General features: G+C 71.1%; 39 protein-coding genes and 3 pseudogenes. 17 read left to right on the top strand and 25 right to left on the bottom strand.

All coding sequences use genetic code 11. From position 1 onward, the window contains the following. From ACFWPS_RS44180 to tkt, 8 genes and pseudogenes are all read right to left on the bottom strand, one after another. Positions 1-489 (bottom strand): annotated as a pseudogene (locus ACFWPS_RS44180) (transcriptional regulator); the annotation flags it as partial. 205 nt (positions 490-694) lie between these two features. Further along, positions 695-1,288 (bottom strand): histidine phosphatase family protein, encoded by a 594-nt coding sequence (locus ACFWPS_RS44175; protein ID WP_383717137.1) that lies wholly within the window; start codon positions 1,286-1,288, stop codon positions 695-697. Positions 1,289-1,295: 7 nt separating this feature from the next. After that, the gene (gnd, locus tag ACFWPS_RS44170; RefSeq protein ID WP_383717135.1) at positions 1,296-2,171 is read right to left on the bottom strand and encodes a phosphogluconate dehydrogenase (NAD(+)-dependent, decarboxylating); all 876 of its coding nucleotides are present in this window, start codon (positions 2,169-2,171) and stop codon (positions 1,296-1,298) included. A gap of 6 nt (positions 2,172-2,177) precedes the next feature. Continuing rightward, positions 2,178-3,818 carry a glucose-6-phosphate isomerase gene (gene pgi / locus ACFWPS_RS44165; RefSeq protein WP_383717133.1) on the bottom strand — a complete coding sequence of 547 codons (1,641 nt, stop codon included), beginning with the start codon at positions 3,816-3,818 and terminating at the stop codon, positions 2,178-2,180. After that, positions 3,811-4,746, bottom strand: a complete 936-nt coding sequence (opcA, locus tag ACFWPS_RS44160) for a glucose-6-phosphate dehydrogenase assembly protein OpcA (RefSeq protein ID WP_383717131.1) — start codon at positions 4,744-4,746, stop codon at positions 3,811-3,813. Before opcA ends, pgi begins: the two co-directional genes overlap by 8 nt. Further along, positions 4,743-6,311, bottom strand: a complete 1,569-nt coding sequence (zwf, locus tag ACFWPS_RS44155; RefSeq protein WP_383717129.1) for a glucose-6-phosphate dehydrogenase — start codon at positions 6,309-6,311, stop codon at positions 4,743-4,745. The genes opcA and zwf overlap by 4 nt, the downstream gene beginning before the upstream one ends. Continuing rightward, entirely contained in the window at positions 6,311-7,453 is a 1,143-nt protein-coding gene (gene tal / locus ACFWPS_RS44150; protein WP_383717127.1) for a transaldolase, read from the bottom strand. The genes zwf and tal overlap by 1 nt, the downstream gene beginning before the upstream one ends. Before the next feature lie 32 nt (positions 7,454-7,485). Beyond that, complete coding sequence (gene tkt / locus ACFWPS_RS44145) at positions 7,486-9,576, bottom strand: transketolase (RefSeq protein WP_383717125.1); 2,091 nt, start codon at positions 9,574-9,576, stop codon at positions 7,486-7,488. 157 nt (positions 9,577-9,733) lie between these two features. On the opposite strand from tkt, the gene ACFWPS_RS44140 reads away from it, so the two are divergent. Both ACFWPS_RS44140 and ACFWPS_RS44135 read left to right on the top strand, forming a co-directional pair. After that, complete coding sequence (locus ACFWPS_RS44140) at positions 9,734-10,630, top strand: helix-turn-helix domain-containing protein (RefSeq protein ID WP_383717123.1); 897 nt, start codon at positions 9,734-9,736, stop codon at positions 10,628-10,630. Positions 10,631-10,725: 95 nt separating this feature from the next. Next, on the top strand, positions 10,726-11,247 hold the full coding sequence (locus tag ACFWPS_RS44135; protein ID WP_383717121.1) for a hypothetical protein: 522 nt from the start codon (positions 10,726-10,728) through the stop codon (positions 11,245-11,247). A gap of 74 nt (positions 11,248-11,321) precedes the next feature. On the opposite strand, the gene ACFWPS_RS44130 is transcribed toward ACFWPS_RS44135, so the two are convergent. The 3 genes and pseudogenes from ACFWPS_RS44130 to ACFWPS_RS44120 form a co-directional block, all read right to left on the bottom strand. Further along, positions 11,322-12,731: a glycoside hydrolase family 16 protein gene (locus tag ACFWPS_RS44130; RefSeq protein WP_383717118.1), complete on the bottom strand. Its 1,410-nt coding sequence runs from the start codon at positions 12,729-12,731 to the stop codon at positions 11,322-11,324. A 235-nt stretch (positions 12,732-12,966) separates the two neighbouring features. Next, positions 12,967-13,218 (bottom strand): annotated as a pseudogene (locus ACFWPS_RS44125) (MarR family transcriptional regulator); the annotation flags it as partial. A gap of 20 nt (positions 13,219-13,238) precedes the next feature. Then, positions 13,239-14,486 carry an Ig-like domain-containing protein gene (locus ACFWPS_RS44120; RefSeq protein WP_383717116.1) on the bottom strand — a complete coding sequence of 416 codons (1,248 nt, stop codon included), beginning with the start codon at positions 14,484-14,486 and terminating at the stop codon, positions 13,239-13,241. Positions 14,487-14,804: 318 nt separating this feature from the next. Here ACFWPS_RS44120 and ACFWPS_RS44115 point away from each other — a divergent pair, with 318 nt between their 5' ends. Continuing rightward, positions 14,805-17,474, top strand: coding sequence for an FAD/NAD(P)-binding protein (locus tag ACFWPS_RS44115; RefSeq protein ID WP_383717114.1), 2,670 nt, complete (start codon positions 14,805-14,807; stop codon positions 17,472-17,474). A 170-nt stretch (positions 17,475-17,644) separates the two neighbouring features. On the opposite strand, the gene ACFWPS_RS44110 is transcribed toward ACFWPS_RS44115, so the two are convergent. The 4 genes from ACFWPS_RS44110 to ACFWPS_RS44095 form a co-directional block, all read right to left on the bottom strand. After that, positions 17,645-18,076, bottom strand: a complete 432-nt coding sequence (locus ACFWPS_RS44110; RefSeq protein ID WP_383717111.1) for a DMT family transporter — start codon at positions 18,074-18,076, stop codon at positions 17,645-17,647. 46 nt (positions 18,077-18,122) lie between these two features. Next, entirely contained in the window at positions 18,123-18,443 is a 321-nt protein-coding gene (locus tag ACFWPS_RS44105) for a DMT family transporter (RefSeq protein WP_383717108.1), read from the bottom strand. 164 nt (positions 18,444-18,607) lie between these two features. Beyond that, the gene (locus tag ACFWPS_RS44100) at positions 18,608-19,264 is read right to left on the bottom strand and encodes a DsbA family protein (RefSeq protein WP_383717106.1); all 657 of its coding nucleotides are present in this window, start codon (positions 19,262-19,264) and stop codon (positions 18,608-18,610) included. Further along, entirely contained in the window at positions 19,261-19,749 is a 489-nt protein-coding gene (locus ACFWPS_RS44095; RefSeq protein ID WP_383717103.1) for a nucleoside deaminase, read from the bottom strand. Before ACFWPS_RS44095 ends, ACFWPS_RS44100 begins: the two co-directional genes overlap by 4 nt. Before the next feature lie 228 nt (positions 19,750-19,977). Between ACFWPS_RS44095 and ACFWPS_RS44090 the strand changes: the two genes are divergently transcribed. The 9 genes from ACFWPS_RS44090 to ACFWPS_RS44050 all read left to right on the top strand — a co-directional run bounded on the left by ACFWPS_RS44090 (position 19,978) and on the right by ACFWPS_RS44050 (position 28,006). After that, positions 19,978-20,427, top strand: coding sequence for a MarR family winged helix-turn-helix transcriptional regulator (locus ACFWPS_RS44090; RefSeq protein ID WP_383717100.1), 450 nt, complete (start codon positions 19,978-19,980; stop codon positions 20,425-20,427). A 313-nt stretch (positions 20,428-20,740) separates the two neighbouring features. Then, positions 20,741-22,261: an AMP-binding protein gene (locus ACFWPS_RS44085; protein ID WP_383717097.1), complete on the top strand. Its 1,521-nt coding sequence runs from the start codon at positions 20,741-20,743 to the stop codon at positions 22,259-22,261. Then, positions 22,258-22,515 (top strand): acyl carrier protein, encoded by a 258-nt coding sequence (locus ACFWPS_RS44080; protein ID WP_383717094.1) that lies wholly within the window; start codon positions 22,258-22,260, stop codon positions 22,513-22,515. Before ACFWPS_RS44085 ends, ACFWPS_RS44080 begins: the two co-directional genes overlap by 4 nt. 111 nt (positions 22,516-22,626) lie before the next feature. Then, on the top strand, positions 22,627-23,001 hold the full coding sequence (locus tag ACFWPS_RS44075; RefSeq protein WP_351716749.1) for an ectoine synthase: 375 nt from the start codon (positions 22,627-22,629) through the stop codon (positions 22,999-23,001). Positions 23,002-23,084: 83 nt separating this feature from the next. Then, entirely contained in the window at positions 23,085-24,239 is a 1,155-nt protein-coding gene (locus ACFWPS_RS44070) for an acyl-CoA dehydrogenase family protein (RefSeq protein ID WP_383717091.1), read from the top strand. A 26-nt stretch (positions 24,240-24,265) separates the two neighbouring features. After that, positions 24,266-24,952, top strand: coding sequence for a transglutaminase family protein (locus ACFWPS_RS44065; protein ID WP_383717088.1), 687 nt, complete (start codon positions 24,266-24,268; stop codon positions 24,950-24,952). A 47-nt stretch (positions 24,953-24,999) separates the two neighbouring features. Next, positions 25,000-25,809, top strand: a complete 810-nt coding sequence (locus ACFWPS_RS44060) for a maleate cis-trans isomerase (protein WP_383717085.1) — start codon at positions 25,000-25,002, stop codon at positions 25,807-25,809. Beyond that, a complete protein-coding gene (locus ACFWPS_RS44055; RefSeq protein WP_383717082.1) occupies positions 25,806-26,042 on the top strand; it encodes a DUF6253 family protein in 237 nt (78 codons plus the stop codon). Before ACFWPS_RS44060 ends, ACFWPS_RS44055 begins: the two co-directional genes overlap by 4 nt. 176 nt (positions 26,043-26,218) lie before the next feature. Continuing rightward, positions 26,219-28,006, top strand: coding sequence for a sulfatase-like hydrolase/transferase (locus ACFWPS_RS44050; protein WP_383717080.1), 1,788 nt, complete (start codon positions 26,219-26,221; stop codon positions 28,004-28,006). Here ACFWPS_RS44050 and ACFWPS_RS44045 read toward each other — a convergent pair. The 3 genes from ACFWPS_RS44045 to ACFWPS_RS44035 are packed head-to-tail and all read right to left on the bottom strand — an operon-like array spanning position 27,999 to position 30,538. Further along, complete coding sequence (locus ACFWPS_RS44045; RefSeq protein WP_383717077.1) at positions 27,999-29,339, bottom strand: lanthionine synthetase LanC family protein; 1,341 nt, start codon at positions 29,337-29,339, stop codon at positions 27,999-28,001. The genes ACFWPS_RS44050 and ACFWPS_RS44045 overlap by 8 nt on opposite strands. Positions 29,340-29,348: 9 nt before the next feature. After that, the gene (locus tag ACFWPS_RS44040; protein ID WP_383717074.1) at positions 29,349-30,122 is read right to left on the bottom strand and encodes an IclR family transcriptional regulator; all 774 of its coding nucleotides are present in this window, start codon (positions 30,120-30,122) and stop codon (positions 29,349-29,351) included. Continuing rightward, a complete protein-coding gene (locus tag ACFWPS_RS44035; protein ID WP_383717144.1) occupies positions 30,119-30,538 on the bottom strand; it encodes a MarR family winged helix-turn-helix transcriptional regulator in 420 nt (139 codons plus the stop codon). Before ACFWPS_RS44035 ends, ACFWPS_RS44040 begins: the two co-directional genes overlap by 4 nt. A 230-nt stretch (positions 30,539-30,768) precedes the next feature. Here ACFWPS_RS44035 and ACFWPS_RS44030 point away from each other — a divergent pair, with 230 nt between their 5' ends. Genes ACFWPS_RS44030 through ACFWPS_RS44015 form a run of 4 tightly spaced genes read left to right on the top strand, consistent with a single transcriptional unit; the run spans position 30,769 to position 34,550 of the window. Further along, complete coding sequence (locus tag ACFWPS_RS44030; RefSeq protein WP_383717072.1) at positions 30,769-31,686, top strand: SDR family NAD(P)-dependent oxidoreductase; 918 nt, start codon at positions 30,769-30,771, stop codon at positions 31,684-31,686. Further along, a complete protein-coding gene (locus ACFWPS_RS44025) occupies positions 31,686-32,561 on the top strand; it encodes an amidohydrolase family protein (RefSeq protein ID WP_383717069.1) in 876 nt (291 codons plus the stop codon). The genes ACFWPS_RS44030 and ACFWPS_RS44025 overlap by 1 nt, the downstream gene beginning before the upstream one ends. 10 nt (positions 32,562-32,571) lie before the next feature. Further along, positions 32,572-34,080 carry a long-chain fatty acid--CoA ligase gene (locus ACFWPS_RS44020; RefSeq protein ID WP_383717067.1) on the top strand — a complete coding sequence of 503 codons (1,509 nt, stop codon included), beginning with the start codon at positions 32,572-32,574 and terminating at the stop codon, positions 34,078-34,080. Between the two features lie 14 nt (positions 34,081-34,094). Next, positions 34,095-34,550, top strand: a complete 456-nt coding sequence (locus ACFWPS_RS44015; RefSeq protein WP_383717066.1) for a MaoC family dehydratase — start codon at positions 34,095-34,097, stop codon at positions 34,548-34,550. Between the two features lie 83 nt (positions 34,551-34,633). Here ACFWPS_RS44015 and ACFWPS_RS44010 read toward each other — a convergent pair whose 3' ends face one another. Further along, positions 34,634-34,957, bottom strand: a complete 324-nt coding sequence (locus ACFWPS_RS44010) for a hypothetical protein (protein WP_383717147.1) — start codon at positions 34,955-34,957, stop codon at positions 34,634-34,636. Between ACFWPS_RS44010 and ACFWPS_RS44005 the strand changes: the two are divergent. Beyond that, positions 34,881-36,144, top strand: a pseudogene (locus tag ACFWPS_RS44005) (IS200/IS605 family accessory protein TnpB-related protein). The gene ACFWPS_RS44010 and the pseudogene ACFWPS_RS44005 sit on opposite strands and share 77 nt — an antisense overlap. A 339-nt stretch (positions 36,145-36,483) precedes the next feature. Here ACFWPS_RS44005 and ACFWPS_RS44000 read toward each other — a convergent pair. The 6 genes from ACFWPS_RS44000 to ACFWPS_RS43975 all read right to left on the bottom strand — a co-directional run bounded on the left by ACFWPS_RS44000 (position 36,484) and on the right by ACFWPS_RS43975 (position 45,783). Then, complete coding sequence (locus ACFWPS_RS44000) at positions 36,484-38,178, bottom strand: PHP domain-containing protein (RefSeq protein ID WP_383717063.1); 1,695 nt, start codon at positions 38,176-38,178, stop codon at positions 36,484-36,486. A 20-nt stretch (positions 38,179-38,198) separates the two neighbouring features. Beyond that, on the bottom strand, positions 38,199-40,031 hold the full coding sequence (locus ACFWPS_RS43995) for a LamG-like jellyroll fold domain-containing protein (protein WP_383717061.1): 1,833 nt from the start codon (positions 40,029-40,031) through the stop codon (positions 38,199-38,201). A 76-nt stretch (positions 40,032-40,107) separates the two neighbouring features. Next, on the bottom strand, positions 40,108-43,065 hold the full coding sequence (locus ACFWPS_RS43990) for a glycoside hydrolase family 2 TIM barrel-domain containing protein (RefSeq protein ID WP_383717058.1): 2,958 nt from the start codon (positions 43,063-43,065) through the stop codon (positions 40,108-40,110). Positions 43,066-43,097: 32 nt separating this feature from the next. After that, entirely contained in the window at positions 43,098-44,006 is a 909-nt protein-coding gene (locus ACFWPS_RS43985; RefSeq protein WP_383717056.1) for an alkaline phosphatase family protein, read from the bottom strand. 26 nt (positions 44,007-44,032) lie between these two features. Continuing rightward, the gene (locus ACFWPS_RS43980; protein ID WP_383717053.1) at positions 44,033-44,902 is read right to left on the bottom strand and encodes a carbohydrate ABC transporter permease; all 870 of its coding nucleotides are present in this window, start codon (positions 44,900-44,902) and stop codon (positions 44,033-44,035) included. Beyond that, complete coding sequence (locus tag ACFWPS_RS43975; RefSeq protein ID WP_383717140.1) at positions 44,899-45,783, bottom strand: carbohydrate ABC transporter permease; 885 nt, start codon at positions 45,781-45,783, stop codon at positions 44,899-44,901. Before ACFWPS_RS43975 ends, ACFWPS_RS43980 begins: the two co-directional genes overlap by 4 nt. Between the last annotated feature and the right edge of the window lie 172 nt (positions 45,784-45,955).

Raw genomic sequence — 45,955 nt, 5'->3', positions numbered from 1 at the left:
GGCGTACTCGGCGATGCCGGTGGCCCGGTCCACCTGCCCCGGCACGCTCACCCCGGCGCCCAGCACCCGCGCGCCCTCGACGCCGGCCTGGGCGACCACCGAGCCGACGGCGGTGGCCACATGGGCGACGGCCTGCTCGGGCCTGCTCTCCCCGGGGCGCATGTCCTCCACCGCACGGGCCAGCACGTTCAGCCCCAGGTCGAACAGCTCCACCCGGACGTAGGTCTCCGCCATGTCGACGCCGATCAGCGCGCCGCCCGCGGAGTTGACGGCGACGAGCCCCCGGGGGCGGCCGCCCGCCGAGTCCTCGAAGCCGACCTCCGTGATCATCCGGAGGTCCAGCAACTCGCCGACCAGAGTGGCGACCGTGGCGACGCTCAGACCGGTCGCGGCCGCCAGCGTCTGCCGTGAGGTGGGGGACTGGGCGATGATCTGGCGCAGCACCTCGTAGCGGTTCGCGGTGCGGATGTCACGCGATGTGCGCTTCACGCAGCTGCCCCTCCCGTCCCGTCACGGCCGTGCCGGGACGTACGACGGCACCGGCGCGGCGCAAGGCTATGGGCTTCGCGGAACTTTCGACAAGGGGTTAGGAAAGGGGCCGTAGAAACTTCTCCGGGAGTCGGGTGCGGGGTGTCGGGCGCCAACACGTCGAAACGGCCCGCCAGTTGTCACTGGCGGGCCGTCACGGTAGGTACTACGGCTGCTTGTTCCACTCGGTGATCACGGGCCACCCGTGCTCGGTGGACAACCGGCTGACGGTGCCGGTCGCCAGCTGGAACAACCGGCCCTCGGCGGGCGGCAGCCCCAGGCGGCGCGCCGTCAGCACGCGCAGGAAGTGGGCGTGGGCCACCAGGACCACGTCACCCGTGCCGCTGGTGAGTGCCGCCTCGACCTTCCTGAGCACCCGGTCGGCCCGCGCGCCGATCTGTTCCGGCGACTCACCGGGGTGGCCCTCCGGGCCCGGGGGCACGCCGTCGGTCCACAGGTACCAGTCGGGCCGGGAGCGGTGGATCTCCGCCGTGGTGATGCCCTCGTAGCCGCCGTAGTCCCATTCGTGCAGGTCGGGGTCTGGTACGACCCCGGTCAGACCGGCCAGCTCGGCCGTGCGTATCGCGCGGTCCAGCGGGCTGGACAGCACCAGTGCGTAGGTCCGGTCGGTGAGGAGCGGGGCGAGGGACTTGGCCTGTTCCTCGCCGTGCTGGGTGAGGGGCAGGTCGGTCCAGCTGGTGTGCTGTCCCGACACGCTCCACTCCGTCTCACCGTGGCGGACCAGGAGGAGGTCCCCCACGGCACACCTACTTCGACTCGACGGCGTGGCCGCCGAACTGGTTGCGCAGCGCCGCGATCATCTTCATCTGCGGGGAGTCGTCCTGGCGGGACGCGAACCGGGCGAAGAGGGAGGCCGTGATCGCCGGCAGCGGCACCGCGTTGTCGATGGCCGCCTCGACGGTCCAGCGGCCCTCGCCGGAGTCCTGCGCGAAGCCCTTCAGCTTGTCCAGGTGCTCGTCGTCGTCCAGCGCGTTGACCGCGAGGTCAAGCAGCCAGGAACGGATGACGGTGCCGTCCTGCCAGGAGCGGAAGACCTCGCGGACGTTGTCCACGGACTTGACCTTCTCAAGAAGCTCCCAGCCCTCGGCGTAGGCCTGCATCATGGCGTACTCGATGCCGTTGTGGACCATCTTGGAGAAGTGCCCGGCGCCGACCTTCCCGGCGTGGACATAGCCGTACGGGCCCTCCGGCTTGAGTGCCTCGAAGATCGGGTGCAGCCGCTCGACGTGCAGCTTGTCGCCGCCGACCATCAGGGCGTAGCCGTTCTGCAGGCCCCACACACCGCCGGAGACACCGGCGTCGACGAAACCGATCCCCTTGATACCGAGTTCGGCGGCGTGCTTCTCGTCGTCCGTCCAGCGGGAGTTGCCGCCGTCGACCACCGTGTCGCCCTCGGACAGCAGGTCCTTGAGCTCGTCGACGACGGACTGGGTGGCGTGTCCCGCCGGGACCATCACCCACACCACGCGCGGCGCGTCGAGCTTCTCGACCAGTTCTTCCAGGGACTTGACGTCGGAGACGTCGGGGTTGCGGTCGTATCCGATGACGGTGTGGCCCGCGCGGCGGATCCGCTCGCGCATGTTGCCGCCCATCTTGCCGAGACCGATCAGTCCGAGCTGCATGTCAGTTCACTTCCTAAGCGTGCGGTACGTCGAGACGAGGGCGGTGGTGGACGGGTCGAGGCCGGGGACGTCGGCGCCTTCGGTGAGGGCGGGCTCGATGCGCTTGGCGAGGACCTTGCCCAGCTCCACGCCCCACTGGTCGAAGGAGTCGATGTTCCAGATCGCGCCCTGCACGAAGACCTTGTGCTCGTAGAGGGCCACGAGCTGGCCGAGGACCGACGGGGTCAGCTCGCGGGCCAGGATCGTGGTGGTGGGGTGGTTGCCCCTGAAGGTGCGGTGCGCCACCTGCTCCTCGGCCACGCCCTCCGCACGGACCTCCGCCGCCGTCTTGCCGAAGGCCAGCGCCTGGGTCTGGGCGAAGAAGTTCGCCATCAGCAGGTCGTGCTGCGCCTTGAGTTCACCGCTCAGCTCGGCGACCGGTTCGGCGAAGCCGATGAAGTCCGCCGGGATCAGCTTGGTGCCCTGGTGGATCAACTGGTAGTACGCGTGCTGGCCGTTGGTGCCCGGCGTGCCCCACACCACGGGGCCGGTCTGCCACTGCACCGGACGGCCGTCCCGGTCCACCGACTTGCCGTTGGACTCCATGTCCAGCTGCTGGAGGTAGGCGGTGAACTTGGACAGGTAGTGCGAGTACGGCAGCACCGCGTGCGACTGGGCGTCGAAGAAGTTGCCGTACCAGACGCCCAGCAGGCCAAGGAGCAGAGGCGCGTTGGCCTCGGCGGGAGCCGTGCGGAAGTGCTCGTCGACCAGGTGGAAGCCGTCGAGCATCTCGCGGAACCGGTCCGGGCCGATGGCGATCATCAGCGAGAGGCCGATGGCCGAGTCGTAGGAGTAGCGGCCGCCGACCCAGTCCCAGAACTCGAACATGTTGTCCGGGTCGATGCCGAACTCCGTCACCTTGCCGGCGTTGGTCGAAAGGGCCACGAAGTGCTTCGCCACCGCCTTCTCGTCGCCACCCAGCCCGTCGAGGAGCCAGGTCCGCGCCGAGGTCGCGTTGGTGATCGTCTCGATCGTGGTGAACGTCTTCGACGCGACGATGAACAGCGTCTCCGCCGGGTCCAGGTCGCGGGTCGCCTCGTGCAGGTCGGCGCCGTCCACGTTGGACACGAAACGGAACGTCAAATCCCGTGCCGTGAAGGCGCGCAGCGCCTCGTAGGCCATCGCGGGGCCGAGGTCCGAGCCGCCGATGCCGATGTTGACCACGTTCCGGATGCGCTTGCCGGTGTGGCCGGTCCACTCGCCGGAGCGGACGCGCTCGGCGAAACCGCCCATCTTGTCGAGGACGGCGTGCACGGCCGGGACGACATCGACCCCGTCCACCTCGACCACCGCGTCGCGCGGGGCGCGCAAGGCGGTGTGCAGGACGGCCCGCCGCTCGGTGATGTTGATCTTCTCGCCGCGGAACATCGCGTCCCGCAACCCGAACACGTCGGTGGCGGTTGCCAGTTCCTGGAGCAGGGCGAGGGTCTCGTCCGTGATCAGGTGCTTGCTGTAGTCGATGTGCAGGTCGCCGACCCGTACGACATACCGCTCGGCGCGCGCCGGGTCGGCCGCGAACAGCTCACGCAGGACGGGCTGTCCTTCGGCCCGGTGGTCCTCCAGGGCGGCCCACTCGGGCCGCCGGGTGAGCTCGGGGGTGTCAGGCATGGGAGACGGTCTCCTTGGTGCCCTCGCCGCGCAGGGCGATGGCGTACATCTCGTCGGCGTCGAGGCGGCGCAGTTCCTCGGCGATGAGTTCGGAGGTGGGGCGGACCTTCAGGGCGAGGGTGCGCGGCGGCTGGCCCGGCAGGGTCAGGCTGGCCAGCGGGCCCTCGGGGCGGTCGATGACGATCTCGCCGGTGGCGGTGCCGAGCCGTACCTTCGTGACGACCGGGCCGGGGGAGACCACGCGGTCCACCTTGACCTTCAGCCGCGCCTCCAGCCAGCGGGCGAGGAGTTCGGCGCTGGGGTTGTCCGCCTCGGCCTCCACGGCCGCCGAGGTCACGTCGGCCCGGGCCTGGTCGAGGGCGGCGGCCAGCATGGACCGCCACAGGGTGAGCCGGGTCCAGGCGAGGTCGGTGTCACCGGGCGCGTAGTTGCGGGCGCGGGTCTCCAGCACCTGCATCGGCCGCTCGACCGCGTACAGGTCGGTGATCCGGCGCTGCGCGAGCGCGCCCAGCGGGTCCTTGGACGGGGTGTCCGGGGCCTCCACCGGCCACCACACGACCACCGGGGCGTCCGGCAGCAGCAGCGGCAGCACCACCGAGTCGGCGTGGTCGGAGACCTCGCCGTACGTCCGCAGCACGACCGTCTCGCCGGTGCCGGCCTCGGAGCCGACCCGGACCTCGGCGTCCAGCCGGGACGTGGTGCGGTCGCGCAGGGTGCGGGCGTGCCGCTTGATGACGACCAGGGTGCGCGAGGGGTGCTCGTGCGAGGCCTCCTCGGCCGCCTTGATCGAGTCGTAGGCGTTCTCCTCGTCCGTGACGATCACCATCGTCAGGACCATGCCCACGGCAGGGGTTCCGATGGCGCGGCGACCCTGCACCAGCGCCTTGTTGATCTTGCTTGCCGTGGTGTCGGTCAGGTCGATCTTCATGGCCTGCGCCAGCTCCGTCCGTCTCGTGCGAGCATCTCGTCGGCTTCCTGCGGTCCCCAGCTGCCCGACTCGTACTGTGCGGGCTTACCATGCTTTGCCCAGTACGTCTCGATCGGGTCGAGGATCTTCCAGGACTCTTCCACTTCCTGGTGACGAGGGAACAAATTGGCGTCGCCGAGCAGCACATCCAGGATGAGCCGCTCGTACGCCTCCGGGCTGGACTCCGTGAACGACTCGCCGTACGCGAAGTCCATCGTCACGTCCCGGATCTCCATCGACGTGCCCGGCACCTTGGAGCCGAACCGGACGGTCATGCCCTCGTCGGGCTGGACGCGGATGACGATCGCGTTGGCGCCGAGTTCCTCGGTGGCCGTGGAGTCGAAGGGGGAGTGCGGGGCCCGCTTGAAGACCACCGCGATCTCGGTGACCCGGCGGCCCAGCCGCTTGCCGGTGCGCAGGTAGAAGGGGACGCCCGCCCAGCGGCGGTTGTCGATGCCGAGCTTGACGGCCGCGTAGGTGTCGGTCTTCGACTTGGGATCGATGCCGTCCTCCTGGAGGTAGCCGATCACCTTCTCGCCGCCCTGCCAGCCCTCGGCGTACTGCCCGCGCACGGTGTGCCTGCCCAGGTCCTCCGGCAGCCGCACCGACTTCAGGACCTTCAGCTTCTCGGTGAGCAGCGCGTCCGCGTCGAACGCGATCGGCTCCTCCATCGCCGTCAGGGCCATCAGCTGCAGCAGGTGGTTCTGGATGACGTCACGGGCCGAGCCGATGCCGTCGTAGTACCCCGCCCGGCCGCCGATGCCGATGTCCTCGGCCATGGTGATCTGCACGTGGTCGACGTAGGAGCGGTTCCAGATCGGCTCGTACATCTGGTTGGCGAAGCGCAGCGCCAGGATGTTCTGGACGGTCTCCTTGCCCAGGTAGTGGTCGATGCGGAACACCTGGTCCGGATCGAACACGTCGTGCACGACCGCGTTCAGGTCCTGCGCGGAGGCCAGGTCGTGGCCGAACGGCTTCTCGATGACCGCCCGGCGCCAGGAGCCTTCCGGCGGGGTCGCCAGGCCGACCTTCTTCAGCTGCTGGACGACCTTCGGGAAGAACTTCGGCGGCACGGAGAGGTAGAACGCGAAGTTGCCGCCGGTGCCCCGGGAGGAGTCCAGCTCGTCCACGGCCGACTTGAGCTGCTTGAACGCCGTGTCGTCGTCGAAGTCGCCGGGGATGAACCGCATGCCCTCGGCGAGCTGCTGCCAGACCTCCTCCTGGAACGGGGTCCGGGCATGCTCGCGCACCGCGTCGTGGACGACCTGCGCGAAGTCCTGGTCCGCCCAGTCCCGGCGGGCGAAGCCGACGAGCGAGAAGCCCGGCGGCAGCAGCCCGCGGTTGGCCAGGTCGTAGATCGCCGGCATCAGCTTCTTGCGCGACAGGTCACCGGTCACCCCGAAGATGACCAGGCCCGACGGGCCGGCGACCCGCGGCAGCCGCCGGTCGCGCGCGTCCCGCAGCGGGTTGTCCCAGTCGGCGGCGGGCACCACCGGCACCCGCACCTCCTTGGCGGTCTCGCTCATCACACCTCAACTCCCTTGCTGTCCAGGGACTTCGTGACGGCGTCCAGCAGGTCCTGCCAGGCCGCCTCGAACTTGGCGACGCCCTCGTCCTCCAGCTTGCCCACGACCTCGTCGTAGGAGATGCCGAGGCGCTCCACCGCTTCCAGATCCGCGCGGGCCTGCGCGTAGCCGCCGGTCACCGTGTCGCCGTGGATGTCACCGTGGTCGGCGGTCGCGTTCAGCGTCGCCTCCGGCATGGTGTTGACGGTGCCCGGTGCGACCAGCTCGTCGACGTAGAGGGTGTCCTTGTACGCCGGGTCCTTCACGCCGGTGGAGGCCCACAGCGGGCGCTGCTTGTTGGCCTTCGCGCCGGCCAGCGCGGCCCAGCGGTCGCCGGCGAAGACCTGCTCGTACGCCTCGTAGGCCAGCCGCGCGTTCGCCAGCGCCGCCCTGCCCTTGAGCGCGAGCGCCTCGTCGGTGCCGATGACGGTCAGCCGCTTGTCGATCTCGCTGTCGACACGGGAGACGAAGAAGGAGGCCACGGAGTGGATCGTGGAGAGGTCCAGGCCCTTGGCGGCGGCCTGCTCCAGGCCGGCCAGGTAGGCGGCCATGACCTCGAGGTAGCGCTCCAGGGAGAAGATCAGCGTGACGTTGACGCTGATGCCCTCGGCGACGACCGCGGTGATCGCCGGGAGACCGGCCTTGGTCGCCGGGATCTTGATCATCACGTTGGGACGGTCGACCAGCCAGGCGAGCTGCCTGGCCTCGGCGACGGTGGCGGCGGTGTCGTGGGCGAGGCGGGGGTCGACCTCGATGGACACCCGGCCGTCCGTGCCATGTGACACATCGTATACAGAATGCAGAATATCGGCCGCGGCCCGCACATCCCGCGTGGTCATCATCCGCACGGCCTCGTCGACCGTGACACCCCGCACCGCCAGGTCGGCGAGCTGCTCCTCGTACCCCTCGCCGGAGCCGATGGCGGCCTGGAAGATCGAGGGGTTGGTGGTGACGCCGACGACGTTCCTGGTGGCGACCAGCTCGGCGAGGTTGCCGGTGCTGATCCGCTTGCGCGACAGGTCGTCCAGCCAGATCGAGACGCCCTCGTCGGAGAGGCGCTTGAGTGCTCCCGCGGTGGCGGTTGCTTCGGTCACAGTGATCATCTTCCTCTTCTGAACTGTTTCTGGCTGGTGGATCAGGCGGTACGGGCGGCGGCGAGGGACTCGTGGGCCCGCGCGGCCACGTTCTCGGGGGTGAAGCCGAACTCGGCGAACAGGGTCTTCGCGTCGGCGGAGGCACCGAAGTGCTCCAGGGAGACGATCCGTCCGGCGCCGCCGACGAAGCGGTACCAGGTCAGGCCGATCCCGGCCTCGACGGCGACCCGCGCCTTCACGGCCGGCGGCAGGACGCTCTCGCGGTACTCGCGGGGCTGCTCCTCGAACCACTCCACGGACGGCATCGACACCACCCGGGTGCCGATCCCCTCGGCCTCGAGAAGGTCGCGTGCCTCGACGGCGAGGTGCACCTCGGAACCGGTGGCGATCAGGACTACCTCCGGGGTCTCGGTCGACGACTCGCGCAGCACGTAGCCGCCCTTGGCCGCGTCCGGGTTCGGCGCGTACGTCGGCACGCCCTGGCGGGTCAGCGCGAGCCCGTGCGGGGCGGGGTGCGTGGCGTGCCTCTTCAGGATCTCGGCCCAGGCCGCCGCGGTCTCGTTGGCGTCGGCCGGGCGGACGACGTTCAGGCCCGGGATGGCGCGCAGCGCGGCCAGGTGCTCGACCGGCTGGTGGGTCGGGCCGTCCTCGCCGAGCCCGATGGAGTCGTGCGTCCAGACGTACGTCACAGGGAGCTGCATCAGCGCCGACATGCGGACGGCGTTGCGCATGTAGTCGGAGAACACCAGGAAGGTGCCGCCGTAGATGCGGGTGTTGCCGTGCAGGGCGATGCCGTTCATCTCGGCGGCCATCGAGAACTCGCGGATGCCGAAGTGGACGGTACGGCCGTACGGGTTCGCCTCGGGCAGCGGGTTGCCCTTCGGCAGGAAGGAGGACGTCTTGTCGATGGTGGTGTTGTTCGAGCCCGCGAGGTCGGCCGAACCGCCCCACAGTTCGGGCAGCACCGGGCCGAGCGCCTGGAGGACCTTGCCGGAGGCGGCGCGGGTGGCGACGGCCTTGCCCTCCTCGAAGACGGGCAGCGCGTCCTCCCAGCCGTCGGGGAGCTGGCCGGCGACGACCCGGTCGAAGAGGCGGGCGTGCGCCTCGTTCCCGGTGCGCCACTCGGCGATGCGCTTGTCCCAGGCCGCATGGGCCTCGGCGCCCCGGTCGAGGGCCCGGTGGGTGTGGGCCAGGACGTCGGCGTCGACCTGGAAGGTCCGCTCCGGGTCGAAGCCGAGGAGGCGCTTGGTGGCGGCGACCTCGTCGGCGCCGAGCGCGGAGCCGTGGGAGGCCTCGGTGTTCCGCGCGTTCGGGGCGGGCCAGGCGATGATCGTGCGCATCGCGATGATGGACGGCCGCCCGGTCTCTTCCCGGGCCGCCTGCAGGGCCGCGTACAAGGCGTGAACGTCGACGTCACCCTCTGTGGTCGGATCGATGCGCTGGGTGTGCCAGCCGTAGGCCTCGTACCGCTTCAGGACGTCCTCGGAGAACGCGGTCGCGGTGTCGCCCTCGATGGAGATGTGGTTGTCGTCGTAGACGAAGACCAGGTTGCCGAGCTTCTGGTGGCCGGCCAGGGAGGAGGCCTCGGCGGAGACGCCCTCCTCCAGGTCGCCGTCGGAGACGATCGCCCAGATGGTGTGGTCGAAGGGGGAGGTGCCCTCGGGGGCCTCGGGGTCGAAGAGGCCGCGCTCGTAGCGGGCGGCCATGGCCATGCCGACGGCGTTGGCGACGCCCTGGCCCAGCGGACCGGTGGTGGTCTCCACGCCGGCCGTGTGCCCGTACTCCGGGTGCCCCGGCGTCTTCGACCCGTGCGTCCGGAAGGCCTTGAGGTCGTCCAGCTCCAGCTCGTACCCGGCGAGGAACAGCTGGGTGTAGAGGGTGAGCGAGGTGTGCCCGGGGGAGAGGACGAAACGATCACGGCCGGTCCACTCGGGATCGGCCGGGTCGTGACGCATCACCTTCTGAAAGATCGTGTACGCGGCCGGGGCCAGGCTCATCGCGGTGCCGGGGTGCCCGTTGCCGACCTGCTGTACGGCGTCGGCCGCGAGGAGGCGCGCGGTGTCCACGGCACGCCGGTCGAGGTCGGTCCACTCGAAGCTGTCGCCGAAGCCGTCCGATGTCTGCGTGCTCATCTCCGTGCTCATCTTCAAGAAGTCCTCGTTCGAAGCGTTCTGGCTGGCCTGACGCGTTCAAAAGTAAAAGTCTGACTTTTGAGAGGGAAGGTCGGAGTGTGTCAGTCTGTGGTGAAAGTGGGACACGGATCTTCGACAGGGATGGCACGAGAAGGACATGGCGGACAGAACGCCCAACGGGGCAGGCGACGGTGACGGAATCAGAACCTTCCCCTTCCCGGTGGATCTGAGCGTCGGCGGTGTCGGCATCCAGGTCGGCACGATGGGAACGGAACGCCTGTGGCACGCCGACGCCCCGCTGGAGCGCGTCCACCGCATCGACTTCCACGTGGTCATGCTCTTCACCGAGGGCCCGGTCCGCCACATGATCGACTTCGCCGAGTACGAGGCCCGCGCCGGCGACCTGCTCTGGATCCGCCCCGGCCAGGTGCACCGCTTCTCGCGGACCTGCGAGTACCGCGGCAGCGTCCTGACCATGCAGCCCGGCTTCCTGCCGCGGGCCACCGTCGAGGCGACCGGCCTCTACCGCTACGACCTGCCGCCCCTGCTCCGCCCCGACCCACCGCAGCTCACCGCGCTCCGGGCGTCGCTCGCCAACCTGCAACGCGAGTACGCGGACACGGCAACCCTCCCCCTGAGCCTGCACACGTCCGTGCTACGGCACTCCCTCACGGCGTTCCTCCTCCGCCTCGCCCACCTGGCGGCCAGTTCGGCGGAGGCGGCCCGCCGCCAGGCCGATACGACCTTCACCCTCTTCAGGGACGCGGTGGAGAAGGACTTCGCCACCAACCACAGCGTCAGTGCCTACGCCGACGCCCTCGGCTACTCCCGCCGCACCCTGGTCCGCGCGGTCCGCGCCGCGACAGGGGAGACGCCGAAGGGCTTCATCGACAAGCGGGTGGTACTGGAGGCCAAGCGCCTCCTCGCCCACACCGAACTGCCGATCGGCCGAGTGGGCGCTGCGGTCGGCTTCCCCGACGCGGCGAACTTCTCCAAGTTCTTCCAACTGCACACGGGACAGACACCGGTGACGTTCCGGGCGGAGCTGCGCTGAGGCGAGCCGGAAATTCGCGAGCGGTGAGTGCGACGCCCCTTCTATCGTGAACCGCTGCCGTCCGTGCGGGACGGCCGGAAGGGAGAGTCGGCAGAGTGCCCGATGTGTACGAGGCCCTGCTGGACGCCGAGTTGAGCAAGGCGTTCGACGTGTGGTCCGGCTATCTCGATGCCCGGACGGGTGAGGATCCCGAGGTCCGAGCCGAACTGCGCTCCCTGTTGGGCGACGCCCGCACACACGCCGCCGAAGGCGACAGGGCCGTCGCCCGCGCCCGGCTGGTGGACATGGACGACACGGCCCGGGAAGCCGGCCTTCCCTGGGCTCCGAGGCCACCCCGACCCTGCGAGGCCGACCGGCAGGCGCGCGACTATGTCAAGGACGCGGCACCCTCGCTCCCCCTGTATCTGCGGGATCGGCTCGATCACATCGAGGTCTCCCTGGCGGTCACCGGCTACCGTCTCCAGGACGCCGGCGACCTCGAGGCGGCCACCCGCGAGGACATCGTCTACGTCACCGCCCGCGCTTGGATGGCCCTCGACCTCGCTCATGTGACCGCGGCACAACGCGAACTGGAGCGCCTGAAGGCCATCGCACGGCGCTGCGGCGTGGGGTGCTGAGGGCCGGACGAGCCTCCTGCCGACACGGGGATGCCCCGCGAGATGACCCTCGCGGGGCGTCCCCGACTCCTGTGTCAGTGACCGAAGTCGAACCAGTTCACGTTCACGAAGTCCGCCGACTGGCCGCTGCTGAAGGTCAGATAGACGTCGTGGGTGCCCGTCACCGAGCTGATGTTGGCAGGGACCGTGGTCCAGGTCTGCCAGCCGCCGGTGTTGGCGACCGAGAAGCTGCCGATGGGGGAGTTGGAGGGGCTGTCGAGCCGGACCTGGACCTGGCCGCTCACCCCGGACGCGGCGCCGCTCGCCACCCTCGCGTAGAACTGGGTGGCCGCCGTGGAGCCGAAGTTGACACCCTTGTAGAGCGCCCAGTCGCCGTTGGCGACGTACCCGATGTCCTGGCCGCCGCCGGTGTCGGTGGTGGTCTCGGCGGTCACGCCGGACTGACTGTCGTACGACTCCGCCTGGATGGCGCTGTACGCGTCCCGGCTGCCGGTCGGCGGGGTGGTGGTACCGCTCCCACTTGCCTGCAGGACCTGGACGTAGTCGACGACCATCGGGTGGCCGGACTCGGTGGCGCTGGTCGGACCGCCGCCGAAGGCGTCCGGGAAACCGCCGCCCATCGCCACGTTCAGGATGACGAAGAAACCGTGGTTGGTGGCGTTGGCCCAGGTGGTGGCGTCGACCTGACTGGACGTCACCGTCTGGTAGTTGACGCCGTCGACGTAGAAGCGGATCGCCTCGGGGCTCACCGAGCGGTCCCACTCCATCGTGTAGGTGTGGAAGCCGGACTGGCAGGTGGTGTTGGGGCAGGCGGTCGAATTGCCCAGGCCCGTCGTCTCGTTGCAGGGGCCGCCCGGGTTGGTGCCGCAGTGCATGGTCGCCCAGACCTTGTTCAGGCCCTGCACGTTCTCCATGATGTCCAGCTCGCCGACGCTCGGCCAGTTCTGGTAGTTGCCCCGGTAGGGCGCGCCCAGCATCCAGAACGCGGGCCAGTAGCCGTAGGCGGCGGTGCCGGTGACGTTCGGCATCTGGACGCGGGCCTCGACGCGCAGCTTGCCGCCGGCCGGGGGCTGGAAGTCGGTACGGGTGGTCTCGATGCGGCCCGACGTCCAGTTGCCGGCCGAGTCCCGCACCGGCGTGATCTTCAGGTTGCCGCTGCCGTCCAGGGCGACGTTGGTGGTGCTCGAGGTCATCGTCTCGACCTCGCCGGTACCCCAGTTGGCGGCGCCTCCGGGGTACGAGGTCCCGGTGTCGTACTGCCAGTTGGAGGTGTTGACGCCGGTGCCGGCGGTGCCGTTGAAGTCGTCGAGGAAGACCTGGCTCCAGCCGGACGGCACGCTGGGGGCGGATGCGTTGGCGGGGAGGGTGGCGGTGGTGGCGGCCGCGACCGCCAGGCCCATGGTGGCGAGCGCGGCGAGGAGGGCACGGCGGAACGAGCGCCGCCGTCTGTGATCCGCAGGGGGTATACCGGAGGTTTCACTCATGGGGGTGCCTCTCGGGTACGGAGGTGGGGTGCGCGGGTGAGCCTCCGAGGGCGCCAGGACTGGCTGAGAGCGCTCTCAAAGTGGGCCCAATGTGCTCTCCGTGGCTGCGGCCGTCAAGAGTTAAAACAAAGAATCACCTTGTTTCTCAACGGAGTTCAGGCGGTGAACTCGGTGAGCCGGTGAAGTCGGGTGAGTCGGTGAACCCGGTGAGCCGGTGAAGTCGGTGAAGCCGCCCTCAGTGGTGCCACGCCCGTCCGCCCGTGTTGTGGATGAACCGCTGCAGCACCTTGACAGTGGTGAGGTACTCCTGGTCGGAGACGCCGGCGTGCCGCTCCGCCCGCAGTTCGTCCTGGACGGCCGCGGCCTTCCCGAAGAACGCCCGGCCCTCGGCGGTGAGGGCCAGGCACCCCTCGGCGTCCTCGGTGACCCAGCCGCGGGCCACGACGGTGTCGATCTCCTCCTCCATGGCCTGCGGACCCGCGCCGAGGGGCCCGTTCCGGACCGGCCCTAGACCGCGCTGCCGGCCTTCCAGTCCGCCCAGGACAGGTTCCAGCCGTTGAGGCCGTTGGAGGCCTCGACGGTCTTCTCGCCGGAGTTCTTGACGATCACCACGTCACCGAGGATGGAGCTCTCGTAGAACTTGTAGCCCGCCACCGAGGAGTCGCTCGCGCCCTTGGCGTCGTGCAGGCCGACACAGCCGTGGCTGGTGTTCTCCTGGCCGAAGACCGAGGTGGACGCCCAGTAGTTGCCGTGCACGAAGGTGCCGGAGGTGGTCAGGCGCTGGGCGTGCGGGACGTCGGAGATGTCGTACTCGTCGCCGAGGCCGACCGTGGAGGACTCCATCCGGGTCTGCTTGAACCGCTCGCTGATCACCATGATCCCGGACCAGGTGGTGTGCTGGGAGTTGCCGCCGGAGACCGGGTAGGTGGCGTACGTGGCGCCGTCCCGCTTCACGGTCATCTCCTTGGTCGACAGGTCGACGGTGCTGATCTGCTCGCGGCCGATGTGGAAGGTGACGTCCTTGGACTGCACGCCGTAGATGCCGTCCGAGCCCTCGACGTCCTTCAGCTTCAGGCTCAGCGTGATCTTGGTGCCCTTCGCCCAGTACGTCTCCGGGCGGAAGTCGAGGCGGGTGTCGCTGAACCAGTGCCCGACGACCTCGACCTCCGGCTCGGCGGTCACGGTGATCGCCTTCTGGACCGCCGCCCGGTCCTTGACCGCGTGCGTGAAGTTGATCGACACCGGCATGCCGACGCCGGACGTGGAGTCCGCCTCGGGCGTGAAGTAGCCGATGAACGTCTCGCCGGGGGACTTCGTGGTGAAGGTGGCCACCGTCTCGTCGGTCGCGCCCTGCGCCTTCGCCGTCACCGTGTACTTCGTGCCGGAGAACGGGTTCTTCGCCGACGTCCACTTCGTCTTCGCGTCGTTGAAGGTGCCCGACAGCGTCGCCCCGTCGTTGCCCGCGACGGTCACGGAGGCCAGCGTGCCGTCGGTCACCGTGACCTCGACCGGGGTGGTGAAGTCGGCCTTCTTGGTGCCGGAGACGGGACTGACCGTGATCGTCGCCTTCTTGGTCGCGGACTTCGCGGAGGCCGTGGCGCCCTTGCCGTCGGTGGCGGCCGAGGCGTCCGTGGAGGAACTGCATCCGGCCAGCGCGGCCCCCGCGGGCACCGCGCCCAGAGCGGCGAGGATCCCGCGCCGGGACCACTTCCCCGACTGCCGTCCGGACCCGTTCGATATGTGCTGGACGCCCACGACACGCCTTCCTGACTTGTACACCTGTGTCAGGGCATCCTGCGCCGGTTGTATGGGTGGTTCCTTTGAATCGCGGGGGTGCTCGCTGAGATTCCGATGAGGAGCGAGGAGGTCACGCTGCGCAGCCGCGGTCAATCCCCGGCGGACCGGGGCGAGTCGGCCGGAACCCGGGTTGTCCCGTCCGCCGATCGTGAACAGAGTATGAACGCCCGACCGGCGGCCTGAGTTTCCGGTGAGATCACTTTCCCGGCCTGGCTTCCCCACCTACCCGATCGGAATAGTGAAGAAGCAGTAAGCCGACCCCGCCGGAGGTATTCCGTGACCGACGTCCGCAAGCGGCACAACGTGGCCATCGTGGGAGCAGGCGCGGCGGGTGCCCTCACCGCCGTCCAGCTCTGCGAGACGGCGCACCGCCGCCGGACTCCGCTCGACCTCGTCCTGATCGACCCCGCCCCGGAGGCGGGCCGGGGCACCGCCTACGCCACCCGCGACCCCCGGCACCGGCTCAACGTGCCCGCCGGCAACATGAGCGCCTACCCGGACGACCCCGGGCACTTCGTCCGCTGGCTCTGCCGGCACGGCGAACCCGCCGTCACCGGCGCCGACTTCGCCACCCGCTACCGCTACGGCGCCTACCTCGCCGACACCCTCGGCCAGGCCCTCGTCCGCGCCCACGGCACGGTCGCCGTACGGCGGCTGCGCACGCTCGCCGAGAGCTGTACCGGCACCCCCGCGGGCCGGGTGGAACTCCACCTCGCCGACGGGGGACCCCTGGCGGTGGACAGCGCGGTCCTGGCCACCGGACCCGCCGGGGCGAGCGCCGGCTGGGTCCCGCCCGCCCTGCGCACCTCGCCCCGGTTCATCGCCACCCCGTGGGCGCCGGGCGCCCTGGACCCCGCACGGGACAGCCCCGAGGACGTCCTCCTGGTCGGCACCGGCCTGACCGCCGTCGACCTGGCCCTCACCCTCGACCGCCCCGGCCGTACCGTGCACGCCCTCTCCCGCAGTGGACTGCTGCCCCAGCCGCACGCCCTCGGCCCGGCCGGCGCGATGCCCGCCCCGGACGGCCTCGACGACACCTCACTGGGCCGGCTGCGCCGCGCGGTCTACCGGCATGTGAGCCGCTCCGTGCGCACCCACGGCGACTGGCGGCCCGGCCTGGACAGCCTGCGCCCGCACACCGCCCGGCTCTGGCGCAGCCTCACCCCCGAGGAGCGCGAGGAGTTCCTGGCCCGCGAGGGAGCCCTGTGGAACACGCACCGCCACCGCATGGCCCCCGCCACCGCCGAACACGTCTCCCGCGCCCGCACCGCGCGGCGCCTGCACGTCCACACCGGCACGGTGGTCCGCGCCACGCACACCGAACAGGGCCCCCTTGCAGTCGAGTTGTCCGGCGGCCAGACGCTGCTCGTGGGCTGGGTGGTCGACTGCACCGGACCCGGCCGCAGCCTCGACGCCCCCTTGTGGCAGGACCTGTTCGCCTCCGGTACGGCCGTCCCGGGACCGCTCGGCATGGGTGCGGCCACCCGCGACGGACAGCTCCTCGACGGCCAAGGCCGGGCCGGGCTGCCGCTGTTCACGCTGGGCGCCCCGCGCCGGGGCGAGCTCTGGGAGACCACGGCGATCCCCGAGATCCGCGTCCAGGCGGCCGAGCTGGCCCAGCGGCTGCTGCCGCTCCCGGAGCGCCGGCGGGGTTCGCGGCGGCCGGTGGACGGCCACGGGCTGCCCCTGTCCACCCACGCCGAGGCGGCCGCCGCCTACCGCGGCGGTCTCGACCGGGTTCTCAAGGTGCGCTCCGGCGCCGAGGAAGCCTTCGCCCGCGCGGTCGCCCTGGACCCCGGCTTCGCCCTCGGCCACGCCGCCCTCGCCCTGCTGGGCCACGAGTGCGCCGCCGCCGTCGACGTGCCGCGCGCCCTCGCCGACGCCCAGCGCAGTGCCCGCGAACGCGCCGACGAACGCGAGCGGTCCTTCGTGGACGTGGTCACGCGCCGGGTGACCGGTGACGACGGCGACGAGGCGCTCGTACGGCATCTGCGGGAGCACCGGGGAGACGCACTGGCACTGGCGGCGGCCGTGCCGACCATCGCGTTCTCCGGGGTGGGCGACCTGCAGGACGACGACGCCCTCAGGCTGCTCGACCTGACCTCGCCCGCGTACGACGGGCACTGGTTCCACACCTCGCTGCTGGCCTTCCTGCGCCAGGAGCAGGGGCGGCTGCACGAGGCGGGCGAACTGGCCCACCGGGCGCTGGCCGCCGAGCCCGCCTCCGGGCACGCGGTGCACGCCCTGGCGCACGTCCACTACGAGTCCGGGGCGCACGAGGCGGGCCGGGACTGGCTCGACGGATGGGTGTCCGGGCGCGGCCGGGGCGCGGTGCACCGGGCGCACTTCTCCTGGCACATCGCCCTGCACGAACTCGCCCTCGACGACCCGGCCGCCGTCCGCAGACGGTGGTTCGCGCAGCTCGCGCCGGGCCGGGTGGTGAGCGGGGTACGGGCCCTGGTCGACTCGGGGTCGCTGCTGTGGCGGGCCCGGGTGAGCGACAGCTGGCGGGGGGACTTCCCGGTCGCGGGGGTGCTGGAGGCGGTGGAACGCGACGTACTGGAGCGGCCGCAGACCGCGTTCACCGCCCTGCACGCGGCCGTCGCCCTGACCGCCGCCGGGGATCTGGCCGCGCTGCGCCGCCTGCGCGATCACGCCGCCGGTGCCGACGAGGTGCAGCGCGAGGTGGTCGCCCCGCTGTGCGAGGCGTTCGCCGCGCTCGTCGAGGAGCGCTTCCAGGAGGCGGCCCAGGGGCTCGACGCGCTGCTGCCGGTGCTGCGCCGGGTGGGCGGCAGCGCGGCCCAGCGGGAGGTGGTGGAGGAGACCCTCCTGTACGCCCTGGTCTCGGACGGCCGTTGCGAGGCGGCACGGCAGCTGCTCGACGCCCGCCTCGACCGTACCCACGCCCCGCGTGACCGACGGCTGCGTGCGGGGCTGCCCTCCTGAGCGGTCAGGGGGTACGGCCCGGGCGACGCCCACTTCCACACGGGAGGCACGGGAGTCACCGGAGGAGTGCACGTGCACTCCTCCTGGCGAAGTCCGGCCCGGATCAGTGACGCGGCCCGCGCCGACCGTTGCCGTGGGCGGTGCCCCGGCGGACTCCGGCCGTATGCTCCTCAGCGTTCGGCGCCCTGGGTCTCCTGCAGCCGGGCGGCGATCGGCCGGGTGTCCGAGGGGCCGTCGGCGGGCTCCTGGGTGTTCTGCGGCCGGTCGGCGAGCTTGAGCCACACCACTCCGGTGATGATGACGCCCAGCCACAGGGCCTGGACCGGGGTGAGGGTCTCGTCGAAGAAGACGGGGCTCAGCAGCGCCGCACCGGCCGATCCGATGCCGGCCCAGACGGCATAGCCGATACCGACGTCGATGGCGCGCAGCGCGACGCTCAGGGCCCAGAGCGTCAGAAGGAAGAACACGACGGCGACCAGCGACCAGGTCAGGCGGGTGAAGCCGTGGCTTCCGCCGACGGAGAGCGCGTAGCCGACTTCGAATCCTCCGGCGAGGAGAAGCATGAGCCAGGAGTTGGCCGAGGAGCGGCCGGTGTCGGACATGGGGTGGGTCCTCTCGTGAAGATGGGTCGGGTGGCGGCGGGGATCCTCAGGCGGCACCGCTGAGCTGCAGGCCGACGACGCCGGTGATGATGACGGCGATACCGAGGGCCTTGCGCCAGTCCAGCCGCTGGCCGAAGAGCGCCGCTCCGAGCAGGGTGATGCCGACGCCGGCGACGGACGTCCAGATGGCGTAGCCGACACCGACGTTGAAGGTCAGCAGGGCCCTGCTGAGGAAGTAGGTCCCGATCGCACCGCTGAGCAGGGTCACGGCGGTCCACTTGCGGTTCTTGAAGCCTTCGGCCTTGCCGGCCGCGATGGCCACGAGGATCTCGAAGACGTCCGCGATCGCGAGGTAGAGCCACTGCATGGGCATTCCTTTCGTTCGATGGAGGCCGGCGGCGCGGGGCCGGCCCGCCCCCGGGTTCACCGTGGCGCCTGCACGGCGGTGGGCACGGCCGGGCGGTGGTCCGCCGGGCGTGGAGTGGTCGCGCAGCCGGGTGCTGGGCACCCGCCACGGTGTGCGTGAAGGCGTCAGCAGCCGTCGGTGCCGCAGGCGGCACCGCGGGCCACGGCCTGCTCGGCCTGGGCGTCGAGCACGGCCTTGCGGATCCGGGCCGCGGAGGGGACCCCCTCGATGCGGTGGCGTTCGCCGATGACGAGCGTGGGGACGACGGAGACGCGGTACGCCGCGGCGGTCCGCAGCGCCTCCTGGTGGGCCGCGGTGTAGGTCCCGGCCGTGAGCGCCGCGGCGAAAGCGGTTTCGTCCAGGCCCAGTTCGGACGCGATGGCGGTGAGGACGGCCGGCTGCCCGATGTCCCGGTTCTCCTGGAAGAAGGCCCGCAGCACACGCGGGGTGTATTCCGCACCCTTGCCGTGCTCGGCCGCGAACCGGTAGCCCTCGAACGCCAGCCGGGTGTAGGGCTGCGGCGAGACGGTGGGCAGGGTGATGTCCACGTTCATCCGGCGGGCCATCGGATAGACCGAACGCGCCCAGATCGCGGGCAGGTACTCGTCCTCCGGCCGCAGCGTCGGGGCCGGGTGGGGCCGCAGCTCGAACGGCATCCACTCGATCTCGACGTCCAGGTCGTGGGTGGCCTCGTGCAGCGGGCCCTCGGCCAGCATGCAGAACGGACAGACGTAGTCCGACCAGACCTTGATGCCGACCCTGCCGGTTTCGGTTCCGGTCACATCCGCCTCCGGTCGAGGGCGAGGAACTCTTCGAACGGCTGCGTCGCTTCGGGGATCCGCAGCGAGGTGACCTTGATCTGCCAGGCCGTCGGGTCCTCGGCGAAGATCGAGTACGACCCCGAGTAGTCGAAGCCGTACCGGGCGGCCGTCGCGCGGTCGGCCACATGGACGATGTGGCCGACTCTGAAGTAGAGCGAGGCCATGTAGCACAGGGCGCAGGGCTCGCCGGAGGCGATCAGCGTGGCGCCGGCGGTGGCGTGCAGCCCGTACTTCGCGGCGGCCTCGCGCAGCGCGACCACCTCCGCATGCGCGGTGGGGTCGGCGTCCTCGTGCACCCGGTTGAAGCCGGTGCCGAGGATCCGGCCGTCGTTGACCACCACACCGGAGAACGGGATGCCGCCCTCGGCGACGTGCTCGCGGCTGATCCGCACCGCCTCGCGGGCGTACTCGGTCAGCTCGCTCTCTGAGATCTCGGAAGGGGACATCGTCGCTCCTCGACTCGGACCGTGGTCGGACAGCGCCGGACGCGCAGGGAGGACCGCGGGCGGACTAAGCCCTTGGAAGCGTTGGTGCTGGGCATGAGAGCCTCGATACTTGTTTGTACGTGCATGTGTTTTGTCTGTACAAGATCCGCCGGAAGAATCGAGCGGAGGGCTAAAGCTTGCATGAACATGTATCTTGTTGTCAACGCGCCGCCTGATAGGGAGCTGCCCATGACGACCACGATCTCCTATGCGTCGGCCGCCTCGTCCGACCAGGCCATGTGGGGGAGGGTCCTCGCCCTGCACGCGCACGTGGAGCGGCAGCTCACCCAGGCCCTGCAGCGCAGGCACGGCATAGGCCTCTCCGAGTTCCGCGCCCTGGAGTGTCTCGTGCAGGCCGAGGACGGCGAGCTGCGCATGCAGGAACTCGCCGACAAGGTCGGGCTCGGGCAGAGCTCGGTGACGCGGCTGGTGGGGCGGCTCTTCGCGGCAGGCTTCGCCTTCCGGGACCTGTGTCCCGACGACAAGCGCGGTGTCTATGCCGTCATCACCGACGACGGCAGGCGGCGCTACACGGACGCGCGCGGCACCTATTCCGAGGTCCTCAGCGCCGCACTGAACACCGCCGGTGCCGCCCCCGAGCTGGCCGGTACGGTCCAGGCGCTGCGCAGCGCCCTCTGAGCGACGCCGTCGCCCCCGCCGGCCGGGCCCGGAGGGGAACCCCTCGCCGAAAGCCCACCACCCGGCCGGCTTTCGGCGTTTCAGCGGCCCGAAATACATAGTTCATCAAGCAAACTTGACGCTCTCATATGCCTGGTGGCCGGTGATGTGCATCACTTATTGCGGGCACATGTACATGCTTGACTCTGCATGCATCGCATGTACGGTTAGTCGCGGATCGATCACGGGGGAGTGATGTGGAGCCGGCCGAGCTGATGGCTGCCGGGCTCCGCGGGTTCCATGGCGCGACTCGAGCGCCGTCACCCCCCTCGGCATGTCGCTTTCGCATGGACAGGTGCACGAAGTGGGGGAAACTGTGCCATCACCACGCCTTTTTGACACGCTTGCCGCGCACGCCCGGTGTCGGCCCGACCAGGTGGCCCTGATCCGGGGCGAGCGGCAGATGACCTACCGCCGGCTGGTCGGCCTCGCCGAGGAGCTGGCCGGCACCCTGGACGGACTCGGGCTCGACCGGCGGCAGCCGCTCTGCGTGCCCGCGCACAAGACGCCCGAGACGATCGCCCTGCTCATCGGCGCCTTCCGGGCCGGCTGTGCGGTCCTGGCGCCCTCGCCCGAACTGGGCCCCGCCGCCCGGGCGGAGCTCGCCGCGCAGGCCCGCTGCTCCCGGACGCTGACCGTCGACGCCCAGGGTGTGCTGGACACCGCTCCGGTCGTGCCGGACGAACAGGCCGCCCGGGACTTCGGCACCGTGGACCCCGCCGCGGCGCCCCTGCTGCTCACCACCTCCGGCTCCACCGGCACCCCGAAGATCGTGCCCATCCCGGGCGACGGTTTCGACCGGTTCGCCGACTGGGCGGCCGGCCGGTTCCGCCTCACCGGGCAGGAGACCCTGCTCAGTTACGCACCCCTGAACTTCGACCTCTCCCTGCTCGACGTGTGGACCGCGCTGCGGCTGGGCGCCCGGGCCGTTCTCGTCGAGCAGGAGTACAGCGCGGACGCGCGTCACCTGCAGGACCTGATCACCCGGCACGAGGTCACCTTCGTCCAGGGCGTGCCGATGCTGCACCGGCTGCTCACCCAGGACGGTGCCGTGCATCCCACGGTCCGCACGGTCGTCTTCACCGGGGACGCGCTGCCGGAGGCACTGCTGCGGCAGCTCGGCACGGCCTTCCCCGGCGCCCGCTTCCACAACGTCTTCGGGTGCACCGAGACCAACGACAGCTTCGTCCACGACGCCGACCCCGCCGTCGCCGGTGCGCAGACCCCCATCGGCCGGCCGCTGCCCGGAGTGCGGGCCCTGCTGCTGGACGGCGAGGGCCGGGTCCTCGACGGTCCCGGCACCGGTGAACTTCTCGTGACCACACCGTTCCAGACCTCCGGCTACCTGCAACGCTCCCGCAACGAGAGGGTGTTCGTGCCCGCCCCCGACGGCGGCGGCGAGGTCTTCTACCGCACCGGCGACCTCGTCACCCGGGACGCCGACGGCCTGCACTGGCTGCAGGGGCGCACCGACTTCCAGGTCAAGGTCCGCGGAGTGCGGACCAATGTGCAGGAGGTCGAGAACGTCCTGGCAGCCCACCCCGAGGTCGCCGAGGCCGCCGTGGTGGCGATCCCCGACCCGGAGGCCGGCTACCGGCTGCACGCCCAGGTGACCCGGCGGCCCGGCACCTCGCTCACCTCGCTGAGGCTGCGCTCGCACAGCGCCGAGCGCCTGCCCCGCCATGCCATCCCGTCCTCCGTGTACGTGGGCGACACCCCGCTGCCGCGCACGTCCACCGGAAAACCCGACCGCAACCTCATCAAGGCAGCACGACAGAAGGGAAATCCCGCATGACCTCCCTGGCGGACGAGATTCGCGGCTATGTGGTCGCCGAGTTCCTCGACGGAGAGGACACGGCCGACCTGACCGCCGAGTTCGACCTCATCGACAACGGCGTGGTCGACAGCCTCGGCGTGGTCCGGATCGTCTCGTACCTCTCCCGGACCTATGCCATCCCGATCGACGACATCCCGCTGACCCCGGACAACTTCCGCAGCATCGGCGCCATTTCGGCGTTCGTCGAGGCCACGGCGAAGACCGCCGCCTGAGGCGGTCTCCGGATCTCCGCAGAGAACCCGGAACGAGAGAACCCGGAACGCACTCCGGAGCGCTTCCAAAAAAATCCTCCGGACGAACCCCTCACACACCAGGAGACACGAATGATCGTCCGCAGCACCAGCGAGCTCGCCGCCGTCGAGTGGGGCAACGGCACCAGCCACCGCCTGCTCACCGAGGCCGACGGCATGGGCTTCACCGTGTGCGAGACGCTGGTCCGCAAGGGCACCACGAGCGCCCTGCAGTACCGCCGCCACCTCGAAGCCTGCTACTGCACGGGCGGTTCCGGCGAGGTCGTCACCGCGTCCGGCGAACGCTACAAGATCACCGAGGGCACCATATACGCCCTCGACGAGAACGACGCGCACTACCTCGTGGCCTCCGACTACGAGGACCTGAGACTCATATCCGTGTTCAGCCCGGCCCTGCGCGGCGACGAGAAGCACACGCTGTCTCCCGACGGCTTCTCCCAGTACTGAGTTCCGCGATCCGGGGCCCGCCCCCGCCGGCCGCGGCGCGGGCCCCGGCCCCGACCAGCGACGTACCGGAAGGCAGCACACGTATGACACCCGCACCGTCCGCACCGCGGACCACCGGCACCGGCCCGGACCCGTACACCCTCGTCGCCCCCTGGGCGGACGAGCTCAACCACGACGTCGAGGAGTGGGACTCCCGAGCGGAGTTCCCCTGGGAGAAGTGGAAGACGATCCAGCGCTCCGGGCTGCTCACCGTACCCTTCGAGACGAAGTACGGCGGCCGTGGCGGCACCCTGACCGACACGATGCGCGCCCTCGAGGGCCTCGGGCGCACCTGCCGCGACGCCGGCCTCGGCTTCTCCGCCTCCACGCAGATCGTCAGCGTCGGCGTCCCGCTGCAGGCATTCGGCTCCGCGGAGCTCAAGGACCGCTTCCTGCCCCCGGTCGTCACGGGCGACCTGGTCACCGCGCACGCCATCACCGAGCCGGGCAACGGCTCCGACGCCCTGAACATCTCCACCACCGCGACCAGGGACGGTGACGACTACGTCGTCGACGGCGGCAAGATGTTCATCACCAACGCCCCGATCGCCGACCTCTTCCTGCTGTACGTACGCACCGGAAAGCCCGGTCCGTTCGGCCTGAGCGTCTTCCTCGTCGAGCGGGACACCCCCGGCCTCAGGGTCGGCGAGCCGCTCGGCAAGATGGGGCTGCGCACCTCCCCGCTGAGCGAGGTGACCTTCGAGCGGCTGCGCGTGCCCGCCACCCGGCGCATCGGCCAGGAGGGCGCCGGCTTCCTGATCCTCGACCACGTGATGAAGCGGGAGATCCTCTTCTCCTTCTCCCTCACGCTCGGCGAGATGGAGCACAGGCTGGAACGCGTACTCAGGTACGCCAAGTCCCGCCGTCAGTTCGGCGAGCCGATCGGTGCCTTCCAGGGCGTCGCCCACAAGATCGTGGACATGAAGATCGCGGTGGAGACCGCCCGCAAGTGGCTCACCGACACCGGCGCCAAGGTGCAGTCCGGCCAGGACGCCGCGATCGACGTCGCCGCCACCAAGACCGTGGTCAGCGAGGCCAACAAGCGCACCGCGCTCGACGCCGTCCAGATCTTCGGCGGCCAGGGCTATCTCACCGCCACCGGAGTCGAGCGGGACGTCCGCAACGCGGTCGGCGGAACCATCTACTCCGGCACCAGCGAGATCCAGCGCAACCGCATCGCCTCCCTCCTGGGCCTGTGAGCCGGAAGCCGACGAAAGGGCCACCAATGAACGCACTCACCCCGGACGACCTGCGACGGCTCACCGCGCCCACCGACTTCCTCGACTACGAGAGCGAGGCCGTCCAGTCCCTCGTCGACGAGGCGGTCACCGACCGCGGCGCGGGCAAGCGCCGGCTGGCCGTCGAGCTCTACCACGCCGTCCGTGACGACGTCTTCTACGAGGTGTACGGGGCGGACCTGTCCGAGCAGGGACTGCGGGCCAGCCACACCGCGGCCACCCGCAAGGGCTTCTGCCTGCACAAGTCGGCGCTGTACGCGGCGGCCTGCCGGGCCGTGGGCATTCCCGCCCGCGTCCACTACGGCGATGTGCGCAACCACCTCGCCTCCGACCGGCTGCGCGCCCACATCGGCGGGGACGTCTTCTTCCACGGCCTCAACTCGGTCCATCTGGACGGCAGGTGGGTCAAGGCCACCCCGGTCTTCAACAAGATCCTGTGCCGGCTGTACGGAATGAAGCCGCTGGAGTTCGACGGCACCGCCGACAGCCTGCATCATCCCTTCGACGACCAGGGCCGCCAGAGCATGGAGTTCCTGACCGACCACGGCGGCTTCGACGACGTTCCCTACGAGTTCGTGATGGCGAACATGCGCCGCAGGCACCCCGGCTTCCTGAACGCCGACGGCACCGGCACGGTCCGCGGCGGCTCGCTGGCCGCCGAGGCGTCCGCCTGATGCGGCCCGACGACCCCGACGGCTCCGGACGACGAGGAGACACGGAGATGAGCACCATCCGAGCCCGGCAGGACGGCTGGGAGGCGCGGGCGCGCATCGGCCTGGTCGTACCGCACGCGGACGTCGGCCCGGAGTCGGAGTTCCAGGCGATCGCGCCCGAGGACGTGTTCGTGCACGGCTCGCGCGTCCACTTCGGCGCGATGCGGGCCGGCGGCGAGATGGACCCGAAGATCCCGCACGACCCGGTGCGGGCCTTCGTGGAGCCGCCGCACATCGACAACGCGGTGGAGTTGCTGGCCGCCTCCCCGCTCGACGCGATCGCGCTGGGATTCACCAGCTCCGCCTACGTCCTCGGAGCGGCCGGCGAGAAGGACCTGTTCGCGCGGCTCGCCCGGTTCACCCGGGGACTGCCGCTCACCGGCACCACCACGGCGGCCGTGGCCGGTTTCACCGCGCTCGGCGCCCGCCGGATCGCCCTCGTCAACCCGCCGTGGTTCGACGACCGGCTGTCCGGGCTCGGCGCCGACTACTTCACCGAACAGGGCTTCGAGGTCGTCCACCACGGCCCGTGCGGGCTGCCCAGCAACCAGAAGCTGATCACCCCCGGGGCCCTGTCCGAGTGGATCCGCACCACGGTCGCCGGGCACCGGCCCGACGCCGTCCTCGTGGCCGGCAACGGCATCCGCGCGGTGGGCGTCGTCGACGCTCTGGAACAGGAGCTGGACTTCGCGCTCCTGACCGCCAACCAGGTCCTGTTCTGGCACGCCCTGCACCTGGCCGGAGCGGCCGGAGCGGCCCACGGGATCGCCGGGTACGGCCGGCTGTTCGCCGCCGAGCCGCCGGGCGGCACGGCATGAGCCTGCTGGCGGCCGATGGGCACGTGGCCCTGTTCGTCACCGACGAGGGGGACGCCCGCCGGGTCCCCCTCGTCTGCTGGCGCGACGACGGCACCTCCGTGCACGGCATGGTCCTCTACCGGGGCGCCCTGCGCCGGGCCGAACACGTCTCAGGCTTCCGCCGCTACGCCCACCCCCTGGAGGACGACACGCCCGTGCCCCGCACGGGGGCGCCCGGACCGGCCCCCAGGTGACCGGGGCCCGCACCCGTCTGTGATCATTCCGAAGTCGTGGAGCGGGAACCTCCGGCCCCGGGATTCCCTCTCACGAGTCGAAACAGAGCGTTCACAGCGTGTGCATGGTCCTGGACGGACGGCTGCGATCACCATCGGTCCAGGACCAAGTGCCGCCGTCACACCGGGGGATCCGTATGCCCAGCCGCCGCCGTTTCCTCACCGGAGCCGCCGCCGCGCCCGTCGCGCTCGCGGCGGTCACCGGGTGCGAGGACGGGGGCGGCGCACAGCCGGCCGCCGGGCAGCCCCGGCCCACCGTCAGACCCGCCGTGGCGGCACCGACCGCGCAGCCCCGCTCCGACCGGCTCAACTTCGTCGTGATCCTCGCCGACGACCTCGGCTACGGCGAACTCGGCTCCTACGGCCAGCAGCTGATGCACACCCCGCGGCTGGACACCCTCGCCGCCGAGGGCCTGCGCTTCACCCAGGCCTACGCGGCCGCACCGGTGTGCGCGCCCTCGCGCTGTTCGCTGCTCACCGGCCTGCACGGCGGGCATGCGACCGTACGCACCAACCCCTGGGGGCCCGGCGGCCAGGGCGCCCTCACCGAACGGGACTTCACGTTCGCGGAGGCGCTCAGTGCGCTCGGCTACCGCACCGGTCTGATCGGCAAGTGGGGCTTCGGACCCAACGCCCCGGACCAGCCGAGCCACCCCAACGCCCGTGGTTTCGAGGAGTTCTACGGCTACCTCACCCACCACCACGCCCACGACTACTTCCCCGAGTACCTGTGGCACAACGGCACCCGCGAGGAGATCCCGGCCAACAAGGGCGGAGCCCAGCAGGTCTACGCCCCGGACCTGATCTCCGAACGCGCCCTCGGCTTCCTACAGGCCCACCGCGACGAGCCGTTCCTGCTCTACCTGGCCCCGACCGTGCCGCACGCCCCCAGCAAGGACCCGCACGTCGGCGCGTACGCCGACCGCCCCTGGACCGGGCCCGACAAGCGGCACGCGGCCCAGGTCACCACCTTCGACACCCTCGTCGGCGACGTCACCGACAAACTCACCGCACTCGGCCTGGCCGACCGCACCGTCGTCCTCGTCACCAGTGACAACGGACCGCACGAGGAGGCCGGCACCGACCCCGAACTCTTCGACGGCAACGGCCCGTTGCGCGGCTTCAAGCGGAACCTGTACGAGGGCGGCATCCGCGTCCCGTTCATCGCCTGGTCCCCGCGGCACGTCAAGGCCGGCACCACCGACCGGCCCACCCCGCTCACCGACCTGCTGCCCACCCTCGCCGACCTCGCGGGCGCACCCGCCCCTACCGACGTCGACGGCCTCTCCATCGCCCCGCTGCTGCGCGGTTCCGCCCCGGCCGCCCGCCATGACAGCCTCTACTTCTACCGCAACCACAACGGCGTCACCGCCCGCCAGAACGCCGCCGACCACGGCCGCGGCGACCGGCTCGCCGAGGCGCTGCGCCACGGCGACCTCAAGGCGATCCGCTTCGCGCCCGGCCAGAACCGTCGCGTCCCGGACGACCAGTGGGACGTGGAGCTGTACGACCTCGCCCGGGACCCCGGCGAGGAGCACGACCTCGCCGCCGCCCGGCCCGCCCGGGCGGACGCGCTGGTGAAGCTGATGCACAAGTCGTGGGCGCCGGTCTACCCACGCAAGCCCTTCGGCGTGACCCTCGAAGTCAGCGGAAGGGGAGCGGAGTTCACGGTCACCGCCACGCTCGCCAACGGCTCCGCGCGCCCCTGGAACGCCGCCCGGCTCATCCTCGACACCCCGAGCGGCTGGCTGGCCCACACCCGGGACACGGCCAACACGCCCCGCCTGGACCCCGGCGAACGCCACACGGTCCGCTGGCGGGTCACCCGCCCCCAGGTCTCCACCGCCACGACCCTCACCTGCCGGGGCACCGCCCACCACGGGGACGGCGAGGTGACGTACACGGCGACGACGACGGTCACCTGACCAGCGGCGGCCGCTCACCACGCACCCGTGCCGGTACCGCCCACCACTGGTCCGGGCGGTCCACGACCGCGGCGTCCGGACCGGTGTCGAGGTACCGGGCGAGGCGCAGCAGGTACGCCGCGATGCCCGCCGCGCCCTGCATCCAGGAGGTGCCCGGCGGCAGCAGCGGCGACTCGATGCGGTACTCGACGAACCGCCAGCGGGCGCCGGCCCCGTCCCGGACCGCCCGCTCCACGAGCGCGTCACCCATCCGCACCGCCGCGCCCGTCAGCGTGTCCGCCCGCGGCGTCCCCGCGAGGTCCTGCGCCGCGTCGAGGAGGACGTCCCCGACGCCCGCCGTCCCGCAGCAGCGGCCGTCGTTGTCCCAGAAACCGGGGCGCAGCCGCTCCGGCAGTCCCGAGGTGAGGATCGAGGTCAGACAGCGCTGCCGCAACTCCTCGACGTCATGCCCCGCCACCTCGGTGACGCCCGCGTGCGCGAGCGCCGCGAACAGGTGCGAGGTGCCCGCCGGGCCGTGGCACCAGGTGTACGTCACCGGCTCCACCTCCCGCTTCGACGGCGGGATGGTGTGCGGGACGACGAAACCGCCGTCCGCGAGCGAGCCCATGGCCAGCACATGGCGGGCCGCGTCCACGGCGGCCGCGACGAAGTCCTCGCGGTGCAGCGCGGCACCCGCCACCGCCAGTGCGGCGCCCACCCCGGCGGCGCCGTGCGAGTAGTTCGGGCAGCGCCACTCCGTGCTCGGCGAGATCCCCCAGTCCAGGCCCGTCTCCGTGCGGTCCGCCATCTGCAGCAGGGCCTCGCCGCCGGTCCTCGCGATCGCCTCCGCGTACTCGCCGCCCGCCCAGACGGCCGTCATGACCACGCCCGCGACGCCCATGATGATGTCGGTCAGGGGAGCGTCGGAATCCGGCACGAAGGCGGTGGTGGTGCGCCAGCCCTCGGGGGTCGCGAGCTCGGCCAGCCGCCTCAGCACGACGGCCTCGCCGCCCGGGGCGAGGAGCCGCAGCGCCGTGGCGTGGCCCGCCAGGCCGATGTAGAGGGAGGGTTCGGTCACGAGGGGTGCCTGGGCCGACAGGCGGCTCACGATCCCGGCCGCCAGGGTCTGTTCCGGCCCGCTCAGCGCCCGGTACCGGGCGATCTCCGCCAGTGCCGGGGCCAGGCCCGCGATGCCCGAGTACAGCGAGTCCCGGTCCCCGTCGGGCGCGAGGTCCCCGGGGTCCTCCTCCGGCACCGACTCCGGCAGCCAGGGACCCTCGTCCTCCCGTACCTGCCCCAGCACCCACGCCCAGGCGGCCTCGCCCAGGTCTCTGTACACGTCACTCGTCGTCACCCGGACACGCTACCCGGCCCGGCCCGCCGTCCGGTCCGGCTGCCAGCCCAGCGCCCGGGAGATCCCGCGGGCCGCCAGCCGCACCGCCGGGACCAGCACCGGTACCTGGGCGTCGGCCTCGGGCACCACCACCGAGACGGCCGCGACCACCTGTCCGGTCGCCCCGCGCACCGGAGCCGCCACCGACAGCGCGTCGTCGGTGACCTGACGGCTGCTCACCGCGGCACCCGTACGCCGGACTTCGGCCAGCGAGCGGCGCAACCTGTCCGGATCCGTGACGGTGTACGGCGTGAAGGATGCCAACGGACCGGTGCAGTACTCCTGTTGGAAGTCAGGTGGCTCGTGTGCGAGCAGGGCGAGCCCCACCCCTGTCGCGTGCAGCGGCCAGCGCGCGCCCACCCGGATGTGGACGCCCACCGCGGAACGTCCCGAAAGCCACTCGATGTAGACGACCTCGGTTCCGTCCCGCACCGCCAACTGGACGTTCTCGTGCGTCGCTTCGTACAGGTCCTCCAGGTAGGGCAGCGCGATCTGCCGCAGCGCCAGTCCGCGCGGTGCCAGCGCGGCCAGCTCCCAGAGCCGCAGGCCCACGTGGTACAGGCCGTCCGCGTCCCGTTCCAGCGCGCCCCATGCGGTGAGCGCCCCGACCAGCCGGTGCGCGGTGGTCAGGGAGAGCCCGGCCCGGCGGCTGATGCCGGACAGGCTCAGCGCCGGATGCCCGTGGTCGAAGGCGGCCAGCACCGCGAGCAGCCGGTCGGGCGCGGACCGGGCGGCGGCGGTCATGGCCGGTCGGCGACGCGCAGCAGCAGTGCGTGGAGCGCGGTCCGCTCGGCGGGGTCGAGCGGGCCCAGCAGCTCGTTCGTCACGCGCTGGCCCGCCTCGTCGGTGTCCCGCAGGAACGCCCGGCCGGCCTCGGTCAGCACGACGATCCGGCTGCGGCGGTCGTCGGGGGAGGGGCGCCGCTCGGCGAAGCCCAGTTTCTCCAGGTCGTCGACCAGGCCGACGATCGCGCTCGGGTCGTAGCCGAGCCGGGTGCTCAGCTCCCGCTGGAGCGAGCCTTCCGAGCCGGCGAGGAAACGCAGCACCGCGTAGTGGCGCAGCCGCAGCCCCGACTCCTGCAGGAACGTGTTGAAGAGCTGCCCCGAGCGCAGCCCCAGGCGGTACAGCAGGTAGCCCGTGTCGGCGTGCAGCCCGCGCATCCACGGCTCGTCCGCGTCGATCGAGGTCGGGTTCTCGGTGTGCTGGCGGGTGATGGCGGGCTCCCTGGTACGGGCCCCGGCGACGGGGCGGGCTGTCGGACAGATTCCAGCATGAGGCACCCATAGGTCGGCAACAACTATTGACGACAACAATTATTGCTCTTAGCTTCGATCTCGAAAGCCGCAGGTGGCCCCCGGGGCCGCCGTCGTCGTCTGTGAAGGGACCGACCGTGCCCACCATCGATCTCACCGGCAAAGCCGCCGTCGTCACCGGCAGCGGCCGGGGCCTGGGCCTCGCCTATGCCCACGCCCTCGCCGCCCACGGCGCCTCAGTGGTCGTCAACGACGTGGACGAGACCGTCGCCGAGCAGGCCGTGAAATCCATCGCCGAGGCCGGCGGCACCGCCGTCGCCGAGGTGGTCCCGGTCGGCACCGCCGAGGCCGCGGAGCGGCTCGTGAACAGGGCGGTCCAGGAGTTCGGCCGCCTCGACATCCTGGTCACCAACGCGGGCATCCTGCGCGACAGGGTGCTGTGGAAGATGACCGACGACGACTTCGACGCGGTGATCGCCACCCACCTCAAGGGCACCTTCACCTGCGCCCGCGCCGCCGCCGTCCGGATGCGCGAGCAGGGCGAGGGCGGCACCCTGATCCTGGTCGGCTCCCCGGCCGGCCAGCGCGGCAACTTCGGCCAGACCAACTACGCCGCCGCCAAGGCCGGCATCGCCGCGATGGCCCGTACCTGGTCGATGGAGCTGGGCCGGGCGGGCATCACGGTCAACGCGATCGTCCCGGTGGCCGCCACCGCGATGACCGAGACCATCCCGGCCTTCGCTCCTTACGTCGAGGCGATGAAGAACGGCGAGCCGCTCCCGGACTTCCTGCGCAAGGGCGAAGGCTTCGGCACCCCCGACGACTGCGCGGCCGTCGTCCCCTTCCTGGCCTCCGAGGCCGCCCGCTCCATCACCGGCCAGGCCATCGGCATCGGCGGCGACAAGGTGGCACTCTGGTCGCACCCGCAGGAGATCAGGGCGGCCTACGCGGACGGCGGCTGGACCCCGGACACCCTGGCCGACGCCTTCCCGACCTCGGTCGGCGCCGAACTCCAGACGGTCGGAATCCCGGCGCCCAAGCTCCCGGAGGCGTGATGGACATCGAGGCTCTCACCGCGATCGACGTCCACACGCACGCCGAGGTCTCCTCCCGCGGGCACTCCTCCCTGGACGACGACCTGCACGCCGCCTCCGCCGCCTACTTCAAGGTCGAGGGCGCGCGGAAGCCGACGATCGAGGAGACGGCGGCCCACTACCGGGAGCGGAACATGGCGGCCGTGATCTTCACGGTGGACGCCGAGTCCGCGACCGGCACCGCGCCGGTACCGAACGAGGAGGTGGCGGAGGCCGCCGCGGCCAACGCGGACGTGCTGATCCCGTTCGCCTCCGTCGACCCCTTCCGGGGGAAGGCCGGGGTCAGGCAGGCCCGCCGCCTGGTCGAGGAGTACGGGGTGAAGGGCTTCAAGTTCCACCCCGGCATCCAGGGCTTCTTCCCGAACGACCGCGCGGTGGCCTACGGCCTCTACGAGGTGATCGAGGAGACCGGCACCGTCGCCCTCTTCCACACCGGCCAGACCGGCATCGGGGCCGGCGTCCCGGGCGGCGGCGGGATCCGGCTGAAGTACAGCAACCCGCTCCACGTGGACGACGTGGCGGCCGACTTCCCGCACCTGAAGATCATCCTGGCGCATCCGTCCTTCCCCTGGCAGGACGAGGCACTCGCCGTCGCCACCCACAAGCCGGGCGTGCACATCGACCTGTCCGGCTGGTCGCCGAAGTACTTCCCGCCGCAGCTGGTGCAGTACGCCAACACGCTGCTCAAGGACAAGGTGCTGTTCGGCTCCGACTTCCCCGTCCTCACCCCCGACCGGTGGCTCGCCGACTTCGAGAAGCTGCCGATCAAGGACGAGGTCCGGCCGAAGATCCTCAAGGAGAACGCCGCCCGCCTGCTCGGGCTGACCAAGTCGTAAGGGGCCGTAGATGCGCAACGAGGGACTGGGGTCATGGCCCGCACGCCGGGCCCGCAAGACCCCGCACCGCACGGCACTGGTGTTCGGCGGGCAGCCGACCGACTACCGCACACTGCACGCACGCACCACCCGCCTGGCCCACGCCCTGCGCGCCCGGGGCATCCGCCGGGGCGACCGCATCGCCTACCTCGGCCCGAACCACCCCGCCTACCTGGAGACCCTGTTCGCGGTCGGCACCCTCGGTGCGGTCTTCGTCCCGCTCAACACCCGCCTGGTGGGCCCCGAGATCGCCTACCAGCTCACCGACTCCGGCGCCAAGGCCCTCCTCTACGGCCCCTCGCACGCCGGCCTGGTCGCCGGCCTGCCCGGCACCACCGACGTCCGGACGTACGTCGAAGTGGGCCCGGAGTACGAGGAGTTGCTGGCAGCCGCGGTCGACGACCCGATCGACGAACCGGTCGCCCCTGACGACACCTGCATCATCATGTACACCTCGGGGACGACGGGGCGCCCCAAGGGCGCGATGCTCACGCACGGAAACCTGACCTGGAACGCGCTCAACGTCCTGGTCGACACCGACCTGATCGCCGACGAACGCGCCCTGGTCTCGGCCCCGTTGTTCCACACGGCGGGCCTCAACATGCTCACCCTCCCGGTACTCCTCAAGGGCGGCACCTGCGTCCTGGTGGAGGCCTTCGACCCGGAGGCCACCTTCGACCTGATCGAACAGCACCGGATCACCTTCATGTTCGGGGTCCCCACGATGTTCGACCAGGTGGCCCGCCACCCCCGCTGGCCGGACGCCGACCTGTCCTCCCTGCGCATCCTCACCTGCGGCGGGTCCCCGGTCCCGACCCCGCTGATCGCGGTCTACCAGGAACGGGGGCTGACCTTTCTGCAGGGCTACGGCATGACCGAGGCCGCACCCGGCGCCCTCTTCCTGGACGCCGAGCACGCGACCAGCAAGGCCGGCTCGGCGGGCGTGCCGCACTTCTTCACCGACGTACGGGTGGTGCGGCCCGACCTGACCCCGGTCGACGTCGGCGAGCCCGGCGAGATCATGGTCCGCGGACCCCATGTCATGCCCGGTTACTGGGGGTTGCCGGAGGAGACGGCGGCCTCCTTCGCGGACGGCTGGTTCCGCAGCGGGGACGCGGCCACGGTCGACGAGGACGGGTACGTCTTCGTCGTCGACCGCCTCAAGGACATGATCATCTCTGGGGGCGAGAACATCTACCCCGCCGAGATCGAGGACGTGCTCCTCGCCCACCCCGGCATCGTCGAGTGCGCGGTGATCGGCGTACCGGACGACAAGTGGGGCGAGGTGCCGCGCGCGGTGGTCGTGCCCCGCGAGGGCGCCGTCCTCGACCCCGACGAGGTGCTCGCCTCGCTGGCCGGGCGGCTCGCCAAGTACAAGGTCCCCAAGTCGGTGGTGCTCGCGGACGAACTCCCGCGCACCGCCTCCGGAAAGCTCCTCAAGGCCCGGGTGCGCAAGCGCTACGGCTCTCCCGACTCCTAGCCAAGGAAACCCACATGACCGTCACCGTCAACGGCCTCGACGAACTGAAGAAGCTCGCGGGCAGCGACCTGGGCACCAGCGACTGGATCGAGGTCACCCAGGACCGCATCGACACCTTCGCCGACGCGACCGGCGACCACCAGTGGATCCACGTCGACCCGGAGCGGGCGGCCGCGGGCCCCTTCGGCGCCCCGATCGCCCACGGCTACCTCACTCTGTCGTTGTTCATCCCCCTGTTCACCGAGCTGCTGGACGTCCAGGGCGTCACCACGAAGGTCAACTACGGCCTGAACAAGGTGCGTTTCCCGGCCCCGGTGAAGGCCGGCGCCCGGATCCGGCTGGCCGGCCGGCTGGCGGAGGTCGAGGAGGTGCCGGGCGGCGTGCAGATCGCCGTCGACGGGACGATCGAGATCGACGGCGGGACCAAGCCCGCCGCCGTGCTGCAGAGCCTGTCGCGGTTCTACGCCTGATCAGGCCGCTCTGCGCAGGGTACGGATGTGCTGCTGCGCGGTGCCGGCGGCGTTCTTCAGCTCGATGCGGGCGTGCTCCTGCTTCATCGGGCCTCCAGCTGTGCGGTGTGCTCGGTGACACCGGCCTGGGCGGTGGCCGGCACCGGCGGAAGTTCCGTGGCCAGATAGCGGTCCAGGCGGCCCACGACGGCCTCCAGTTCGGGGCGGACGGCTTCCGTGGCCCGCGCGGCGTCGTCGAGGAGGTGGCGCAGGCCGTGCAGGGACTCGAAGTCCCCGGCGCGGCACGGCTTGTGCGTCCGATCGCAGAGCACCGGGTCGGGGGTAGGGACGGTGGGTGGACTGCGGGAGGTGGCGGCGCCGTTCGTGGCGCCCGGTCCGGCGGGCGTTGCGATCCGTACCCGGCTCAAGGGTCTGACCGGCGAGGACGAGAGGGTGCTGTGCTCGCCCGGCGCGGCCACCTCGCGCGCATCCACAGGCTTCAGACGGGGATCGCGACGATCACGCACCACCTGTCCCTGCCCGTGGGCGAGAAGGGCAGCAGGCACGCTCCGGGCGGCTACCGCTCGCGCAAGGAATGGCATGCCGAGTCCCGCCGTCTGCACGTCCTCGAAGACCGGCTCCAGGCGGCGCGGGCCCACTGGCAGGCCGGGGTCGTGCACGTGGTGCGCGGGGGGAAGCGGCTGCTGACCACACGGCACCACCTGGAGCAGGCGCAGCTGACCGAACAGGAGTGGCGTCGGCGATGGCAGGCCGAACGGCGCTTCCTCCAGGCGGACGGCGAGTCCGGCAAGCGGTACGGCAACGAGACCATTCGCGTCACCCCCGACGGTGAGGTCTCCCTCAGGCTCCCCGCGCCGCTCGCGCACCTGGCGAACGCCCCGCACGGCCGGTACGTCCTGGCCGCGACGGTGTCGTTCGCGCACCGGGGCGAGCAGTGGGCCGACCGGATCACCGCCAACCGGGCTGTCGCCTACCGCATCCACGAAGACACAGGCCGGGGCCGCTGGTACCTCACCGCCTCCTGGACCACCCCGACCGTCCGGACGATCCCGCTGGAGGCGGCCCGCGTGAACGGTCTGGTCGGCGGCGACACCAAAAACTGATCTCCGGCATGCCCGTGGCCCGGCTGCGGGCCCGGCTGGTGAGCATGGCGGCCGAACTCGGCATCCCCGTCATCGCCGTCGACCCCGCCTACACCTCCCGGTGGGGTGCCCAGCACTGGCAGAAACCCCTCACCAGTACGAACAGGAAGACCACACGCCACGACGCAGCTGCCGTGGCGATCGGAAGGCGCGCCCTGGGACACCCGATCCGGCGTCGGACGGCACCGCCCCGCACCCACCAGAGCGATGGGTGCGGGCATCGGACCGTCCAGGCCGGACCAGGCACCCCAGGACGTGAGGGACACCGCCCCCGCATTCCTGGACCACGGACACGATCCGTGCCGCCCGGACGCGGAGCGAACGCGGTCGACCAGAACGCCCACCACCGTCCGGGGCGTTCGGCTGAGCACGAGTTCTGGCAACAGGACTCACTCCCGCTCAGTCTCGAGAAACGGTTCGATGTATGCAGTATGTGGTCGCCCGCTGCATAGATCTATGGGGTCCGCCGCGAAGGCGCGGGCCCGGCGGGTGACCCGGAATGGCCCCCACGGCTTTTCCCGAAGTCGGGGATCCGCCGGTCCCCGTATAGGGCGCCCGCGGAATTGCTCGACTTAATTCAGCGGTCCGGGAATTTGTCCGCGGAATATCCGGGCGGGAGAAAACCCCCGCACCTCAAAGGCGCCCGATCGGTATCGGTATCGGCGACGTCGGGGCGCGGCGGGCAATCGCGGCCGACCCGCACTCCAACTCTGAGTAGCGGGTCGGACACGATTCACGCATGCATGCCGGGCCCCGGCGACTACGCAAGGTGACTAACGGGCGACGATTCGTCAGGAACCCACCACGTCCACGAAGATGGGGTTGGAATAGAACCACGTGTCCGCCCACGGGTCGCCGTTCCCCGGCTCGTGCGGGACCGGGCCGTGCGGGTCGATCGCCGCGCCCAGATAGCCCGTTCCGTTGCGCTTGCCGTCGCTGCCGCGCAGCCGCACGTAGAACGACTCGTCGCCCGCGGTGAGCGGGATGCGCAGGGTGTAGGTGCCCCGGCGGCCGGACACCTCCTTCGACTGCACGACCTTGGTGTCCGGCGCCTGCCAGGTGTCGCGGTCGGCGACCGGGCCGCGCACCGCGCCCCGGATGACGTCGACGTGCGCCAACTGGGGGAGGATTCCCTGGGCGTTGACCCGGGACGCGGTCGTCACCGTGACGTTCAGGGTGATCCGCTCGCCCTTGCGGACGCGCAGCCGGCCCCCCAGCGTGACACCGGCGCCGTGGTCGCAGTCCCGCGTCAGCCGCACGTCCAGGCCGTCGAGCAGGTGCCCGTGGTCCAGCCATACCCGGCCCGCGCGCAGGCCCGCCATCACCGCGCGGTAGCCGTACCGGGTGACGCCGACGTGGGTCCGGCTGAACTCGCCGGGCCAGAAGTCGCTGCCGGGCTGCGGCGTGTCGGTGCTCACCGGGTCGGGCAGCTTGCCCGTGTTGTCGAAGTTCTGCCCCGGCAGCCAGTCGCCGTTCTTCCAGGTGTCGAAGACCGTGCGGTGGTTGTCGGAGTTGGTGGTGATGGTGAACAGACGACCCTCGGACAGCATCGCGTCCCACAGACCGCCGACCGTCGCCGTAGCCCAGTCGAAGCCGCCGTACGTCAGATAGGCGTCCGCCGGGTAGCCGGCCCAGGACTGCGCGGAGGGCTTGTTCTCGTACTCGCCGCGGATCGAGGTGGCCCCGCGCCAGCCGGGGATCGCGGCGCCCTGGGCGCCGGGCGCGCCCTCCATGCCGATCATGATCTCGGAGGCCTCCTCGTTCCCGCCACCCCACCCCGCGTCCCGCCAGTTGCGCATCTCGTGCGGGGAGTCGATGCCGAGCCGCAGCGGGTGGTTGGCGAGGACGAGGACGTCGTCGACATAGCCGGTACGTCGCTGCTCGGCCAGCCACTGGATGGCCTTGACGGCATGCGCCTCGTTGCGGGCGGTGTCGGCGGCACCGGCCGACCCCTCGGTGTAGCCCAGGAGCTTGCCGTCGTAGGCCAGCTCGAACTGCGTGAGCAGGTCGGTCTCGTGCGGGCCGGGTGCGGCGAACACCGTGCAGTGCTCGGCGGCCGGGATGTACCACTCCAGGCCCTGGAAGATCAGCTGGCGCGGGTTCTCGGCACGGGCCTTGAGGATCTCCGCGTGCTCCAGCTTCGCGCCGTAGTAGGCGTGCCCGAAGTTGGAGTGCTCGTTGAACACCATCCAGTCCAGGCCGTACTTGGCGGCAGCCTGGGCCTGCTGGGAGAACGTGTACTTGGCGTCGTGGCTGTACACGGAGTGGACGTGGTGGTCGCCGACCAGGTAGGCGAGGCGCGGGTCCTCGCCGCCCAGGCCCCGGTTGGACGCGGCGAACGCGGGGGTCGCCGCCGACCCGAGCGCGAACGCGGCGCCGAAGAGGCCAGCGCGGCGCAGGAGTCCACGTCTCGACATGCCCTGCGGGTCGAGGTCGGCGGCGGAGACGGAGGGATCGGCCCAGGTGGGCAGCTGCTGCTCGGTCATGATGATCCTCGTAACGGGGGTCAGTGGGTCATGAAGGAGGAGACGGGCAGTGCCCGGGAGACGATCCGGACGTCGCCGAGGCGGCCGTGCAGGATCTGGTCGATCTTGTCCGCGTACTCGTAGCCGCCGAGCAGCCAGGGCTTCCCGGACGAGGCGATGCCGACCGCGGCGGCGTGCGGGTTGCGGGCCACCGGGCAGCCCTGCACGTACATCGTGGTGTGCTTGCCGTCGTTGACGACGGCGAGGTGCCACCAGGTCTCGCGGGCGGTCTCGTCGCCCCAGTTGGTGGCCAGCTGCTGCTGGTTGAGCGGGTGGACGGCCCACTGCGTGCCCGGACCGTCGGTGATGGAGAGGGTGGCCAGCGGCTCGTCCGGGTCGTCCGTGACCGTGCCGACGGAGCCGTTGCGGCCGGTGCGGCTGACCAGCCCGGACCAGGCGTTGTGCGAGGCGTCCCAGTCCGCGGGCAGCCGGTAGAACGCCTCGATGGTGTAACCGTCCTTGAACGTCTGTGAGTTGAGCGGGGCGCCGTCGACCGTCCTCAGGTATGCGCCCTTCAGCGGCGACTTGTAACCCGTGAACTCCAGGCTGCCGTGGCCCGGCTGGTCCGGGTGGTGGTCCGCCGACCAGCCGAGGGTGCCGCCGCCCACCGAGACCAGGGTGAGGTCATTGCCGTTGCCGGACAGGTCGCGGACCGTGCCGGAGACCGCCGAGTCGAACCGCCAGTAGGCGGCCGTGCCCCGGACCAGCAGCTGCGACGCGGGCCGCGCCGGGCGGACCGGCACCGGGTCGAAGCCGGCGAAGCGGTCCGCGAAGTCGATGCCGACGGAGAAGCGGTCCTCGTCGCCGCTGAGCTCCATCTCCTGCCGCTCCAGCTCGTTCAGGCCCTTCTTGGCCCGGCCGAGGATCCACGGCGAGACCGTCTCCACGTCGATGACGTTCCGGTCCAGGTCGAAGTGGTAGAGGCGGATCATCGCCGCGCCGCCGAAGTACCGGTTCTGGTAGTTCGTCAGGTGCAGGTGCACGTCGTTGCCGGCCGCGTTCTTGCGGGTCGCGCGGCGGGCCGGCCAGAAGTGGCCGTTCAGGGTGAGGAAGATCTGGTCGTGCTCGTTGACCAGCTGGTCCCACAGCTGCTGCCCGTACGACGACAACGCGTCGTCGTCCACGACCAGTTCGTGGGTGGTGAGGATGACCGGCGCCTTCGGGTGCGCGGCGATGACGTCCTTCGCCCAGGCGTACCCCTTGGCCGACAGGCGCCAGTCCAGCGCCAGCACGAGCCACTCCCGCCCGGCCGCCCTGAACAGGTGGTAGGTGTTGTAGCCGTCCGAAGAGGCCCCGCCGAACGTCGGCCTGTCCTTGAAGCGCTGCGGGCCGAAGGCGTCCAGGTACGGCGTGGCACCGCGCTGGTCGTCCGTGGACGACCTGATGTCGTGGTTGCCTGCCAGCACGCTGTAGCCGACCCCGCGCCGGTCGAGGATCCCGAACGCCTTGCTGATCGCGGCGAACTCCTCCGCGGCGCCGTTCTGGGTGAGGTCGCCGAGGTGGGACAGGAAGACGATGTTCTCGTCGGATTCGCCGCCCTGCTCCAGCAGATAGCGCAGCGACGCCTCGATGGGCGCCGGGTTGATGCTCGGCCCGTCGAAGAGGTACTGGGTGTCGGGCATCACCGCGAGGGTGAAGCGACGGCTCTCCGGGTCGGGCCGCCGGCCGGAGCCGGAGGACGCCTCGGCGACGGCCGGCAGCGCGACCCCGGCGGTGGCGGCTGCGCCGAGGAGCGCGGTGGCTCTGAGGAAGTTGCGTCGGCCGGCTCCGGCCTGCGCGGCCTCGCCCTGGATGTGGTCATGCGAAGTACACACGAGTGCTCCGTGAGTAAGCAGAAGTGACGGCGAAGGGCGTGGGGGGTCTCGGAGGGCGGATCTCGGAGGACGGGTCTCACAGCACGCGCAGGGTCCAGCTCCAGTGGTGGAGGCCCGGTGCGACGAGGTAGGAGGGGAAGGTGTCGGGACCGCACGACGCCGTACCCAGGCCCCGGTGTGCGGCGTCGATGTGGACCACGCAGCCGGTCCGCGGCACGAGTTCGTCGTGGTGCGTGACGGCGGTGAGGTCCTCGGCGCGGTATCGGCTGACGGAGACCTGGCGGGGCTCGTCCAGCTCGACCGCGAGCCCGGTGGCGTCCGGCGCCGACAGCGTGAACCGCCGTACGCCGTGCCGGCCACCGCTCTCCTGGGGCCGCAGGTAGGGCGTGAACAACTCGTCCACGGGCAGCGAGTGGTGGCCGACCGGGGCTCCGGCGGCACGGTCCGGGTACGACTCCCAGGGACCCTGACCGAACCACTCCAGCAGATCGAGCCCGGCCACCGTCTCGAAGACCGAGCCGACCCGGGCCACGTCCGCGAACTCCTCCGGCAGCTCGGCCGACTCGTCGACCCGGACACCGCCCTCGACCGGCGTGAACTCCTGCCGGTGCCGTACGACCCCGACGGTGCCGGCGTACTCCGCGAGCACGGTCACCCGGGCGCCGTCGCGGCGTACCGAGACCACCTTGCGCACCAGCTGGTCCAGGCCCCAGGTACGCCAGCGCAGCGCCATCCCGCCCAGCTCGTCGTTGTCGGTGGGCGCCCGCCACAGCGACAGCGTCGGCGCGCCGGTGAGCAGGGGATGCAGCAGCAGCCCCTCGCCGTCCACCTCGACGGCCGGGCCCGCAGGCACCGCCCGCCCGAGCGGGTCCGCGGCCCGGATCCGGATCTGCGGCGCGCAGATCTCCGTACCGGCCGGCGCCCACGCCTGGTCCTCGGCGACCGTCACCCGCAGCGTCAGCCACGCCTCACCGCCGTCCGCCGGCACTTCGAACGGCAGCGGTACGGCCGCCGTCTCGCCGGGGCACAGCTCGGGCAGCTCGGCCGGGCCGGTCAGGGTACGGCCGTCGGCCAGCGCCAGCTCCCAGGTACCCGCCAGCCAGTCGAAGCCCCGGAAGTGCTGGTGGTTGGCGAGCACGATGCCCTCGTGCCGGAAGCACCGGATGCGGACCGGCGCCGCGATCTCCCGGTGCTCGTACATCGCGGGCTTCGGGGTGCGGTCGGGGAAGACGATCCCGTCCGCGACGAACGCCCCGTCGTGCAGGGCCTCGCCGAAGTCGCCGCCGTACGCCCAGCGGTGGCCGGGCGCGGCGACACCGTTGTCATACAGTCCGGCGCCCGTGCGCCCGACCGGTCTTCCGTCGCTCACCCGCTGGAGAATTCCGTGGTCCCAGAACTCCCAGATGAACCCGCCCTGAAGCCCCGGAGTGGACTCGATGGCGGCCCAGTGGTCGGCGAGCGTGCCGTTGCTGTTGCCCATCGCATGGGAGTACTCGCACTGGATCAGCGGCTTGGTCTGCTCCCCGGACAGGGCGTGCGCCACACAGTCCTCCAGCGACGCGTACATCGGGCAGGCGATGTCGGAGGCAACGTCCGGGTCCGCCCAGCCGCGCTTGGCCGCCCCCTCGTACTGGAGCGGCCGGGTCGGGTCGTGCCGCCGCACCCAGCCCGCCGCCGCGTCGTGGTTCGCCCCGTAGTCGGACTCGTTGCCCAGCGACCAGATGATGACCGACGGGTGGTTCTTGTCGCGCAGCACCATGCGCGAGACCCGGTCCACGAAGGCGTTCAGGTAGCGCGGGTCGTCGGCGATCTCGTGGGCGTGGTCGTGGGACTCGATGTCCGCCTCGTCGACGACGTAGAAGCCCAGTTCGTCGGCGAGGTCGTACAGGGCCGGGTCGTTCGGGTAGTGCGAGGTGCGGATCGCGTTGAACCCGAACCGCTTCAGCAGCACCAGGTCCGCGCGCATGTCGTCGTACGACACCGTCCGCCCGGTGAGCGGGTGGAAGTCGTGCCGGTTGACGCCCCGGACGAACACCCGCTCGCCGTTGACGAGGAGGTCCCGGCCGACGATCTCGACGTCCCGGAAGCCGACACGCTGGTACGCCGTGTCGGCGACCGTGCCGTCCGCGCGGTGCAGCCGGACGGTCAGCCCGTACAGCTCGGGCTGTTCCGCGTTCCAGGTGCGCACGTCGGACACGACGGCGTGGATGCGGGCCTCGCCCAGGAAGTCGGAGACCCGGTCGTCCTCGGTGTTGAGCCGGTCGAACTCGGCATCCTGCGCGAGGAGTTCACCGTCGAGTTCCCCGGTGACGTACCAGCCCCCGGGCAGCGCCCGGTCGCCCGCCGCGTTCCGCACCTGGCAGTCCACGCGCAACTCGCCGTCCCGCCGGGCCCGTACGGTCACGTCCGCGAGCCGGAACGGGTCGGTCGCGTACAGCAGCACCGAGCGGGTGATCCCGCCGTGCCACCAGTGGTCCTGGTCCTCGATGTGCGTGGCGTCCGACCACTTGACGACGGTGAGCCGCAGGACGGACCGCCCGCCGGGCCGGACGACCCCGGTCAGGTCGAACTCGGCCGCCAGGTGCGAGTCCTTGGAGACGCCCACCGGCCGCCCGTCCACATGGACCAGGAGCACGCTCTCCGCCGCGCCCACCTGGAGCACGATCCGCCGCCCGGCCCACTCGGCGGGGACGTCCAGCTCGCGCTCGTAGACCCCGGTCGGGTCGGCGGCGGGGGAGTCCGGCGGGAACTCACGGAACGGCATGGTGACGTTCGTGTACTGCGGCAGGTCGTCGGTGTCCTGCACGGTCCAGGCGCCGGGGACGTACGCCGTGGACCAGGAGCCGCCGACCGGCGCGTCCGGGGCCGGCAGCAACTGGAAGCGCCAGTCGCCGTCCAGGGGGAGCGCTCCGGTGCGCCGGTCGACGGCGTTCATGGGGAGCCGTCCCCAGGAGGTCACCTCGGGTGCCTCCCAGGGGCGGAGGGCGATCAGGGGATCGGCGGGCCGGGGCCCGGGGATCGACGGATCGTTCATCGTCGGATGGCTCCCTTTTCTGGTGACGTCAGTTACGTGGCTGACACGGGTGAGGCGGCGGGCCCGGGCAGGACGCGTCCGGCCAGGCCCCAGTCCGGGTCGACGGGGATGCCGAGCCGGTCCAGGACGGTGGGGGCGATGTCGACGAGGCGGGGCGAGTCGAGCCGGGTGCCGGCGGGCGTGCCGGGCTCGGCGAGGATGACGAACACCTCTCGTTCGGCGTCCGTGTCGCCGCCGTGGCCGCCGGTGTCGAGGTGCCCGTGGTCGGTGGTGACCAGTACGGTCCACCGCTCGCCGGAGCGGCGGGCGTCGATCGCCGCCAGCAGCCGTCCGAGGTGGGTGTCCTGGGCGAGCAGCGCGTCGTCGTAGGCGGGGGAGAGCGGGCCGGCGGCGTGGCCGGCCTCGTCGGTCGCGCCGAAGTACACGAACAACAGGTCCGGGTCGTGCTCGGTGAGCCAGCGGACGGCGGTGCGGGCGACGAGGTCGTCCGCGGTCGCGTAGCCGTCGCTCTCGCCGTCGTGGTGCACCCGGCGGCCGATGGCGGGGCCGAGGACGCCGCGGTGGACCAGCTCCGGCCAGGAGACCGCGGCGGCGGTGCGCAGGCCGGGGCGGGCGCCGGCCGCGCGGCTGAGGAAGTCGGGGTGGCGGGTGTAGTCGGCGCCGTGGAAGTCGTTGCCGGTCACCCCGTGGCGGTCGGGCCACACCCCGGTCAGCACGCTCGACCAGCCGGGCCCGGAGTCGGTGTAGGCCATGCTGGTCGACGGCCCGTCCTCGGCCTGCCCGTCCGTCTCGCCGTAGGGCAGCAGGCTGGTGCCGTGGGCACCCGCGGCCAGCAGGCCGTGCAGGACGGGTGCGTGCGCGCCGGGCCGGGTCAGCCGGTCGTGGCGCAGCCCGTCCATGCCCACCACGAGCACCCTGCCGTCCCGACCGCTGTCCCTCACCGGATTCCTCCTCTGTCCTGCACGGGTCAGGTGCCCTGCACCGCGCCCTCGGTGGCGCCCGCGATGAAGCCGCGGGCGAATATGGCGAAGACCAGCACCAGCGGGAGCGACGCCATCAGCACCCCGGCCATGACCATGCTGTAGTCGGTGGTGTGGCCGACGTTGAGCTGGGCGAGCTCCACCTGGAGGGTCACGTGGTCGGGGTTGGTGAGCACGATGAGCGGCCAGACGTAGTCGTTCCAGGCCCCGACGAAGGCGTAGATGGCGAGGAAGGACAGCGCGGGCCTGATCATCGGCAGCGCGATGTTCCAGTACTGACGGAAGAACCCGGCGCCGTCGATGCGCGCGGCGTCGAGGAGTTCGTCGGGCACGCCGCTCTCGATGTACTGGCGCAGCCAGAAGATGCCGAAGGCGTTGGCCAGGGCGGGCAGGGCCAGCGCCTTGAGCATGCCCACCCAGCCGATCTTGGACATGAGGATGAACTGCGGCAGGACGGCGAGCTGCAGCGGCAGCATCATGAACAGCAGCAGCGTGCCGAAGAGCACCTTGCGGCCGGGGAAGTCGAACTTGGCGAAGGTGAAGGCCGCCAGGGAGTCGATGAACAGCACCAGGACGGTGGTGACGGTCGCGACGATGATCGTGTTGAGCATCGACCCGAAGAAGTCGATGGTGTTCAGCACATGCCGGATGTTCTCCAGCAGATGGGAGCCGAAGGTGAACTTCGGCGGGCTCTTGTAGATGTCCTGGGTGGTGTTGGTCGCCATGACGATCGTCCACAGGAACGGGAAGACCGAGATCAGCACGGCCGCCATGAGGATGATGTGCGCGGTCAGGCCCTTGGGGCGGCGCAGCCGCCTCGCGCGCGGGGCCGGCCGCGTCGGGTCGGCTGCGGTCACGGCTTCCTCCCTCGTTGGGTGATGCGCCAGTTGACGGCGACGAGCACGATGATCAGCAGGAAGAAGGCCCACACGATGGCCGCGCCGTAGCCGTAGTCGTTGTTGAGGAAGGCAGACTGGTAGAAGTACAGCAGCGTGGTCAGACCGGCCTGTCCCGGGCCGCCGAGGTTCGCGTTGGCGGCGTTGCTGGCGAACAGCACCTGGGGTTCGCTGAAGCTCTGCAGGCCGTTGATGGTCGAGATGATGACGGTGAACAGGATGATCGGCCGCAGGATCGGGACGGTGATCTGGAAGAAGGTGCGGACCGGGCCGGCGCCGTCCATCTTCGCCGCCTCGTAGATCGACGTCGGGATCGCCTGGAGACCGGCCAGATAGATGATCATGTTGTAGCCGGTCCACATCCAGGTCATCAGCAGTGAGATGACCACCTTGATCAGCCACGGGTTGCTCAGCCACGGCACGGGCGAGATGCCGACCGTGCCCAGGATCGCGTTGACCAGACCGAAGTTGTTGCTGAACACCGCGCCGAAGAAGATCGCCACGGCCACGATCGAGGTGACGTTCGGGACGTAGAGCGCGATGCGGTAGAAGCCCTTGAAGCGGCGCACCGAGTGCAGCAGCGTCGCCAGCACCAGGGCCCCGAAGAGGGTGGGCACGGTGGACAGCACCCAGATCACCAGGGTGTTGCGGATCGACAGCCAGAAGACCGGGTCCGACCACAGGAACCTGAACTGCTGCAGGCCCACGAACTGCATGTCGCCCAGGCCGTCCCAGCGCTGGAAGGCCAGGTACAGCGAGTAGAAGACGGGGAAGAAGGAGAAGGCGGCGAAGACCAGGTAGAAGGGCGAGATCGCCAGGTATTGCCGCCAGTACGACAGCAGCCCGCGCCGCCCGGGCCGAGCGGTGCCCGCGGGCGTGGCGCGCCGCGGGCGGAACCGGGCCGGGCCCGGCCCGCGCGGGGTGGCGGGGGCCCCCGCCGGGGCCCGGGGCGGGGGGGTGGGGCCCCTCATTAAAGCCCCGCCGCGGCGGCGGGGGGGGGGGGCGGGGGGAGGG

The sequence above is a fragment of the Streptomyces sp. NPDC058457 genome, assembly GCF_042720695.1.
Classification (GTDB): domain Bacteria; phylum Actinomycetota; class Actinomycetes; order Streptomycetales; family Streptomycetaceae; genus Streptomyces.
This window is presented reverse-complemented; position numbering and strand designations above follow the sequence as displayed.

Excerpts from the sequence above, each read along its gene's own strand:
- gnd (WP_383717135.1), bottom strand. The coding sequence starts at position 2,171 with ATGCAGCTCGGACTGATCGGTCTCGGCAAGATGGGCGGCAACATGCGC.
- pgi (WP_383717133.1), bottom strand. The coding sequence starts at position 3,818 with ATGCCTGACACCCCCGAGCTCACCCGGCGGCCCGAGTGGGCCGCCCTG.
- opcA (WP_383717131.1), bottom strand. The coding sequence starts at position 4,746 with ATGAAGATCGACCTGACCGACACCACGGCAAGCAAGATCAACAAGGCG.
- zwf (WP_383717129.1), bottom strand. The coding sequence starts at position 6,311 with ATGAGCGAGACCGCCAAGGAGGTGCGGGTGCCGGTGGTGCCCGCCGCC.
- tal (WP_383717127.1), bottom strand. The coding sequence starts at position 7,453 with ATGATCACTGTGACCGAAGCAACCGCCACCGCGGGAGCACTCAAGCGC.
- tkt (WP_383717125.1), bottom strand. The coding sequence starts at position 9,576 with ATGAGCACGCAGACATCGGACGGCTTCGGCGACAGCTTCGAGTGGACC.
- ACFWPS_RS44140 (WP_383717123.1), top strand. The coding sequence starts at position 9,734 with ATGGCGGACAGAACGCCCAACGGGGCAGGCGACGGTGACGGAATCAGA.
- ACFWPS_RS44130 (WP_383717118.1), bottom strand. The coding sequence starts at position 12,731 with ATGAGTGAAACCTCCGGTATACCCCCTGCGGATCACAGACGGCGGCGC.
- ACFWPS_RS44110 (WP_383717111.1), bottom strand. The coding sequence starts at position 18,076 with ATGTCCGACACCGGCCGCTCCTCGGCCAACTCCTGGCTCATGCTTCTC.
- ACFWPS_RS44105 (WP_383717108.1), bottom strand. The coding sequence starts at position 18,443 with ATGCAGTGGCTCTACCTCGCGATCGCGGACGTCTTCGAGATCCTCGTG.
- ACFWPS_RS44095 (WP_383717103.1), bottom strand. The coding sequence starts at position 19,749 with ATGTCCCCTTCCGAGATCTCAGAGAGCGAGCTGACCGAGTACGCCCGC.
- ACFWPS_RS44090 (WP_383717100.1), top strand. The coding sequence starts at position 19,978 with ATGACGACCACGATCTCCTATGCGTCGGCCGCCTCGTCCGACCAGGCC.
- ACFWPS_RS44085 (WP_383717097.1), top strand. The coding sequence starts at position 20,741 with ATGTCGCTTTCGCATGGACAGGTGCACGAAGTGGGGGAAACTGTGCCA.
- ACFWPS_RS44080 (WP_383717094.1), top strand. The coding sequence starts at position 22,258 with ATGACCTCCCTGGCGGACGAGATTCGCGGCTATGTGGTCGCCGAGTTC.
- ACFWPS_RS44075 (WP_351716749.1), top strand. The coding sequence starts at position 22,627 with ATGATCGTCCGCAGCACCAGCGAGCTCGCCGCCGTCGAGTGGGGCAAC.
- ACFWPS_RS44070 (WP_383717091.1), top strand. The coding sequence starts at position 23,085 with ATGACACCCGCACCGTCCGCACCGCGGACCACCGGCACCGGCCCGGAC.
- ACFWPS_RS44065 (WP_383717088.1), top strand. The coding sequence starts at position 24,266 with ATGAACGCACTCACCCCGGACGACCTGCGACGGCTCACCGCGCCCACC.
- ACFWPS_RS44060 (WP_383717085.1), top strand. The coding sequence starts at position 25,000 with ATGAGCACCATCCGAGCCCGGCAGGACGGCTGGGAGGCGCGGGCGCGC.
- ACFWPS_RS44055 (WP_383717082.1), top strand. The coding sequence starts at position 25,806 with ATGAGCCTGCTGGCGGCCGATGGGCACGTGGCCCTGTTCGTCACCGAC.
- ACFWPS_RS44050 (WP_383717080.1), top strand. The coding sequence starts at position 26,219 with ATGCCCAGCCGCCGCCGTTTCCTCACCGGAGCCGCCGCCGCGCCCGTC.
- ACFWPS_RS44040 (WP_383717074.1), bottom strand. The coding sequence starts at position 30,122 with ATGACCGCCGCCGCCCGGTCCGCGCCCGACCGGCTGCTCGCGGTGCTG.
- ACFWPS_RS44035 (WP_383717144.1), bottom strand. The coding sequence starts at position 30,538 with ATGCGCGGGCTGCACGCCGACACGGGCTACCTGCTGTACCGCCTGGGG.
- ACFWPS_RS44025 (WP_383717069.1), top strand. The coding sequence starts at position 31,686 with ATGGACATCGAGGCTCTCACCGCGATCGACGTCCACACGCACGCCGAG.
- ACFWPS_RS44020 (WP_383717067.1), top strand. The coding sequence starts at position 32,572 with ATGCGCAACGAGGGACTGGGGTCATGGCCCGCACGCCGGGCCCGCAAG.
- ACFWPS_RS44015 (WP_383717066.1), top strand. The coding sequence starts at position 34,095 with ATGACCGTCACCGTCAACGGCCTCGACGAACTGAAGAAGCTCGCGGGC.
- ACFWPS_RS44000 (WP_383717063.1), bottom strand. The coding sequence starts at position 38,178 with ATGACCGAGCAGCAGCTGCCCACCTGGGCCGATCCCTCCGTCTCCGCC.
- ACFWPS_RS43990 (WP_383717058.1), bottom strand. The coding sequence starts at position 43,065 with ATGAACGATCCGTCGATCCCCGGGCCCCGGCCCGCCGATCCCCTGATC.